General features: G+C 71.6%; 42 protein-coding genes and 1 pseudogene (2 of these 43 running past the window's edge). 20 read left to right on the top strand and 23 right to left on the bottom strand.

Annotated elements, in window-relative coordinates; genetic code table 11:
• Positions 1 to 997, top strand: the 3' end of a protein-coding gene (locus ACG83_RS32840) for an MMPL family transporter (protein WP_235498341.1). Its footprint begins 2138 nt before the window's first position; the window shows 997 of its 3135 coding nt (coding positions 2139–3135); the start codon falls outside the window, past its left edge; its stop codon occupies positions 995 to 997.
• Between the two features lie 267 nt (positions 998 to 1264).
• Positions 1265 to 2149 carry an acyl-CoA thioesterase gene (locus ACG83_RS32845; RefSeq protein WP_369812935.1) on the top strand — a complete coding sequence of 295 codons (885 nt, stop codon included), beginning with the start codon at positions 1265 to 1267 and terminating at the stop codon, positions 2147 to 2149.
• Between the two features lie 40 nt (positions 2150 to 2189).
• Here ACG83_RS32845 and nagA read toward each other — a convergent pair whose 3' ends face one another.
• Both nagA and ACG83_RS32855 read right to left on the bottom strand, forming a co-directional pair.
• Positions 2190 to 3407: an N-acetylglucosamine-6-phosphate deacetylase gene (nagA, locus tag ACG83_RS32850; RefSeq protein ID WP_054570143.1), complete on the bottom strand. Its 1218-nt coding sequence runs from the start codon at positions 3405 to 3407 to the stop codon at positions 2190 to 2192.
• A 46-nt stretch (positions 3408 to 3453) separates the two neighbouring features.
• Complete coding sequence (locus ACG83_RS32855) at positions 3454 to 3882, bottom strand: cold-shock protein (RefSeq protein ID WP_054570144.1); 429 nt, start codon at positions 3880 to 3882, stop codon at positions 3454 to 3456.
• A 527-nt stretch (positions 3883 to 4409) separates the two neighbouring features.
• Between ACG83_RS32855 and ACG83_RS32860 the strand changes: the two genes are divergently transcribed.
• The gene (locus ACG83_RS32860; protein ID WP_054570145.1) at positions 4410 to 5117 is read left to right on the top strand and encodes a hypothetical protein; all 708 of its coding nucleotides are present in this window, start codon (positions 4410 to 4412) and stop codon (positions 5115 to 5117) included.
• Between the two features lie 63 nt (positions 5118 to 5180).
• On the opposite strand, the gene ACG83_RS32865 is transcribed toward ACG83_RS32860, so the two are convergent.
• On the bottom strand, positions 5181 to 7589 hold the full coding sequence (locus ACG83_RS32865) for a PAS domain-containing protein (protein WP_054570146.1): 2409 nt from the start codon (positions 7587 to 7589) through the stop codon (positions 5181 to 5183).
• 249 nt (positions 7590 to 7838) lie between these two features.
• On the opposite strand from ACG83_RS32865, the gene ACG83_RS32870 reads away from it, so the two are divergent.
• Positions 7839 to 8744 (top strand): aminotransferase class IV, encoded by a 906-nt coding sequence (locus ACG83_RS32870; protein ID WP_083473820.1) that lies wholly within the window; start codon positions 7839 to 7841, stop codon positions 8742 to 8744.
• Between the two features lie 83 nt (positions 8745 to 8827).
• Positions 8828 to 10108 (top strand): nickel pincer cofactor biosynthesis protein LarC, encoded by a 1281-nt coding sequence (gene larC / locus ACG83_RS32875; protein WP_054570148.1) that lies wholly within the window; start codon positions 8828 to 8830, stop codon positions 10106 to 10108.
• 39 nt (positions 10109 to 10147) lie between these two features.
• On the opposite strand, the gene ACG83_RS32880 is transcribed toward larC, so the two are convergent.
• Complete coding sequence (locus ACG83_RS32880) at positions 10148 to 10369, bottom strand: hypothetical protein (protein WP_054570149.1); 222 nt, start codon at positions 10367 to 10369, stop codon at positions 10148 to 10150.
• Positions 10370 to 10758: 389 nt separating this feature from the next.
• On the opposite strand from ACG83_RS32880, the gene ACG83_RS32885 reads away from it, so the two are divergent.
• On the top strand, positions 10759 to 12336 hold the full coding sequence (locus tag ACG83_RS32885) for an ABC transporter substrate-binding protein (protein ID WP_054570150.1): 1578 nt from the start codon (positions 10759 to 10761) through the stop codon (positions 12334 to 12336).
• 72 nt (positions 12337 to 12408) lie between these two features.
• Here the strand turns inward: ACG83_RS32885 and ACG83_RS32890 are convergent, their stop codons facing one another.
• Complete coding sequence (locus ACG83_RS32890) at positions 12409 to 13401, bottom strand: ParA family protein (RefSeq protein ID WP_054570151.1); 993 nt, start codon at positions 13399 to 13401, stop codon at positions 12409 to 12411.
• A 338-nt stretch (positions 13402 to 13739) separates the two neighbouring features.
• Here ACG83_RS32890 and ACG83_RS32895 point away from each other — a divergent pair, with 338 nt between their 5' ends.
• Positions 13740 to 14837: a DUF2637 domain-containing protein gene (locus tag ACG83_RS32895; RefSeq protein ID WP_054570348.1), complete on the top strand. Its 1098-nt coding sequence runs from the start codon at positions 13740 to 13742 to the stop codon at positions 14835 to 14837.
• A gap of 24 nt (positions 14838 to 14861) precedes the next feature.
• On the opposite strand, the gene ACG83_RS32900 is transcribed toward ACG83_RS32895, so the two are convergent.
• Complete coding sequence (locus ACG83_RS32900; RefSeq protein WP_083473783.1) at positions 14862 to 16268, bottom strand: selenium-binding protein SBP56-related protein; 1407 nt, start codon at positions 16266 to 16268, stop codon at positions 14862 to 14864.
• 260 nt (positions 16269 to 16528) lie between these two features.
• On the opposite strand from ACG83_RS32900, the gene ACG83_RS32905 reads away from it, so the two are divergent.
• Complete coding sequence (locus ACG83_RS32905; RefSeq protein ID WP_054570153.1) at positions 16529 to 17965, top strand: FAD-binding oxidoreductase; 1437 nt, start codon at positions 16529 to 16531, stop codon at positions 17963 to 17965.
• Between the two features lie 40 nt (positions 17966 to 18005).
• On the opposite strand, the gene ACG83_RS32910 is transcribed toward ACG83_RS32905, so the two are convergent.
• From ACG83_RS32910 to ACG83_RS32920, 3 genes are all read right to left on the bottom strand, one after another.
• Positions 18006 to 19715 carry an ABC transporter permease gene (locus ACG83_RS32910; protein ID WP_054570154.1) on the bottom strand — a complete coding sequence of 570 codons (1710 nt, stop codon included), beginning with the start codon at positions 19713 to 19715 and terminating at the stop codon, positions 18006 to 18008.
• On the bottom strand, positions 19712 to 20830 hold the full coding sequence (locus ACG83_RS32915; protein WP_054570155.1) for an ABC transporter substrate-binding protein: 1119 nt from the start codon (positions 20828 to 20830) through the stop codon (positions 19712 to 19714). The genes ACG83_RS32910 and ACG83_RS32915 overlap by 4 nt, the downstream gene beginning before the upstream one ends.
• A 207-nt stretch (positions 20831 to 21037) precedes the next feature.
• Positions 21038 to 22117: an isopenicillin N synthase family oxygenase gene (locus ACG83_RS32920; protein WP_054570156.1), complete on the bottom strand. Its 1080-nt coding sequence runs from the start codon at positions 22115 to 22117 to the stop codon at positions 21038 to 21040.
• A gap of 322 nt (positions 22118 to 22439) precedes the next feature.
• On the opposite strand from ACG83_RS32920, the gene ACG83_RS32925 reads away from it, so the two are divergent.
• From ACG83_RS32925 to ACG83_RS32935, 3 genes are all read left to right on the top strand, one after another.
• Positions 22440 to 23201 (top strand): helix-turn-helix domain-containing protein, encoded by a 762-nt coding sequence (locus tag ACG83_RS32925; RefSeq protein ID WP_054570157.1) that lies wholly within the window; start codon positions 22440 to 22442, stop codon positions 23199 to 23201.
• 179 nt (positions 23202 to 23380) lie between these two features.
• A complete protein-coding gene (locus ACG83_RS32930; RefSeq protein WP_200931424.1) occupies positions 23381 to 24463 on the top strand; it encodes an isopenicillin N synthase family oxygenase in 1083 nt (360 codons plus the stop codon).
• A gap of 359 nt (positions 24464 to 24822) precedes the next feature.
• Entirely contained in the window at positions 24823 to 26091 is a 1269-nt protein-coding gene (locus ACG83_RS32935; RefSeq protein ID WP_083473822.1) for an endonuclease/exonuclease/phosphatase family protein, read from the top strand.
• Positions 26092 to 26145: 54 nt separating this feature from the next.
• On the opposite strand, the gene ACG83_RS32940 is transcribed toward ACG83_RS32935, so the two are convergent.
• On the bottom strand, positions 26146 to 27045 hold the full coding sequence (locus ACG83_RS32940; protein WP_054570159.1) for an NAD(P)-dependent oxidoreductase: 900 nt from the start codon (positions 27043 to 27045) through the stop codon (positions 26146 to 26148).
• 94 nt (positions 27046 to 27139) lie between these two features.
• Positions 27140 to 27703: a MarR family winged helix-turn-helix transcriptional regulator gene (locus ACG83_RS32945; RefSeq protein ID WP_235498342.1), complete on the bottom strand. Its 564-nt coding sequence runs from the start codon at positions 27701 to 27703 to the stop codon at positions 27140 to 27142.
• Between the two features lie 126 nt (positions 27704 to 27829).
• Between ACG83_RS32945 and ACG83_RS32950 the strand changes: the two genes are divergently transcribed.
• The gene (locus ACG83_RS32950) at positions 27830 to 29344 is read left to right on the top strand and encodes an MFS transporter (RefSeq protein ID WP_054570160.1); all 1515 of its coding nucleotides are present in this window, start codon (positions 27830 to 27832) and stop codon (positions 29342 to 29344) included.
• Positions 29345 to 29575: 231 nt separating this feature from the next.
• Here ACG83_RS32950 and ACG83_RS47185 read toward each other — a convergent pair whose 3' ends face one another.
• The 3 genes from ACG83_RS47185 to ACG83_RS32965 form a co-directional block, all read right to left on the bottom strand.
• Complete coding sequence (locus ACG83_RS47185) at positions 29576 to 29734, bottom strand: hypothetical protein (protein WP_235498343.1); 159 nt, start codon at positions 29732 to 29734, stop codon at positions 29576 to 29578.
• Positions 29735 to 29925: 191 nt separating this feature from the next.
• Positions 29926 to 30333, bottom strand: a complete 408-nt coding sequence (locus ACG83_RS32960; protein ID WP_054570161.1) for a nuclear transport factor 2 family protein — start codon at positions 30331 to 30333, stop codon at positions 29926 to 29928.
• Positions 30334 to 30459: 126 nt separating this feature from the next.
• Positions 30460 to 30774, bottom strand: coding sequence for a hypothetical protein (locus ACG83_RS32965; RefSeq protein ID WP_054570162.1), 315 nt, complete (start codon positions 30772 to 30774; stop codon positions 30460 to 30462).
• A 92-nt stretch (positions 30775 to 30866) separates the two neighbouring features.
• Between ACG83_RS32965 and ACG83_RS32970 the strand changes: the two genes are divergently transcribed.
• The 4 genes from ACG83_RS32970 to ACG83_RS32985 all read left to right on the top strand — a co-directional run bounded on the left by ACG83_RS32970 (position 30867) and on the right by ACG83_RS32985 (position 36177).
• Complete coding sequence (locus tag ACG83_RS32970) at positions 30867 to 32081, top strand: amidohydrolase family protein (protein ID WP_054570163.1); 1215 nt, start codon at positions 30867 to 30869, stop codon at positions 32079 to 32081.
• Positions 32082 to 32088: 7 nt separating this feature from the next.
• Positions 32089 to 32544, top strand: a complete 456-nt coding sequence (locus ACG83_RS32975) for a Zn-ribbon domain-containing OB-fold protein (RefSeq protein ID WP_235498344.1) — start codon at positions 32089 to 32091, stop codon at positions 32542 to 32544.
• On the top strand, positions 32541 to 33731 hold the full coding sequence (locus ACG83_RS32980) for a lipid-transfer protein (RefSeq protein ID WP_054570164.1): 1191 nt from the start codon (positions 32541 to 32543) through the stop codon (positions 33729 to 33731). The genes ACG83_RS32975 and ACG83_RS32980 overlap by 4 nt, the downstream gene beginning before the upstream one ends.
• A 94-nt stretch (positions 33732 to 33825) precedes the next feature.
• Entirely contained in the window at positions 33826 to 36177 is a 2352-nt protein-coding gene (locus ACG83_RS32985) for a CoA transferase (protein WP_054570353.1), read from the top strand.
• Between the two features lie 33 nt (positions 36178 to 36210).
• Here the strand turns inward: ACG83_RS32985 and ACG83_RS32990 are convergent, their stop codons facing one another.
• The 3 genes from ACG83_RS32990 to ACG83_RS33000 form a co-directional block, all read right to left on the bottom strand.
• Positions 36211 to 37659 (bottom strand): aldehyde dehydrogenase family protein, encoded by a 1449-nt coding sequence (locus tag ACG83_RS32990; protein ID WP_054570165.1) that lies wholly within the window; start codon positions 37657 to 37659, stop codon positions 36211 to 36213.
• Positions 37660 to 37735: 76 nt separating this feature from the next.
• The gene (locus ACG83_RS32995) at positions 37736 to 38572 is read right to left on the bottom strand and encodes a mycofactocin-coupled SDR family oxidoreductase (RefSeq protein ID WP_054570166.1); all 837 of its coding nucleotides are present in this window, start codon (positions 38570 to 38572) and stop codon (positions 37736 to 37738) included.
• 94 nt (positions 38573 to 38666) lie between these two features.
• Complete coding sequence (locus ACG83_RS33000) at positions 38667 to 39857, bottom strand: cytochrome P450 (protein ID WP_063793285.1); 1191 nt, start codon at positions 39855 to 39857, stop codon at positions 38667 to 38669.
• A gap of 239 nt (positions 39858 to 40096) precedes the next feature.
• Here ACG83_RS33000 and ACG83_RS33005 point away from each other — a divergent pair, with 239 nt between their 5' ends.
• Entirely contained in the window at positions 40097 to 40807 is a 711-nt protein-coding gene (locus ACG83_RS33005) for a TetR/AcrR family transcriptional regulator (RefSeq protein ID WP_063793286.1), read from the top strand.
• Positions 40808 to 40874: 67 nt separating this feature from the next.
• On the opposite strand, the pseudogene ACG83_RS33010 reads toward ACG83_RS33005, so the two are convergent.
• A pseudogene (locus ACG83_RS33010) lies at positions 40875 to 42385 on the bottom strand (aldehyde dehydrogenase).
• 70 nt (positions 42386 to 42455) lie between these two features.
• Here ACG83_RS33010 and ACG83_RS33015 point away from each other — a divergent pair.
• Entirely contained in the window at positions 42456 to 43580 is a 1125-nt protein-coding gene (locus ACG83_RS33015) for an NDMA-dependent alcohol dehydrogenase (protein ID WP_054570168.1), read from the top strand.
• Positions 43581 to 43794: 214 nt separating this feature from the next.
• Here ACG83_RS33015 and ACG83_RS33020 read toward each other — a convergent pair whose 3' ends face one another.
• The 4 genes from ACG83_RS33020 to ACG83_RS33035 all read right to left on the bottom strand — a co-directional run bounded on the left by ACG83_RS33020 (position 43795) and on the right by ACG83_RS33035 (position 49965).
• Positions 43795 to 45261 carry a histidine kinase dimerization/phosphoacceptor domain-containing protein gene (locus ACG83_RS33020; protein ID WP_054570169.1) on the bottom strand — a complete coding sequence of 489 codons (1467 nt, stop codon included), beginning with the start codon at positions 45259 to 45261 and terminating at the stop codon, positions 43795 to 43797.
• Positions 45258 to 47186, bottom strand: coding sequence for a histidine kinase (locus tag ACG83_RS33025; protein ID WP_083473824.1), 1929 nt, complete (start codon positions 47184 to 47186; stop codon positions 45258 to 45260). The genes ACG83_RS33020 and ACG83_RS33025 overlap by 4 nt, the downstream gene beginning before the upstream one ends.
• Before the next feature lie 221 nt (positions 47187 to 47407).
• Positions 47408 to 48673: a homoserine O-acetyltransferase gene (locus tag ACG83_RS33030; protein ID WP_054570171.1), complete on the bottom strand. Its 1266-nt coding sequence runs from the start codon at positions 48671 to 48673 to the stop codon at positions 47408 to 47410.
• Positions 48670 to 49965 carry a bifunctional o-acetylhomoserine/o-acetylserine sulfhydrylase gene (locus tag ACG83_RS33035; RefSeq protein ID WP_054570354.1) on the bottom strand — a complete coding sequence of 432 codons (1296 nt, stop codon included), beginning with the start codon at positions 49963 to 49965 and terminating at the stop codon, positions 48670 to 48672. The genes ACG83_RS33030 and ACG83_RS33035 overlap by 4 nt, the downstream gene beginning before the upstream one ends.
• A 380-nt stretch (positions 49966 to 50345) precedes the next feature.
• Between ACG83_RS33035 and ACG83_RS33040 the strand changes: the two genes are divergently transcribed.
• Together ACG83_RS33040 and ACG83_RS33045 are read left to right on the top strand one after the other, a co-directional pair.
• The gene (locus tag ACG83_RS33040) at positions 50346 to 51608 is read left to right on the top strand and encodes an isopenicillin N synthase family oxygenase (protein ID WP_054570172.1); all 1263 of its coding nucleotides are present in this window, start codon (positions 50346 to 50348) and stop codon (positions 51606 to 51608) included.
• Between the two features lie 44 nt (positions 51609 to 51652).
• Entirely contained in the window at positions 51653 to 52981 is a 1329-nt protein-coding gene (locus ACG83_RS33045; RefSeq protein ID WP_054570355.1) for a bifunctional o-acetylhomoserine/o-acetylserine sulfhydrylase, read from the top strand.
• A 73-nt stretch (positions 52982 to 53054) separates the two neighbouring features.
• Here ACG83_RS33045 and ACG83_RS33050 read toward each other — a convergent pair whose 3' ends face one another.
• On the bottom strand, positions 53055 to 57671 hold the 3' portion of the coding sequence (locus tag ACG83_RS33050; protein WP_063793287.1) for a pentapeptide repeat-containing protein. It continues 327 nt past the right edge of the window; only the last 4617 of its 4944 coding nucleotides appear in the window; its start codon lies off the right edge, out of view — the gene reads right to left on this strand; it ends in the stop codon at positions 53055 to 53057.

Genomic DNA, 57671 nt, shown 5'->3' on the forward strand with positions numbered 1-57671 from the left:
CACCGGCAGCATCCTGCTGCCGCTCAAGGCGCTGGTGCTCAACGCGCTCAACCTGGCCGCGGTGATGGGCGTGATGGTGTTCGTCTTCCAGAACGGGCACCTGCAGAACCTGGTCGGGCACTTCCAGGTCTCCGGGACGGTCGAGCTGACCAGCCCGGTGCTGATGTTCTGCATCGCCTTCGGCCTCAGCATGGACTACGAGATCTTCCTGCTCGCCCGCATCCGGGAGGAGCACCTGCGCGGGTCCGGCAACCGCCGTGCCGTCGCTCGCGGGCTCGCCGCGACCGGCCCGCTGCTGACCTGCGCCGCGCTCGCCCTGATCGTGGTCATGGTCGGGGTGGCGACGTCCGGCATCAGCCTCATCAAGATGATCGGGGTCGGACTGGCGCTGGCCGTGCTGCTCGACGTCACCGTGGTCCGCGCCGTGCTGGTGCCCGCGTTCATGGCCCTGGCGGGCCGCTACAACTGGTGGGCGCCCGGGCCGCTGCGCGCGGTGCACGAACGCCTCGGCCTGCGCGAGGCCGGCGGGGAGGCGGCGGGCGAGCCCGCGGACGCGCTGGCCGTCCCCCGCGGGGTCTTCCCGGCCGTGCTTCCGGTGACGTCGGGACGGCTGGGGGTTCCCGTGCGGCCCGACGCGACGCCGGTGCGGCCCGACCTCGGACCGCCCCGGACAACCCCGGCCGGCCCCCGCACCGGTGCGCCGAAGGCCCTCTTCTCCGCCAGCACCTACGGCCGCGCGGAGGACGGGCTGTTCGATCCGGACGGCTACGGGCCCCCCGCCACCACCACGCCTGCCTCAACCCCGCCGCCGGCGTCAGCGGGTCCGCACCCGGACCCCGACGGCGCCCACGACCCGGCCGACACCGTGGACGGATCCGCCGGTCATCATCTGCCCACTCTCGGCGAACGACAGCCCGTCGACGGCGGCTGGTCACCGGACGCCTGGTTCTCCCCGCACGGCGACACCCGCCGCGACGACCCCCACCGGGACGGCTGACGCAACACCGCCGGGACGGCTGACGGGACGCTGGCGGGACGGCTGACGCAACACCGCCGGACGGCTGGCGGGACGGCTGGCGAAAGGTGTGCTGGGGCACACCACGGGGTGCCGGGCCGAGCAATGCAGTATCCCGGATCTGCGGCGGGCACAGCGCCGCGATCAGGGCAGTCCCGCCGCGCCGGGGCCCGGCGGGACCGGGAGCGCGGGCGGGCACGGGTCCGGGTCGGGGCGACCCGGACCCGCGGCGGAGGGCGAGGGCGGAGCATGCGACCAACAGCCGACAGCAGGTCGGTCAGCGATTTCAGACCGGCAAGCGACATCAGGCCGGTGAGCGTCGATCCGGCCGGGTCCACGCTCCTGGGTCTGCTGGACCTGGAGGAGATCGACCGCGACCTGTTCCGGGTCCGGCAGGTGTTCGACGACCGCTACGCCCTCTACGGCGGCCAGGTCGCGGCCCAGGCGCTGCTCGCCGCCGGGCGCACCGTCGCCGAGGGCCGGGTGCCGCACTCGCTGCACGGCTACTACCTGCGCCTGGGCGACGCGTCCCGACCGACCGTGTTCCGGGTCGACCGCGACCGCGACGGCCGGTCGTTCTCCGCCCGCCGGGTCGTCGCCGTACAGGGCGGCAAGGTGATCTTCAACATGTCGGCGTCGTTCCAGGTACCGGAGCCGGGGGTGGACCTCACCAGCGATCCGATGCCACCGCTGGCGGCCCCCGAGGGCCTCGACGAGTTCGTTCTCGCGCGCCCGATCTCCTTCGAGGCGCGCGCCGAGCCGCTCGCGGCCGGCACGGACTTCCCGATCCGGCTGTGGGCCCGGTGCACCGACCCGCTGCCCGACGACCCGCTGGTCCACGCGGTCGTCCTGACCTACCTGTCGGACGGGCTCGCGGGCCTCGCGCCGTACCACACCGCGCAGGCCCGGTCAGGTTCCAGCCTGGACCACGCCGTCTGGTTCCACCGGCACATCCGCCTGGACGAATGGGTGCTGATGGATCATGTTCCGCGCACCGTCGCGGGCGGCCGGGGCTGGTACACCGGCACCATCCACGCCCGCGACGGCCGCCTCGGCGCGAGCCTGGTCCAGGAGGCGCTGTTCCGCCCACCGCTGGATCACCCACGCCGCCTCCCCGGCGAGAACGAGGCCTGACGGGCGTCTCACGGCACCGGACGTCACCCGGCAGCGGACGTCACCCGGTGCCGGGCGGCCCGGCACCGGCCCACCGCCCGCCCGCCAGGACGCCGGTGACGGCCAGGTCGGCGTCGAGCACCACCAGGTCGGCTGCCAGACCGGGCTCGATCGCCCCGCAGCTGCCCCGCAGGCCCAGGACCCGGGCCGGGGTGGTCGCCGCGGCGGCGACGGCGGTCTCGATCGGCAGACCGGCCCGGACGGCACGGCGCACCGCGGCGTCCATCGTCAGGGTGCTCCCCGCGAGCGCGCCGTCGGCGGCCAGCCGGGCCTCGCCGCCGCGGACCCGGACCGGCTGGCCGCCGAGCCGGTAGTCCCCGTCGCCCACCCCGGCCGCGTCGACCGCGTCGGTGACCAGCACGAGCCGGTCCGGCTGGGCGGCGACGAACCGCAGCAGCGCCGGGTGCACGTGCACACCGTCGTTGATGAGCTCGCAGACGACCCCGGCGTCGAGCGCCGCGCCGGCGGCCCCGGGCTCGCGGTGATGCAGCGGACGCATGCCGTTGAACAGGTGCGTCGTGAGCGTCATACCGGCCGCGAAGGCATCGGTGGCCTGGTCGTAGGTCGCGTCGGTGTGGCCGACCGCGGCGATCACGCCGTCGGCGAGCGCGGCGGCGACGACGTCACCGGCGCCGGGCAGCTCGGGGGCGACGGTGACAACCTGCAGCGTTCCGGCCGCCGCGGCGGCCAGCTCCGCGTACACCCCCCGGTCGGGCCGGCGCAGGTGCTCGGCCGGCTGGGCGCCGCGGCGGGCCGCGGCGAGGAACGGGCCCTCCAGATGCGCGCCCACGACATGGCCACCCGGGCCGGGTCCCGCCGCGGCGAGGGCGGCGATCCAGCCGAGCTGCTCGGCGAGGCGCGCCACCGGCGCCGTCACGAGGGAGACCAGCGTGCGGGTCGTCCCGTGGGCGCGGTGGAAGGCTACCGCTGCCGCCAGGTCCGCCGGGGAGGCGGTGACGTCGTGGCCGCCGCCCCCGTGCACGTGCAGGTCGATGAAGCCGGGTACGAGCCATGCCCCGCCCAGGTCGACGACCTCGGTGGGCACGGCCGCCGCGGCCGCGACCTCGGCGTGCACCTCGACCCGCCCCCGCCCGACACCGGCGATCAGGCCGCCGCGGACCCGCACCCAGCCGGGGTCGAGGATCCCGGCCGGGGTGATCACCCGGGCGCCGGTCAGCACGGTCACCGCCTGCTCACCGGCCGAAAGTCCGGACGCCATGCCTGTCGAGGGCCCTGGTTCCCCGCCTGCCCGGTGCGCGGCCGGGCTAGTTCTCGACCCAGCCGTACTTGCGCGCGAAGCTGGCGAGCTGGCGACGCACGTGCAGGATCTGCGTGCCGGTCAGCGGCGGCTCGGTCTGCAGCAGCACCTCGGTGACCTCCTGCGTGAACTCCTCCACCGGCAGGACGTCACACAGCCCGTCGCCGCCGTCGTCCGCCCTCGCGGACACCGGCCCCGGACCCGCCACCGGCGACGGCCCGACGGGGGCCGAGCCCCGCACGATCCGGGCCGACGACGCCTTGCGCCCCCGGTCGCTGTCCTCGACGTCGAACTCCATCAACACGCCCGGCACCACCAGGCTCTTCTCGACGAGGAGGTCGTTCGCGTGCAGGAAGACGTCCTCGCCGCCGTCACTCGGCGCGATGAACCCATAGCCACGGACATGATCGAAACGAAGAACTTTACCCGTGCTCACAACTCACCCACAACCCCTGAGGAACCCAAGATCCGACCCGCTGCCGAGCGGGCCCGTCCGTCACCGCGGGAGGGGACCGTGGCAGTCGCCCGACATCTTAGGCAAGCCGCGGCGGCATGGCCGGGTTTCGGTCGTCTCCGCTCACGGACGGGCGACATCGCGGGCCGCCCTGGTCCGGTTCTCGTGCGGTCCTGGCGCCGTCCCGGCCATCCGCGCCGGATAATTCAGGTCACCCCTGGGCTACCCTTCGACCCCCGACGGCGGCAGATGTACCTGTCCCATAGGGACTTTCGACGTTCCTCCGGGGACGAACGGTGTGGGCCTGGCAGGTTGTTCCGCGACCAGACTCGTGAAGTACCCCGTTACGTCGCAAATGACGCATTCCGGCACCCGACCGGACCGTCGAGACGACCACCCGGGGAACACCGATCGAGGTCTGCGTCAGCCCCTCCCTGGCCGACGCATCAGTCCGCCAGAACCAGCCAGACCGTCAGAGCCAGACAGCCAGACCTCCGGAGGACGACACGGTGACCGACAACGGCCCGACCGGCACGACTCCGCTGCATCTACAGGGCCGCGAGGCGGTCCTCGCCGCCGCGACGGCGGCGGCGGACACGCAATGGCGCCACGGCGCCCCGCCGGACTACCACTTCTCCCGCGAGGTGATGCCCGGCGAACGGACCACCCGGCACGAGCCGGGCTCGCTCGCCGACATCGTCGAGAACCTCGTGCAGGTCTTCGAGATGGAGCTGTCCCACAAGGCCGACCCGGCTCAGTGGGTCAGCATGGTCGTCGACCGGATCAAGGTGAGCCTCAACGGCGGCGCGCCCGCGGGCAGCGCCGAGCTCGCCGAGCGCGGCAGCTACAACATCCTGATCGGGGAGAATCCCTACTACAAGGCGAGCGAGGAGACGTTCGAGTCCTCGCACGAGGTCTTCCACACGGCCTTCCCGGGCGGTTTCTTCTGGGAGGTCCTCGAGGTGTACTCGCCGCCGCCCGTCATCTCCTTCAAATGGCGGCACTGGGGCAGCTTCACCGGCCCCTACAAGGGCAACGCCCCCACCGGCGAGCGGATCGAGCTGTTCGGCGTCACCGTCGCCCGGGTCTCCGAGGACCTGAAGCTGATGGAAACCGAACATTTCTACGACAACAGCCTCTTCCTCGGGCAGCTTGTCGGCACCGGTGCGACCGGGTCGGATGAGCCGGGCAGCCCCGGCTGCCCGGCCGGCGCCTGACCGCGGGCCCCCAGGCACCGGGAAGGTGGGGGCAGGCCCGGATCCGGGCCTGCCCCCTTCGTCTCAGGCGCCGACCGGCGTCGGCTGAAGCCTGAAGATCGTGCGCCGGATGTCCTCGATGCTCGAATCAAGACCGTTGATGGCCGCGTTGAGCCGCGCGGCCGTCACGTCACCGACGGCCCGGGTGAGCGACTGCAGGTGCAGCCCGATGGCGAAAAGCCGCTGGATGACGAGGTCATGCAGGTCACGGGCGATGCGCTCACGGTCCTCGAACACCGCGAACCGGGCCCGCTCGCGCTGCGCCTCGGCCAGCTGGATCGCCATCGCGGCGTCGTTCGCGAAGACCCCCACGAGCTCCGGGTCGTCGGCGGCGAACGGAACGCCGTCCGGAGCGTTGCCCAGCACCAGCGCACCCAGCTGCTCGCCGGCGGCGGTCAGCGGGACGACCAGCGCGTCGCGCAGCCGCGGTCCCGGCGGAATCGGCGGGACCGGCACCGCCACCAGCAGGTCGCCCGCCCCGTCCACCCCGCCGTGGACCGATCCGGCGTCCCGCTCGCTCCCCGGCTCCAACGACGGATCCGACGAAGCCGCCAGATCCGACGAAGCCGCCACCGCCTCCGCGAGCGGCGCCAGGGCGATCGGGCCACTCCAGGCATCGGAATCGTCCAGGCCGTCGACGAGGACCGGACGACCGGCGAGGAACTCGGACCGGCTCTCGGCCGCCTCCAGCGCCAGCGCGAGGCTGTGCAGGGTCTCCGGGTCGGAATGCCGGTGGCCGGCGGAGTCCACCTCGGTGGCGACCAGGTTGCCGGCCTCGTCGGGCAGCGCGACCGCACCGACGTCCGCGGAGGTGACCGCCCGCGCCAGCGACGCCAGCAACATGCGCGCCTGCTGCGACTGGCTGGCCACCATCGCACCGGCGGTGATCTCGGCGCTGGCCGCGAGCCACGCCCGGCCCCGCTGCGCCGCCTCGTACCGTGCCCGGGCGCGGCGCTCGGACCGTTCCCGGTCGATGGCCGCGCCGAGGGTGTTCGCGACGGCCTGGACGAAGCGCGCCTCGTCGCCGGTGAACCGGCGCGGCAGCAGGCTGGCCACGGCGAGCACCCCGTACGGGGAACCGGCGCTGCCCACCCGGGACGCCAGCGCGGCCTGCGCGCCGCCCGCGTCCGACCAGCCGCTGCGCAGGTGCGGGCAGGCGTCCAGGTTGTTCGCCACCACCGGCTCGTCGACGTCGAACGCGAGATGGACCAGCGACCGCGCCTCGATCGCGAGCGGCCCGGTGAGATAGATCGGGCCGACACCGAGCGCCGTGGGTGCCGTCGGCGCCGCCGGGTCGGTCAGCGCCGCGGTGGCCGCCGCCGGGTCGGTCAGGAACACCCCGGGGTCGGTGGGCGCCGCGTCCCGCCGGCCGGCCGGATCCCGGTCCGGCCCCGGTCCGGGCCCCCCGTCCAGCTCGCCGTCCAGCTCGTGGTCCAGCTCACGGCCGTCCACGTCCCGCTGGATCACCTCGCAGACGGCCACCTCGAGTGCCCCGGCGACCAGCTCGACCGCCTCCGTCAGCAGGGTCGGCAGGTCGACACCGGCCAGTGCCCGCTGGCCGAGCCGGGCGAGCCCGGCCTGCTGCCGCTCGGCGCGGCGCAGGTCGGTGATGTCGGACAGCACCAGCGCCGCCAGCTCCTCGCCGCCCTGCTGGAACGGAATGACGGTCGCCCGCACGGAGCGGGCCGACCCGCCCTCGACGTCGAGCTCCAGATCTCCGAGCTGGCTGCGGCCCGTCCGCAGCGCGACCGGGACCAGGCCCCACTCACCGCCGAGGGAGCGCGAGCGCCAGTCGGCCGGCCGGACCCGCTCGACGAGCCGATCCAGCGGCTCACCGACCCGCAGCGCGGCGCCGACCATCCGGTCGACGGCGCTCGAGGAGCGGCGCACCCGCAGCTCACGGTCGTAGACGGCGACACCGGTCGGCAGGTCCTCGAAGGCGCTCCCGGTGCCGACCGACTCCAGCAGGGCGGACTGCTCGCCGACGACCTGGGCGTGCGAGCGCGACCCGGAGACGTCGACGATCGTCCCCGAGTTGCCGACGACCTCCCCGGCGGGCCCGCGCAGCACGCTGGCGCGGATCTGGACCCGCAGGTAGCCACCGTGACGGGTCCGGCAGCGCGCCTCGTGCACACACTGGTCCGTGCCGGCCCGGGCCATGTCGGCGAACACCGTCGCCGCGTACTCCACCTCGTCGGGGTGGACGTAGTCGAGGAAGCGGGCGCCCAGGCTCGGGCCGACCTCGTAGCCGGTCAGCGTCGTCCAGGCCCGGTTCAGGTAGGTCCAGCGTCCGTCCGTGTCGGTCCGGAACACGACCTCGCTCAGGGTGTCCAGCAGGCTGACCGCGGAGGTCTCCGCGGTTGCCGCCCGGCCCAGCCCGCCGCGCGACCAGGGCCGGCCCGCCGCCTCCACGTGCCTCGTCTCGGACGTCACCGAAGACCCCCATTCGTTCACGGCCCGCAGTCGTCGCCCGCGCCCGGCCAGGGTGACGGGAGATCTTCGTCGCGACGACACCGTACGCGCTACCGGAATTCGCCGCTGGCGGAACAACATCCTCCCCCGCGAACATCACGGGCCCACCGGCGGGGGCGGACGAATCGGGCCTTCACCTGTGTCGGCCCGGCCGGACCGGCCGCCCGGAAACGGTCACCATGACGCGGATGCGGCACTACGGTGGACGCCGTGGAGACGCCGTCGCCGCACGTCGAGGTCGACGCCCGCCCGGCCGGCCCGGCCGATCTGCGCCGGCTGGCGCTGACCAACGACGGGCATGTCACGACCATGCAGGTCCGGGCCGGCCGGGTCCGCGGGCTCGCGCTGCACCTGCGCCGCCTGGACCAGGCGAACCAGGAGCTCTACGGAACCGGCCTGGACCCGGACCTGCTGCGCGACCGGATCCGACACGCCCTCGCCACGACACCGACGCCGGCACCGACACCGGCAACACCGGCGAACGCTGCGACTGCGACGCAGGGTCCGGAGCGCCGCGGTGACGCGACCGTACGGGTGGTGGTCTTTCCGGGCGCGAACGGGGCGGTCCATGTCCTGGTCTCCGTCGGCGCACCGGCGGAACCGGCCGTCACCCCGCTGCGGCTGAGCTCGCTGTGCGCTCCGCGGCCGTTCCCACACCTCAAGCATGTCGGGACCTTCGGGCAGCTGCACAGCGCCCGGCTCGCCCGCCGCCGCGGGTTCGACGACGCGCTGCTCGTCACCGCGGACGGGCTGGTGTGCGAGACCACCGTCGCCAACATCGGCTTCCTGACGACCGGCGACCGGACCGGCGACGCGGCAGGCGGGGCGGCTGGCGGCGCGGCTGGCGAGAACGTGGCCGGGCCGGCCACGGTGATCTGGCCGCAGGCCCCGATGCTGACCGGCGTCACGATGACGCTGCTCGACGAGCGGCTGCCGGGCTCCCGGCGGGAACCGGTGCCGCTGGCGGGCCTCGGCCGGTTCCAGGCCGCCTTCGTGGCGAACGGGCGCGGCCTCGCGCCGGTGGGGCGGATCGACACGACGACGTTCCCGGCCGCGCCGGCGGCCGTCGCCGCCCTGGCCCAGGTGTACGCCGCGGTGCCCTGGGACGAGATCTGACCGACGCCGGAGCCGGACCTGACCGGGACCTGCTCGGGTGGGTGGATCGCCGGCCGCCGGCCGCGGCCGGCGATGATGGGGCCATGGCGGGCGAGACGATCTCTGCGGACAATGTCGGCTGGCTCGACGCGACCGGCGGCATCAGCGGGGACATGCTCCTCGGCGCCTGTGTGGACGCCGGGGCTCCCCTGGACGCCCTGCGCGCCGCCGTGGCCGCGCTGGGCCTGGCCGACGACGTGGAGCTGGCGGCGCGGACCGTCACCCGCCGCGGGCTGCGGGCGACCCAGGTGCTGGTGCGCTGCGCGCCGAACCAGCCGGCCCGGGGGCTGCGCGACATTCTGGGGCTGCTGGAGTCGTCCACGCTCGCCCCGGTGGTTCGCGGGCGTGCCGCGGATGTGTTCCGCACCCTCGGTGCCGCCGAGGCGGCGGTGCACGGCCGCCCGATCGAACAGGTCCACTTCCACGAGGTCGGTGCGCTCGACAGCATCGCCGACGTCGTCTGTGCCATCGTCGGGCTGCACGCGCTGGGCGTCGGGCGGCTGGTGTGCAGCCCGATCTCGCTGGGGGGCGGGCGGGTCCACGCCGCGCACGGGGCGATCCCGCTGCCGGGGCCGGCCGTGCTGGAGCTGCTGCGGGCGAGCGGGGCACCCGGGGCGGGCGGCCCGGTCGACGTGGAGCTCGCGACACCGACCGGCGTCGCGCTCGCCGTCACCCTCGCGGAGAGCTTCGGCGCCATGCCACTGATGCGCACGACCGCGGTCGGGCTCGGCGCGGGCGGGCGGGATCTCACCGAGCACCCGAACGTGACCCGCCTCGTCGTCGGTGAGGAGAACCTGGCCGGTGCGGCGGTGGCACACGGTGCCCGGCACGGCGAGAACGTCGTGCTGGAGGCGAACGTCGACGATCTGGATCCACGGCTGTGGCCGTCGACACTGGCGGCGCTGCTCGCGGGTGGCGCGCTCGACGCCTGGCTCACGCCGATCCTGATGAAGAAGGGCCGGCCGGCGCACACCGTCTGCGCGCTGTGCGCCCCCGCCGACACCGACCGTGTGCGTGACGTGCTGTTCCGCCACACGTCATCGATCGGGGTCCGCGAGTACGTCGTCACGAAGACGGCGCTGGCCCGCCGGGAGCTGCGGGTGCCCGTCGCGGGTGGGCAGGTCCGGGTGAAGGTCGCCTCGTCGCGCGGCGAGGTCGTCAACGCCTCCGTCGAGCACGAGGACGTGCTCGCGGTCGCCGCCGCCCGGGGTCTGGCGCCGAAGGTCGTGCTGGAGCTGGCGCGGGCCGCGGCGGCGGAGCACCTGGGTACACCGGCGGCACCGGGCACACCGACAGCGCAGCCGGACCAGCCTGAGCACACCTGAGGCCGCGCGCCGGAGGCGGGCTGGGCGCGGCCCGAGCCGTCAGAGGTGCGACATGCCCTCGAACGGACTCGCGATGCGTTTCTGGCTTGACCCGAAATCCACCAGGACGGCATGGGGGCCCTCGACCCGGGTGACCCGGCCAAGCCCGAAGGCGTCGTGGACGACCCGGTCGCCCTCGACGAACTCGGGGGTCGGCACGATGACGGGCGCCTTGAAGGGGCTGGTCGGCAGGTGACGTCTGGGAACCGATGACTGGCTCATCGCCGTCAGTATGCAACGTGGTGGCTCCGGGCCCACGCAGGGGCCCACCGTGGCGCCCGCGGCCGCGACGGTGCCGACCCGTCCGGTGGCTGCGCGCCGACCGCGCACCGGCCCGGTAATCGGGCGAAAACGCCAGCTCGGAGTTGCGCAAACCGTGAACAACGCCGCGAGAAGCTCGCTATCTTCTCGTGAAAGACAGCTGTCTCATCATGCGAGAACGTGCCTACCGGCACCGCTCCGCGGGCCGGCCGACGCCGGTACGTCGACCGACGGCAGCGGGAGCTCGACCAGATGGCAGCGCGCCGGCCCGGGCGCCCGCCAGCGCCAGCTCGGACGCGGGCGCACGCCCGGACCCGCGGGCTGCCGCGACACCGACGAGGGGACGACTCATGGCTCGGCGAGCACGATTACTGACCACCGCCATCGCCTGTTGCGCGGCGCTCACCCTGGGTGCCGCCTGTGGCGGTGGCGACGACACCGGTGCGGGTCCGACGGCCAGCGGGCCCACCGGTGCGCCGGTGCAGGGCGGCACGGCGCAGGTCCTGCAGATCCGGGAGCCGAGCTCGATGGACCCGGTGACCATGACGAACGCCTGGCAGATCAGCGGGTTCGTCGGCAACGCCCTGTACGGCACCCTGATGGTCAACGACGAGAAGACCGACGAGCTCAGCTACACGATGGCCGAGTCGTTCGACACCACCGACAAGGGTGCCACGTTCACCCTGAAGCTGCGGCCCGGCCTGCTCTTCTCCGACGGCACCCCGCTCGACGCCGAGGCCGTCAAGGTCAACTGGGATCGCCACCGCGACCCGGCCAACGCCTCGCCGTACCTGTCCGAGGCCTCCCTGGTCGCCGCCACCGAGGTCGTGGACGCCACCACCCTCACGGTGCGGATGAAGGCGCCGACGCCGAGCTTCCCGCGGGCGATGCTCACGACGTCCATGAACTGGATCGCCTCGCCCGCCGCGCTGGCGAAGGGCAGGGACTCCTTCGACCGCAACCCCGTCGGGGCCGGTCCGTACACGCTGAGGAGCTGGACCCGCCAGGACCGCATCGAGCTCACCCGCAACACCCGCTACCACGACGCGCCGCGGCCCTACCTCGACGCCATCACCGTCCGCACCTCGAACGACGCGAGCCAGCGCTACAACACCCTCGTCAGCGGCGGGGCCGACGTGGTCATCGAGACGAACGCGGACAGCCTCGACAGGGCCGCCGACGCGGGCTACACCACCGATGTCACCCCGCTCAACGGCGGGCTGTTCCTGGCGATGAACATGCGCAGGGCGCCGTTCGACGACCTGCGCGCCCGGCAGGCGATCGCCGCCGCGATCGACATGGACACCCTCAACCTCGCCGTCTACAACGGCGCCGGGAAAACCGTCGACACCCTCTTCTCCGACTCCTCCCCCCTCTACGTCGACGAGCCGTTGCGCAGGACCGACAAGGCCACCGCGCAGCGGCTGTTCGACGAGCTGGCCGCCGAGGGAAAACCGGTCGAGTTCACCTTCACCGCCTACACCACGTCCGAGATGAAGGACACCGCGGAGAACATCCAGGCGCAGCTCAGCGCCTACAAGAACGTCAAGGTCGACATCCGCGTGGTCGACTTCCCGGAGGCCACCAAGATGGGCATGGCCGGCGACTTCGACATGCTCGTGTGGTCGTCGAGCTTCGTCGACCCGGACCCGCGGGTGTGGACCGCGTTCCGCAGCGACTCCCGCGGCAACTTCCCCGGCGTCGACGACCCACAGCTCGACGAGGCGCTCGCGACCGGCCGCACCGCCACCGACACGGCCACCCGCAAGGCCGCCTACGAGACGTTCCAGCAGCGGCTGACCGCGCTCGTGCCGGGTGTGTTCACCGTCCGGGCGAACCCGGGCCTGATGGCGGCCAAGGACGTCGGCGGCGTCACCCAGTACGGTCTCGGCTCGCTGCTGCCCGACCAGCTGTGGATCAGGAAGTAACCGAGGTAACCGCCCCACCCGACCACGCCACGGCCGGTGGGACGCGCACGCGTCCCACCGCGCCGGGTCCGGTCACCGCTTCCAGTCGGACGTGACGGGCACGGCGTCGTCGCACACCCGGGCGGCGCCGCGGCCGGCCGCACCCATCCGCAGCAGGAACTCCTCGACCAGGTCGAGCAGCTCGCGGGCCAGCTCCGGGGTGAGATCCGGGGAGAGCACCGCCGGCAGCGGAGTGCCCGCCACACCGGCGAACCCACGGTTGTTCACCCGCAGCATCGACGAGAAGATCGGGATCCCCAGCCCCTCGGCCCGCTCGATGTGCGGGCGCAGAAAGCTCGTCGGTGAGCCCCGGTAGTACTGCACCATCGTCAGGACGACGCCCAGCAGCCGCGGCTCGAGCGGCTTCACCGCCTGGTGGATGCCGGACTGCAGCTCCGCGACCCGGTTGTACTCCCAGACGAAGCGCCCCAGCCGCGCCATCAGGTGCTCGACCCCCACCGTCGACTGGTTGTCCGGCCGTGACGGGATGAGCAGGTAGTCGCAGGCGGCCACCGCGGCCCGGGTGATGACCCCGAAATGCGACGGGCAGTCGATGAGGACGAGGTCGTAGTCCGTCGGGGACAGCGCGGCGAGCCCCGCCGCGAGCTGCTGGTACACCTCGAAGTAGTAGCGGGTGGACCGGTGCGCCTGCGCCCCGCCGAGATGGCCGACGAGCGCCATCTCGATGTCGCCGAGCGCGAGATGGGAGGCGAGCAGGTCCAGGGTGCCCCCGCCCTCGGCCACCACCGCCTGGGCGACGGGGGGGCTCGTGACGTACCCGGCCAGCGGCGGCGGCGGTGTGCCCGGCCGCCAGGACTCGAACCAGGCCTTCACCGTCCTGCGCTGGTCGGCGAGATCCCGGCGCCACTGCTCGGCGCCGTAGAAGTTGAAGGTCAGGTTCGTCTGCGGGTCGAGGTCGACGAGCAGGACGCGCCGGCCGAGGCGCGCTATGGCCGCTCCGAGGTTCGCGGTCAACGTGGTCTTGCCGACACCGCCCTTGTAGCTGGCGATCGTCACGACCTTCACGGCATCCTCGCTCCCCGGTCGCGCGCCGGCCTCGCGGAGGACGGGCACCCTACGCCCTCCGGACATCCCGTGCACCCTTATGCCCCGTAGACAAGAAGACTACGGCCGAATCAGGATTCATCCCGTATTTGGGCACTGGACGCTCTTCGCGTCGCGCACCGCTCCCCCCGCCACACCCTCGCAACACCGCCGCAACACCCCCGGGCGGCCGCGGCTGGCACGAGAGTGTCGAGCGAACGGACCCGGATTTCGCAAAATCCACACTTCATGCCATGGTTTGCCCAAAGTTGTTCCCGGCACGGACGATCCAGACCGCCGGGACCGGGCCCGGAGACTGGGTGAGCGGTGTGGTGGACGAACAGGCGACGACGGGACCTCCGCGGGCGGGCGCGCGGTCCGAACGGGCGATCCGGATCACGACGGTCATCGCGGTGGCCACGGTCGCCACGGTCGCGGCCTTCGTCTCCTACCGGCACATGCGCGGTGTCGCCCTGCAGTACGGCGAGGACCCCATGACGGCGACCGTCCTGCCGTTCAGCGTGGACGGACTGATCGTGGCGGCGTCCATGGCCATGCTCGGCGACCGGCGCGCGGGGCGGCGCCGGTCCTGGCTGTCGGGAGGCCTGCTGGCCGCCGGAGCCTGTGCCTCCCTGGCCGCGAACGTGCTGCACGCGGACCCCACCATCAGCGCCCGCGTCATCGCCGGCTGGCCGCCGCTGGCTCTGCTCGGCTCGTACGAGCTGCTCATGCGCCAGATCCATCCCGACCGGCGGCTCGCGGCCCCGCCTGCCCAGGCACCGGCAGACCCGACAGCGACGCCCGCCCTCTCCGCGGCACCACCTGAGGCCACGGGCCCCCGACCCGCGCAACCGCCGGCACCGGCACCGGCACCGGCGACGCCACCGATGCCGGTGCCGGTGGCGACGCCGGCCACGCCACCGGCGACCTCGACAGCAGACGCCGGGACGTCGAACTCGTCCGCCGGTCCGGACGGTCCGGCGGAAAGTGACCAGCCCACCGCGGCCGGTCCCTCCGCCAGCACCGGCCAGCTCAGGTCCACGGCGGCCGCCGTACGCCAGCCAGCACCCGGCAGGCTCGGCGCCCGGACCGGACCAGCGCCGCTGACCGGCCTCGACGCGACGGACCCGTCGGTGAAGCGCGCGGCGATCATCCGCGCCCTCGACGAGTCCGGCGGCTCGGCCACGGCCGCCGTGGCCCTGCTCGCGCGATGGGGCGTCACCGTCAGCAAGAGCTGGGTCTACCAGGTCCGCAAGGAGACCCGCTACGCCGGTCTGGCCACCGGCCCGCTGCCTGTCGCCGTCCCCACGCCCCGCGCCGCGGACCCGGGCGCCAGCACCGGCGCCGGCTCCGGATCGTCAGGACGGCGCCGCGGCATGGCCACCCCCGGCCCCTCCCTGACGCTCCCGATCCGCTGACAGCACAGCTCACCCGGCACCGCGTCAGGCGAAGCAGTAGGAGTCGGACGAGGCATCGCCGGCCTCCAGCCGGATCTGGTGCACGCGTCGGCCGCGGAAGTCGGCGCCGTGGGGGAAGAAGCGGACGTCCGGGCTGATCCCGCCCGCGTCCACGTCCGCATCGAGGCGCGCCATCCACGCGCCGACGCCGTCCGGGTAGAACTGGTCGTCCCACGCCGAGTACAGCGAGTTCGTCAGGTAGACCCGACGTCCGTCCCGGCTGATCTCGACCATCTGCGGCCCGCCTGCGAGCGGCTCGTCCGGGGCAGCCGGATGAGGGGTGCGGCGCGTGATCCCACCGAGGCGCACCGACCCGACCTCCCGGGGTGAGAACGGGTCCCGAACGTCGAACTGCTTGAGCTCTCCGGTTCCCCAGCAGGACACGTAGAGCCAACGGTCGTCGACGGACAGGTCGATGTCGGTCACCAGGGCGGGGACCGCGCCGAACGGGCGAATGACCGGTGGCAGATCAGCCGGGTCCGCGGGTTCGGGCGGAATCGTGATGACCTTCCGCGCGGCCCACCCGTCACTGTCTCGGTACCACAGCCACACCGACGCGGAAAGATCCGTGACGTTGGTGACGACGCCGGCGAAGCCGTGGGAGGCGCGCGGATCGTGGGCCGGGCGCACCTCCAGCACCATCTGGTTGTCGTGCCCCAGATCGACGGTCTGCAGGTGCTTACCGCTGCCGAGGTCCCAGAAGTGCAGAGCGTGGCCGTACTTCCGGCCGAGCAGGAGCTCGGCGTTGACCCCGTCCTCGATCATTGACGGCGTCCCCCACTCGGAGGTGACCGCCACCCCCTGCGTGAGATGCCACCACAGGTCGTACGCCAGGTACTGCGGGCCGCGGTCCTGTTCCCAGGGGCCGACCACCTCGAACGTGTCATGATCGAGCAGCGCCACCCCGCCGGGCCCGTCGGCGCCGTCCGCCCCGCCCAGCGCCGACAGGTACAGACCATGCGGCCCGCAGTGGACGGTGTGCGGCCGGGAGTAGCCGGCCCTGGCGGCGAGCTCGGCCGCCTCGATCGTGTGCACCAGGCGCGGGCTGCGTGGATCCGGCCGGGTGTCCAGTACATGGATCCGGGAGGACCGCAGCCCCGGCACGACGAGATAACGTCGCTCCAGGCCGCCGTCATGCCCGTGGTGCTCGTGGCAGAGCGCGCTGCTGCACGCGTTCCAGCCGAAGTGGTGCAACTCGTCGCGGAGCCCCGGCACGTCGGCCCAACCGACGATCTGGCCGTAGGACGACGAGGTGGAATCAACGTCGACCACGGTCATTGCATCCGATATGGCTCCTTCCGGATCGAATGCCGCGACATAGGCCAGATGTTCCGGCGGGGCCGCCGCAGCATCGCCCGGCGAGCGGTAGAAGGTCGGATCCGGGTTGCTCACAGCCACTCCTCGATCAGGACAACGGGGCGGTCCAGCTCGTCAGGCCAGCTCGTCAGATCGTTCGATCACATCCGTCCGCGGTTCGAGATCGGCCCATCCAGCTACCTCATTGCCCCGTCTGAAATACCGAAACCGGTGACTGGACCTGACGTGCCGGCACGCTTTGCGACCATCCGGTCGTGGCGCGAGTCTGGAGAGGTGGGTGACGCAGACCGGTGCTTACCGGTGAGCACCGGTAAGCACGAGGGGAGGGACGCGCCATGTCGGCACAGGTGCTTACGCTGGAAGGCGAGCGGCAGACGCTTTCGGACGAGACGGTCGAGGAGATCCGCGCTATCTTCCGCGGGGAGGTTCTGACCGCGGGCGACGCCGGATACGACGACGTGCGGGTCATCCAGAACGCCATGCTCGACCGCAGACCAGGGCTGATCATCCGGTGCACCGGGACCGCTGACGTCGTCGACGCCGTCCGTCTCGCCGCAACGCGAAACCTGCTCGTCGCCGTCCGCGGCGGCGGCCACAGCATCGCCGGTACCTCCACGGCCGACGACAGCCTGATGATCGACCTGTCGGCGATGCGGGGTGTCTGGGTCGACCCGCAGCAGCGGCGGGTGCGGGTGGCTGGTGGTGCCACCTGGGGCGATGTCGACCGTGAGACGCAGCTGCACAGGCTCGCGGTACCCGGTGGGGTCGTGTCGACCACGGGGGTGGCCGGCCTGACGCTCGGGGGCGGAATCGGCTGGTTGCACCGCAGGTACGGGCTGGCCTGCGATGCGCTGCGTGCGGCCGAGGTCGTGACGGCCAGCGGCGACGTCGTGCGGTGCAGCGCCTCCGAGCACGAGGACCTGCTCTGGGCGCTGCGCGGCGGGGGCGGCAACTTCGGCGTGGTGGCGTCCTTCGAGTTCGAGGCCTATCCGCTCGGCCCGGTCGTCTGGAACGGCATGGTCGCCTACCCGATCGAAGACGCCGCCGAGATGCTCCCCCGCTGGCGGGACTGGACGTCCACCGTCCCCGACGAGGTCACCAGCCGTGCCATGCTGTGGTCACTGCCGGCGGCGCCCGCGCTGCCGCCCGCCGTGCACAACCGCGACGTGTTCATCGTGGCCGCCGTGTACGCGGGCGATCCGGACGAGGGCCGGCGGGCGTGTCGGGCGCTCGCCGAGTTCGGCCCGCCGCTCGCCGACATGAGCCAGGCCCTGCCCTACCGGGCAGCGCAGTCCTCCCTTGACGCCTTCTTCCCGAAGGGCGGGTTGCAGAGCTACTGGAAGTCCGTCTACCTGGACCGCCTCGACGAGGACGCGACCGCGTTCGTGGCCCGCGTCGGCCAGAACCGTCCGCATCCGATGACCATGGTCCACGCGCCTCTCCTGGGCGGCGCCATGGCGCGGGTCGGGCCGACGGAGACCGCGTTCGGCGATCGCAGCGCCCGGTACATGCTGAGCCTCGACGGAAACTGGCTGGACCCGGCCGACGACGGCGCGAACATCCGTTGGGTGCGCGATGCCTACGACGATGCCGTCAGGCTTCGGGCCGCGTCGGGCACCTACCTCAACTTCGGCGGTGACGCCGACCTCGACGACGCCGCCCGGGCACGGGCCTGGGGAAGCAACGTCGAGCGCCTTCGACAGGTCAAGCGCCGTTACGACCCGGAGAACCGCTTCCGGCTCAACCCCAACATCCCGCCTGCCGAGAGCTGAGCCGACGCGCTGTCTCGTGAGCCTCTCACCCGCGATGCCGTCAGGAGATGCCGAGGCGGCGGTGGCTGAGGCGTTCGAGGCTGGTGACGGCCGCGTTGGCGAGCACCATGACGAACGTGGTCAGCACCACGGCCGACCACAGCTGGTCGTACTTGTAGGTCGCCGTCGAGCGCAGCATCAGGAAGCCGATGCCGCGCCCGGTCGCCAGCCACTCGGCGACGAGCGCGCCGATCAGTGCCCGCGGTGCCGAGATCCGGGCCGCGCTGAGCAGCGCGGGCACCGACGTCGGCAGCTGGGCCTTCACCAGGATCGCGAACCGGCCACCGCCGGACGCACGGATCAGGTCCACCATCGGTCTGGGCGTGCCGCGCACCGCGTCGAGCACGGTCACCAGCGTCGGGAAGAACACGATGATGCCGGCGATGACCACGGTGGCGGTCAGGCCGCTGCCGAACATCGTCAGCATCAGCGGGGTGAACACGGTCAGCGGCACCGACTGCAGCAGGATCGTGGCCGGCATCAGTGCCTGGCTCGCGGCCGGCCACAGTGCCAGCAGCGTCACCAGCGCCATCGCGATGGCGGTTCCGGCGACGAAGCCGATCGCCGCCTCCTGCAGGGTGGTCCCCAGCGCGCTGAACAGCTCGGAGCGGTGCTCCCCGGCCTTCGGCGCGCTGACCATGTACTCCCAGACGTCCACGGGAGTCTTGGCGACCAGGTCGGAGAGGTCGAAGACGATGATCAGACCCCACCACAGGCCGACGACGACGGCGGCGGAGGTGACCGCGGCGCCGGCGGTGCGGGCCCAGCGCAGCGGCGCCGGCCGGTCGGCGTTGCGCCGGCGCGCGTCGGCGTCCGGGTCCAGCGACGGGGTCAGGTCCACCGTCTCGCCCGCCCACGGGGCGACGAGCCGGCCGACCAGACCGGTAAGAACGTAGCCCGCGCCGGCGATCACGGTCGCGACCAGGGCCAGCGCCCAGGTGAGCGCGAGGTCCATCTGCTGCTGGGTGGTGATGATCGCGTTGCCCAGGCCGCGGTCCGCGCCGAGGTACTCACCGAGGATCGCGCCGAGCATGGCCGCCGGTGCCGCGATGCGCAGGCCGGCGAACAGGCTCGGCAGTGACGCGCGCAGCCGTACCCGCAGGGTCTGGGTGACCGGGCGCCCGCCCGCCGCGTGCACCACGTCGAGCGCGGCGCGCGGAGCGGTGCGGACACCGAGCACCCCGGCCAGCAGCGTGTTGAAGAAGACGCTGAGCGCGGCGATCGCGACCGAGGCGCCGTTGCCGGGCAGCAGTGCCTGCAGCACCGGCCCGATCGCCATCGCCGGCAGGCAGTAGACGACGACCGAGATCCGCAGGATGGGCCGTTCGGTGCGGGGCAGGAACGCCCCGAGGAGCACGAGGGCGACCGCGGCCGCGTTGCCCCACAGCCATCCCTTGAACGCGCCGGACAGGGTCGCGCTCGCGTTCGAGCGGACCATGTCCCCGTTGTCGGCGAGCGCGGTCACGACGGCGCGTGGGCCGGGCACGTAGGCGGGCTGCCAGGCACCGACCAGCGCCCACAGCGCGACGACACCGACGAGTGTCAGCGTCGGCGCGAGCAGCCGGGCCCGGACGGTCCGCCCGACGGTGCCGAGCCACTGGGTCGCTGCCGAACCGCTGCCGGGGCTGCCGCTGCCGGGCCTGCCGGGGCGTGTGGGGCGGCTGGGGCTGGGGCCAGGGCCGCTGGACGTGGCCGCGCTCGCGACGGTCACGAGGCGGGGACCGCCGGCAGCCCGGAGATCAGCTCGGGGGACTCCTGGTAGATCTCGTCGAGCAGCGACAGGTCGAACAGGTCGGCGGCGTCGATCTCGTACCCGGAGGCGGCCAGCGTCCTGATGTTGGTGTCGACCAGCGCGTCGCTGACCGTCAGCAGTCCGGCGGTCCTGGTGCCCGCGGTCAGGATCAGGCCGTTCTGGACGTCCGCGACCTTGGTGACGACGTCCTTGTTGAGGCCGGCGTCCTTGGCGTAGGTCTGCAGGGTCAGGTCGACGCCGCGGCTCGGCGTGGTCGCCTGGGTGACCCAGCCGGAGATCTCCGCCTTCAGCGCGGCCTTGAGCTCTTCGCGCCGGTCGGAGATGGAGGAGTCCTGCGCGATGTAGACCTGCGCGACGAGCGGGTAGCCGTTGTCGGCCAGCAGCATCGTGGTCACCTGGTGGCCCTTGGCCGCGAGCGTGATCGGCTCGTTGGTGACGTAGGAGAACCAGCCGTCGACCTCGCCGGTGGTCAGCGGCGTCGGGTCGTACTGGACGGGCACGGCCGTGACGTCATCGGCGTCGATGCCGGCCGCCGCCAGGAACGCCTCCCAGACGGTGGTGTTCACGGCCTGCACACCGATCTTCCTGCCGACCATGTCGGCCGGCCTGCTGATCGGCGCGGAGGTGAGCGAGGTGATCGCGTAGCTGTTCTTCTGGTAGAGCGCGCCCACGATCTTGACCTTGGCGCCGTTGTTGAGCCGGGCAGCCGCGACCTGGTCGGGGGTGGAGGCCACACCGAGGAACGCCTTGCCGGTGCCGACGTCGGTCGGTGACGGGGTTGCCGACGGGCCGCCGGGGATCAGCGTGACATCACCGAAGCCCTGCTTGCCGTACAGGCCATCGCTCACAGCAATATAGGTGCCTGCGAACGCGACGCCCTGGGTGTAGGAGAGCCGGAAGCTGATGTCGCCGTAGTCCGCCGGGCCGGTGGTCGCGGCCGAGCCGGTCGAGGTGGTGGCGGTGTCGGAGTCGTCATCCGAACAGGCGCTCAGCACGGTGGGAACTGCCAGGCCAAACGCCGCAAGGCCCACCCCACGGCGGAGGAAGGCGCGGCGGTCGGACAGCGTCGACATGGGTTCTCCTGGGAGGGGTGATGGGGCGTCCGGGATGGGATCGGCGCCGTGGGACGAGCGGGCGTGGTGTCGACGGGTCGGCGCGGACGTGTGTCCCGTCGGCCCTGCATCTGCTCAGCTCATTGCATGAAGCAATATTAAGGAGGCCTGTTTCCGGATCGGTCCCCGGTCGTTGCCGGCCGGTTTCCGTCTGTGTGGGCCGCCGGCTCAGCGGGTGAGTGCGCCCGTTCGCTCACCGAGCGTGGACGTCGCCGTCGTCGGGCGGTGCAGCCGCGGGGCCGCGAACTTCGCGGCCAGGTGCTCGCCTGCGACCACCGGCGGGTACTTCGGCGGGTCGTCGGCGCCGGTGCAGGTGGGCAGGCACTCGACCCGGGCGTCGTAGTTGCCGTCGTGGAAGAACGCGATCGAGCGCCGCCGGGCCACCCTGTCGGCCCGCGGGACGGGCAGCACCACCCGGTGCACGGTGGAGGCCCAGTGGTCGTTGGTCCACTGCGCGAGCAGGTCACCGAGGTTGACCAGGAAGGCCCCGGGCCTGGGGATGACCGGGTGCCACCCGCCGTCCGGGCCGACGATCTCCAGGCCGGGCACCTGGTCGCCGTAGAGCACGGTCAGGATGCCGTAGTCGGTGTGCGCACCCATCCTGGCCGGCTCACCGGCCGCCGCATCCGCATCCGCGGGCGCGTCGCCGGCTGTGACGTTCCCGCCGCGCGGGGCGGTGCGGTAGAGCAGCGCGCGCAGGGTGTCGGTGGAGTGGTCGGTGAACGCGTCGAAGTAGTTCTCGGGCAGGCCGAGCGCCACCGCGAAGATCGCGGTGAGCCGCCGGGCCAGCCCGGAGACGGCGGCGAAGTACGCGGTGAGTGCGGGACGCAGGCCCGGCGGGTCGGTGGGCCACAGGTTCGCGGCGAACACCCCGTCGCGTTCCCGCTCGTACACGGGGTCACCAGCGGGCCAGCCCTCCGGGCCGATGTTGAACGCCTCGAAGGTGTCCGGCTCGGCGTTCACACCGAGGCTGTAGGCCAGCGACTCCGCTTTCGGCGGGCTGTACCCGCGGTTGGTCATGACGTCCGCGGGGACGTAGCCCAGCTTCGTCTCGGCCGGCAGCGCCCAGAACGCGTCGAGCTCGCGCAGCGCCGAGTCGATCACCACCGGCTCGACCCCGTGCCCGACGATCTCCAGGAACCCCACCCGGCGGCATCCGTCGTCGATCGCGGACGCGATCTCCCGGCGCCGGCGCGGGTCACCGTCGTGCAGCCCGCCGATGTCCACCACCGGGACCAGCTCGGTCATGCGACGCTCCCTCTCCTGGTCGGTGGATGTCACCGCACCAGCGGGAGTGAATATAGGCCACACCTATAACAATCGTGAGAATTTCTTGTCACATCGATCAGATCAAGGTGGAGCCGCCACCTACCATCAGTAGCCAGCTGCCAGGCTGGCTGGCGCTCCCCGGGCCGCCCGCTCTCCCGGGCGGGTCCTGCGCCGCCCGCTCCGGCGGCGGGCTCCGGCGGGGGGCCCGTCCAGCCGGCGGCCCCGTCCGGCATGGCACGATCGTGATCACGCCCGGGTCGCATTCCCGGCATCCGACCCGGCTCGTCTGGAGGACACCCGCATGGCCGCACGCCCACGCCCCTCGGCGTCGGCCCCGCCCCCGCGCGACAACCCCACCACCAGTGCCACCACCAGCGAAAACGCCGGCGACGACACTACCGGCGCCATCCCCGCCCAGGCGGCTCCGGGTGCGGCAGCTGCGGCAGCGGGCGCTGCGGCGGCGGGCGCGGGCGGGTCGGCGGGAGGCGGGCCGCAGCCGGCCATGCGCGCCATCGGCACGGCGATCCGGGCAGCCCGCCGGCGGGCCGGGATGCCGATGACCGTGCTGGCCGAACGGGCCGGCGTCAGCCAGCCCTACCTGAGCCAGCTGGAGAACGGGCGCAACAACCCGAGCATCCAGACGCTCTACCGGATCGCGAACGCCCTGGAGCTCTCCCCGCAGGACCTGCTCCCCTCGGACGCCGACGATGTGGTCGTGACCAGGGCGGGAACGGCGGCCGGCACGACGATCGAGGACCGGCCGGACGCGGCCTTCGCGCGGGTGCTGGTCGGCGCGCCCAGCAAGCTCATCCAGGTCCAGGAGGTCACCGTCCGGGCCGGCGGCTTCCTCGGGGACTGGTTCGAGCACGACGGCGAGGAGTTCGTCTACCTGCTCGAAGGCGAGGTCGTCATCGAGCTCCAGGCCGACCGGACCGAGCACCTGCGGCCGGGCGACGCGATCTGGTACGCCGCGACGACCCCGCACCGGTGGCGCTCGGTCGGTGCCGGCGCGGCCCGGATCCTGGTCATGTCCGCCGCCGTCCCGCGCGGCCGCCCGCACTGACTGGCCGCCCGCACCGAGAAATCCGCCCGTTCGTAACGGTCCGGTGAAATCCCGCACCGTTGCTTGCCCTCGAGCCCGTCCAGGGCGTGTATTGCACTGAGCAATGGCGCGGAGCGGGCGTCAACCCCCGGCCGACCCGTCGGCCGGGTAGGGGTAGCCAGGCGGAGCAGGAGGCTTCAGTGTCCGAGGCAGTGACCGCACCCAGTACGACCGACGCGGTCGTGGTGCCCGGGTACGTCCCGGTGATCGACTTTTCCGGGGCGACCAGCTCGGACCCGGCACGGCGGGCGGCGGTGGGCGCGGCGCTCGACGAGGCCTGCCGGACGTCCGGCTTCTTCACGGTGGTCGGCCACGGCATCGACCCGACGCTGATGGAGACGGCGATCGACGAGGTCCGCACGTTCTTCGAGCTGCCGATGGCGGCCAAGGAGCGCTACCTGGCGGCCAAGGGCGACCCGACGCTGCGCGGCCTGCGGGTCTGGCACAACCAGGGCGCCGGCTACGACCTGGACACGATCAACCTGGAGGGGTTCGTCGAGGACCCCGACTCGCAGGAGTACGCCCGGGCGCGGCGCCCCGACATCTGCGAGCTGTTCACGATGAACCGCCTCGGTGAGCCCGGCGTCGCCGAGGGCGCGGGGCTCGGCGAGCACTTCGACGTCTGGTCGAAGCCGAACGTCTGGCCGACGGAGGTCGAGACGATGCGCCCGGCCTGGCTCGCGCTCTACACCGAGCTGGAGCGGTTCGCCCAGACCACGATGCGGATGTTCGCCCTCGGCCTCGGGCTGGCCGAGACGCACTTCGACGGCATCATCGACGAGCACCTGACCAACCTCTGCGCGAACTACTACCCGGCGGTCCGCGGCGAGGTCGGCCCGGAGCAGTTCCGCAAGATGCCGCACACCGACTCGGGCACCGTGACCATCCTCTACCAGGACGTCCGCGGCCTGCAGGTGATCGACCGCCGCAGCGGTGAATGGGTGGACGTGCCGTACGTCCCCGGCTCCTACGTGGTGAACATCGGCGACCTGATGGCGCTGTGGACCAACGACCGGTGGGTCTCGACGATGCACCGGGTGCTGGTGCCGCCGCCCGCCGACCGGTCCGTCCCGCGCATCTCGATGCCGTTCTTCCACCAGCCGAACTGGAACGCGCTCATCGAGTGCCTGCCGACCTGCCGGGTGGACGGCGAGGCGCCGAAGCACGCCCCGGTGCTGTCCGGCGAGTACCTCGAGTACAAGGTCATGCCGCTGGCCGCCTGAGCGCCGGGGCCCGGCCGCAGGCGCGACGCCGCGTTGGCGCCCGGCCTGGGGGTGGCCCCGCAACGCACGGCGAGCCTGCCGAACCTGGTGGCCACGGCCCCGGGCCGATCGCCGAGGCGTAAGCATCCTGGTTTCTCACGGTCCGTGGCAGTTCATCTTCGCTACCTAGGCTACGCAGCGCGCAGCACCGGCTGCGCAACGACTCGTGGCCGGGCTCCGACGTCCCTCAGCGCACCTGATGGTGTTCACCGGCCTGCCCAAGGTATGGAAAGGGCTCCGTGAACCGGCATCATCGCAGGATCATCCGTGCCGTGACCGCCGCCGCGGCCGGTGCACTCGTCGTCGGCGCGCTGGGCACCGTGGCGGGAGCCAGCGCGGCGGGGGCCTCCTCCCCCACGTCCATCGACGGCGCGTTCACCGGCGGCGCGTTCACCGGCGGCGCGTTCACCGGCGGCGCGTCCGCCGACAGGGCGGGCAGCGGCGCGACCCTGCGCGTCGCCACCTTCAACGCCTCGCTCAACCGGGCCGCGGCCGGCCAGCTGCGGACGGACCTGTCCACCCCGGACAACGCCCAGGCGAGGACGGTCGCCGAGATCATCCAGCGGACCCGCCCCGACGTCCTGCTCATCAACGAGTTCGACCACGACCCGGTGGCCGCGCGGCTGTTCAACGACAACTACCTGGGCCGCGGTCAGGGCGGCGCCCAGGCGCTGCGCTATCCGTACTGGTACATCGCCCCGAGCAACACCGGCGTCGCCTCCGGCTTCGACCTGAACAACGACGGCCAGGTCGTGACGACCCCGGGCGCCGCCGGCTACGGCGACGACTCCCTCGGCTTCGGCGCCTTCCCCGGGCAGTACGGCATGGTCGTCTACTCCCGGTTCCCGATCGACACCGGCGCGGTCCGGACCTTCCAGAACTTCCGCTGGAAGGACATGCCGGGCGCGCTGCTGCCCGACGACCCGGCCACGGCGGCACCCGCCGACTGGTACTCGCCGCAGGAGCTCGCGGCCTTCCGGCTCTCCTCGAAGAGCCACTGGGACGTCCCGATCCGGGTCGGGCGCGAGACCGTGCACCTGCTGGCGAGCCATCCCACCCCGCCGACGTTCGACGGGCCGGAGGACCGCAACGGGCGGCGCAACCACGACGAGATCCGGCTCTGGGCCGACTACATCCGCCCGGGTGCGGCCTCCTACCTCTACGACGACCGGGGCCGTCGCGGCGGGCTGAAGCCGGGAGAGCGCTTCGTCATCGCCGGGGACATGAACGCCGACCCCCTCGACGGGGACAGCGTGGCCTCCGCCGCCACCCAGCTGCTCGACAGCCGCTGGGTGAACAGCACGGTCATCCCGACGAGCACCGGCGCCGTCGAGGCCGCGGCCCTGCAGGGCGGTGCCAACACCACCCACCGCGGCGACCCGGCCCAGGACACCGCCGACTTCGCGGACACGGCGCCGGGCAACCTGCGGGCCGACTACGTCCTCCCGTCACGGACCCTCGCCGTCACGGGTGCGGGCGTGTTCTGGCCGCCGTCGTCGGACCCGCTGTCCCGGCTGACCGGCGTCTATCCGTTCCCCAGCTCCGACCATCGGCTGGTGTGGCTGGACGTCCGCACTCCCCGCCACTGACGGCGAGGACCCACGGCCCGGCCCGGCCCGGATCCCAGCTCCCGGCTCCGTCCGTCAGTCGGCGGCGGGGCCGGGGTCGGCCCGGGGCGTCTCGGCCCGGCGAAGGCGGATGACGGCGGTGGCGTCGAGGCCGCCGTCGCCGCGCTGCTGGGCTGCCGCGTAGTCGGCCTCGGCCCGGGTCGCGAACGGTAGCGGGATATCCCGGCGGGCCGCCTCGGCCAGGCAGATGCGCAGGTCCTTGCGCATCCAGTCGACGGCGAAGCCGAAGTCGAACTCGTCGCGGACCATGGTGTGGCCGCGGTTGTTCAGGTACCAGGAGCTGGCCGCGCCGCCGCCGACCGCGGCCAGCACGAGATCGGTGTCGAGGCCGGCCGCCATCGCGAAGTTGAGGGCCTCCGCGGCGCCGGCGATCGCCGAGGCGACCAGGATCTGGTTGACCATCTTCGTCAGCTGGCCGCTGCCGACCGGGCCGATGCGGGTGATGGTGGCCCCGTAGGCGGCGAGCACCGGCCGGACGGTCTCCAGCACGGCCGGGTCGGCGCCGCACATGATGCTCAGCCGGCCGGCCTCGGCGCCCGCCTGCCCGCCGGAGACGGGGGCGTCGACGAAGCCGACACCGGCCTCCGCGGCCCGGCCCGCGATCTCCACCGCCAGCTCGGCGGAGGTGGTCGAATGATCGACGATGGTGGCGCCGGACCGCAGCGCCGCCAGCGCACCGGCCGGCCCGGTGAGCACCTCGCGGACGTCGTCGTCGGCGCCGACACAGACGCAGACGACGTCCGCGCCGGTCGCGGCCTCGGCGGGGGTGGGTGCGGAGCTGCCCGGGTACCGCTCCACCCACCGGCGGGCGGTCGCCTCGGTGCGGTTGTGGACGACGGTGCTGAAACCGGCCCCGGTCAGGTGCCCGGCCATGGGGAAGCCCATGGTGCCCAGGCCGATGAAGGCCACCTTCATGTCCGCGCGCTCCTGTCCGTCCCCGTCACCCGTCCGCCCCGTCACCTGTCAGCACGTGCCCCGATGCCGACCGCACCGGCCGCACCGGATGTGTTCACAGTGCGCGCAGCAGGGTCCGCAGGATGTCGTCGAGATTCTCGCGCTGCTCGGCGGTCAGCGTGTTCGCCAGCCGGGTGAAGTTCGCGATGTGCTCGGCGAACGCGGCGTCGATGGCGACGCGCCCGCTGTCCGTGAGGCCCACCCGGAAGCTGCGCCGGTCGGCCGGGTCCAGCCGGCGTTCCACCAGGCCGGCGGTCTCCAGGCGGTCGAGGCGGCTGGTGATGCCGGCCCGCGACATCATCAGCTGCTCGGAGAGCTGGGAGGGGATCAGCACACACGGCGGACCGGACGCCCGCAACGCGCCCAGCACCTCGAAGTCACCGAGCGTGAGGCCGTGCTCCTCGAGCGGGCGGTTCATGGCCGTCGCCAGGGCGCCGACGAAGACCTTCATGCGCGCGAAGAGCGCCATCGCGCTCAGATCCAGATCCGGACGCTCGCGCTGCCACTGCTCGACGAAGTCGTCGACCTTGTCGGGCGTCGGCCCGCCAGCGCATACGTCCGTCGGCTCCCCAGGGCATATGTCCCACCCAGCGTCCACGACACGAGTGTATTTGATCACCGCCCGCCCGCCTAGAAATTAGTTTGGTCCGGTACTATTCGGTGACGTACTGTTCGGCTGCCAAGCATCCCGGCCGCCTCGGTGGCCACTCCGACAGATCACCCCCAGACATCAGGAGAGATCTTCGTGACCGCATCCACCGACGTCGCCGGCGGCGGCTCCCCGACCGCCGCGGTCGGGTCACCAGAGCCGGGGGCGCACCTCGACCCCCGCCGCTGGGTCGCGCTCAGCGTGATCGCCGTCGCCCAGCTGATGGTCGTGCTGGACGCCTCGATCGTGACCATCGCGCTCCCGCACGCGCAGGCCGACCTGGGAATCTCCACCGCCGACCGGCAGTGGGTCATGACCGCCTACACGCTGGCCTTCGGCGGCCTGCTGCTGCTCGGCGGCCGGATCGCCGACTTCCTCGGCCGCAAGCGGATCTTCATCTGGGGCCTGATCGGGTTCGCCGGCGCCTCGGCGCTCGGTGGCGCGGCCCCGAACGCCGAGCTGCTGTTCGCGGCGCGGGCCCTGCAGGGAGCCTGCGCCGCACTGCTCGCGCCGGCGGCGCTGTCGCTCATCACGGTGACCTTCACCGAGGGCAAGGAGCGCGCCCGCGCGTTCGGTGTCTACGGCGCGATCTCCGGCGGCGGTGCCGCGATCGGCCTCATCGTCGGCGGGCTGCTGACCGAGTACACGTCGTGGCGGTGGTGCCTGCTCGTCAACGTCCCGATCGCGCTGGCCGCCGCGGCCGCGGCGCTGCCCATCGTGCGGGAGAGCAAGGCCGAGGGCACGCCCAGCTACGACATCCCGGGCACCGTGACGGTGACCGGCGGTCTGCTCGCCCTGGTCTACGGCTTCACCGTCGCCGCCGACGACGGCTGGGGATCGGGCAAGACGATCGGCCTGCTCGTCGGCGCGTTCGTGCTGATCGCCGCGTTCGTCGTGATCGAGGCCCGGACCGCCAACCCGCTGCTGCCGCTGCGGGTGCCGCTGGAGCGCAACCGCGGCGGCTCCTTCCTCGCCTCGATGCTGATCGGTGGCGGGCTGTTCGCGATGTTCCTGTTCCTCACCTTCTACTTCCAGCAGACACTGGGCTACAGCGCGCTGCGCAGCGGCTTCGCCTTCCTGCCCTTCAGCGCCGGCATCATCTTCTCCGCCGGGATCGCCAGCCAGCTCCTGCCCCGGACTGGCCCCAAGATCCTGATGGTCCTCGGCAGCGCGCTCGCCGTCGGCGGCCTGGTGCTGCTGACCCAGATCGGCGTCGACACCGGCTACGCCAGCCACGTTCTCCCGGCCGAGCTCTTGATCAGCTTCGGGATGGGCCTCGCCTTCGTGCCGATGTCGAGCGTGTCGCTGCTCGGTGTCGCCGAGCATGACGCCGGTGTGGCCAGCGCACTGGTGAACACCACCCAGCAGGTCGGCGGGTCCCTCGGTGTGGCGCTGCTGAACACCGTCTACGCGACGGCGGTGACCGACTACCTCACCAGTCACGGCACCGGGCCGGCCGCGCAGGCGCAGGCGGCGGTCGAGGGCTACACCACCTCGTTCGTCTGGAGCGCGGTGATGATCGGGCTCGCCCTGATCACCGTCCTCTTCCTCGTCCGGGCGGGCCGGGACGACATCCCGCAGGGCGAGGGGGTCCCGATTCACGCCGGCTGAGCGGCAGCCGGAAGGCCCTCCGCGGCCCCGGGCCGGGCGACCTGCAGGTCGCCCGGCCCGGGGCCGCGGCCGTACGCGCTGCCTGTGCGGCCGGTTCCGCGGAACCGGCCACCGGCCACCGGCGGCACTGCCCCGCAACTGACCCCGCATCTGTTCATCTCGTCGTTCGCGCAGGCCCACTTCGCGCCGGCCCACCGAGTCCGCTCGCGACCCGCTCCGCGGACCGTGCCCTCAGGACCTGTAACGACGCGGGTTGCTCGTGCCGCAGACCAGGCACACCAGCCAGTCCCGGCGCCAGCCGTCGCTGTCGTCCGACGGTGCGCTGACGACGTTGGCCTCCTCCTCACCGCAGAAGAAGCAGGTTCCCTCCTCACCCACGAGACGTCGCATCGCGGTCAGCGCTCCGCCTGCCCGGGGCTGGTAACCGACCCAGTCGCAGTGCCGGCACTCCCACCACCGTTCGGCCCTCGGTCGCGGCGCGAAGCCACCCCAGTTGCTGCGCTGGTGAACAACCTCCAGCCAGGTCAGCGTCCGGGAGCACCGCGGGCACCCCGGACCGCTCCCCGCACCCGGCTTCCCGTTCAGTCCTGGATCAGACTGTCGAGAGCGGCCGGATTGAACGAGTAATGGCAGCGCCACTCGACGATCTTGCCGTCTCGATCCAGTCGGATCGAGTCAGCGCCTGCCTTGACCTGGCCGTCCGTGAAGCTGCAGGTGTAGACGAACACGACCGTCTGAGTACTGACGAAGGACGACTGGATCGCGTAACGGATGTCCGGGACGCGACGCATCGAGTCGTCGATGTATGCCCGGAAGGCCTCGTAGCCCTGGATCGTCACCTTCTCGGGGTCGCCCGTCAGGCGGGGCACGAACGGCGAACTGAACACGATGTCCGCGGCGACCGGCGCCATGACGAGGTCGAGGTCGTACTGGTTGAACCCGTCCTCCCAGTGCCGCTGGAGTTCCACCACAACCTTGTCTTCGACCATGCCGGCACGCTAATACCCGCGAGGCAGGCGCACAAGAGATGAGTGAATGTTCGCTCCGGCTGGAATGATGCCCGACCTGACGGGGATGCCGGCCGCGCTTGCCAGCCCAGGGCGGGCAGCAGTGAGTTAGTGGCCGCAGAGCAGTCGCATGTTCTCGTAGGCGAAGATCATGATGTCGTTCGGGTTGTCCACGGCGGCGTCCTGGTCGACGATCTCGTCCCAGTGGTCGATGACGTCCTCCGCAGTCGGCGGTTCCTTCGAGATCCAGCCCTGGGCAGTGGTGATGGTGGACCGGGCGAACCGGCCGCCCCAGGCACCCAGAATCTGGCCGGTGCAGGGGCAGGTGCGGTGCGCGAGTACGGCCACCATCGGGCCGACTACCTTCGCGAGGAGATCGAGCGCCATCGCCGCGAGCGGCCGGATGATCTGCTCACGCCCCACTGACCCTTGACAATAAAGTGAGCATATACTCACCATGTCGCTATCGGAAGGGGTTCCGCAGTCGCAAGGTCAGCCCGCGTGAGGAGCAACGCATGAGCATCGACGCCGCGCAGACCCGCCCGGACCCGGGCTACCAGCTCATCGACGCCGACAACCACTACTACGAGCCGTACGACTGCTTCACCCGCTTCATCGAGCCGTCGTTCGCCGACCGTGCGATCAACGTGCGGGTCGATGCCAGAGGTCGCGGCAAGCTGTACTTCGGAGAGCGCCAGTTCCGCTTCATGCGGGTGATCCAGACCGACTACATCGGTGCGCCCGGGTCGCTGCGCTCGATGCTGGACGACCCAGACAGCAAGGAGGGCTTCGTCCACCACGAGGTCATCCGCGGCTGGGACTATCCGGACATGATGCTGCGCGATGCGCGGATCGCGAAGATGGACGAGCAGGGCGTTCAGGCCGGGCTGATGCTCGGGACGGCGATGCTGCAGGCCGAGAACGAGCTACACGACGACATTCCGGCGTTGTACGCGAACATCCGCGCCTACAACCGTTGGCTGGACGAGGAGTGGGGCTTCGACCGGGACAACCGGATCATCACCGCGCCGATGATCTCCCTGATGGACCCCGAGCGGGCCGTCACGGAGCTCGACAAGGTGATCGCCGCGGGAGCCCGGGCCGTCGTCATGAAGCCCGGTCCGCTGTGGGGGCGCTCGCCGGTCGACCCCAGCTACGACGGGTTCTGGGCCCGGCTGCAGGACGCGGGGGTCAAGCTCGTCTTCCACAGCACCGACCCGCGGTATCTGGCCACCCTCGGCGTCCAGTTCGGGGAGTCGCCGACGCCGCCGCTGCAGGGGCAGACGCCGTTCCAGTGGTACCTCGTCTCCGGTAAGCCGGTTGCCGACACGCTGGCGTCCTACGTCCTGAACAACCTGTTCGGGCGGTTCCCCGGGTTGACCATCGTCGCGTTGGAGTGCGGGATCAACTGGGTTGTCCCGTTGCTGCACGACGTCGACCACGCCGCCCACATGGGGCGCAAGGGGTTCTGGCCGGGCGGCGAGGTGACCGGGCGACCGAGCGAGGTCCTGATGGAGCACCTCTACGTATCGCCGTTCTACGAGGAGGACGTCGTCGGTCTTGTCGAGGCGATCGGGCCGGACCGGGTTCTGTTCGGTTCGGACTACCCGCATCCCGAGGGTGTGCTGTGGCCCACGGAGTGGCTGAACAAGCTGGACGGACTGAGCCCCGAGGCCATCCGCATGATCCTGCGCGGGAACGCCGCGCGCCTGCTCGGTCTGCAGGACTGACCGCGCGGTGGTCGAAGAGGTCAACCGGCCGGTAGGGATGCCCGACCCCGTGGTGGCCCCGGTCAATGAGCAGCTGTGGCGCGCGGCCGCGGCCGGCCGGCTGGAGGTGCAGCGCTGCACCGGCTGCGGCGCGCACCGCTATCCGCCCACCGACGGCTGTTATCGCTGTACCTCGCGGGAGTGGGGATGGTCGGCTCTGCCCGGCACCGGCACCGTCTACTCCTACATCTGGGTGCCCGACCGGGCCCGGTCGGCTGGCCGCGATGAGCCGGTGCTCTACAACGTCGCGGTCGTCACGCTGGATGCGACGCAGGGAGATCCCGTGCGCATCCTGAGCAACGTGATCGATGCCTGGCAGCAGCATGACCTGCAGGTCGGCCAGCGGGTGACCTTCGCGTCCGTGCCCTTCACCGCGGCCGAGGCAGCGGAGATGGCACTGCCCTGCTTCCGGATCCTGCGGTGAGCGGCTTCCTCCGGGATGCCGCCTGCATCGTGGGGATCGGGCATTCGCGTTACGGCAAGGCCGGCGAGCTGGCGCCGCTCGGACTCACCCGCATCGCGCTCGACGCCGTGCACGAGGCCTGCGCGGACGCCGGGCTCGATGTCCGCGACATCGACGGGTTCGCCGGCTACTGCGACGACCCGACCGTGCCGTCCGATCTGGCGGTCGCACTCGGCACACGGGAACTGCGCTACGCCGGGATGACCTGGGGCGGGCGCGGGTCGGGGCTGCCGGGAGCGGTCGCGGGGGCCTACGCGGCAATCGCCACCGGTCTCGCGGACTACGTCGTCGTCCTGCGATCGATCATTCAGACTGCCCGGCTGGGTCGATCGGTTGCCGCCGGTGTGCAGCCGGGGCAGGCGATCCCGCTGTCGGCGTCCTACAGCGCGCCGTTCGGCATGGCGCTTCCAGCGGCGATCTACGCGATGAAGGCCCGCCGGCACATGTCCCTGTACGGCACCACCACCGAGCATTTCGCGCAGGTCAGTGTCAACGCGCGGCGCAACGCGGCGAACAACCCCGAGGCCCGCTTCCGCAAGGAGATCACCGTTGCCGAGCACCAGGCGTCCCGGCTGATCTGCGACCCGCTGCGGCTGCTGGACTGCTGCATGGAGTCCGACGGTGCCGCGGCGGTCATTCTCACCACCCCGGAACGGGCCCGGGACCTGCGCCAGCCGGCGGTCGTGGTCAGCGCGGTCGCGGCAACGGGCGAGTACAAATGGGCCACCGCGTCGTTCAACACCATCGACGAGGACTTCGTCAGCACAGGTCACCGCCGCGCTGCCCGCGACTTGTACACCCGCGCGGGGCTAGGGCCGGCGGACGTTGACGTCGCGCTCATCTACGACGGGTTCACACCCTCAGTGATCATGAGTCTGGAGGACTGGGGCTTCTGCCCCGTCGGGGAGGGCGGTCCGTTCGTCGAGGACGGCGGGATCTTCCGGGAGGGCAGGCTACCGGTCAACCCCCATGGCGGGAACCTCGCCGAGGTGTACCTGCAGGGCATCACGCACGTCCTGGAAGGCGTTCGCCAGCTGCGCGGGACAGCCGTCAACCAGGTTCCCGGCGCCGAGGTCGCCCTCTACGCGTCCGGTGTCGGTGCCTCGCCGGGCGGCGGGATCCTGCTGCGCGCCGGACAGGGCGGATGACCCTCGCGGTCCCACCACGTCCGGCAGAGTAAGTGAGCGTTTTCCAGCTTCGCGACGTCCGTCGCGGTAGCTGAGGTGACTGATCGGAGTGGCGATGGAGTTGCGACCGATCGACGACGCGGCCGCGTTGTCCGGGCTACGTGTGGTGGACATCTCGCTGGGGACCAGCGCGGTCGGATCAGGCCTGGCCAGCAACCTGCCCGGAGTGCTCCTGCGTGACCTGGGCGCGGAGGTGACGCGGGTGCGGTCGGCGCACCGCTCGACTCTGGACACGGGCGTCGACTTCGAACGGGTCTGGCAGCGCGGCACCACGGTGATCGAGGTCGATCACGAGTCTCCGGAGGCCGCACCGAGAATCCTCGCGCTGGCGGCCGAGGCCGACGTGGTGTTCCTCTCCGGCCCGGAGGAACTGCTGGAGGGGCGCGGGATCGGCTACGCCGAACTGGCCGCCCGCAACCCGCGGACCGTCGTCGGTCGCGTCCGGCCGACGCACACCGCGCGCGGGCCACTGCCCGACCTGGAACTGCTGGTCGCGGCCCGCGCCGGGCTGCCGACCCAGATCCGCGGGCACCGGGGCGGGCCGGCGTTTCCCGACCTCGCCGTGGCCAGTGCCGGCGCCGGACTGGCGGTCACCGTGGGGGCGCTGGCGACACTGTACGAACGGGAGACGACCGGTGTCGGTGGGTGGGTCGAGACGTCCCTGGCCGACGGGCTGCGCGCCATCCTTCCGATGATCATCGGACGGGTCGAGGTGTCCTCGCCCGCGACCGACCTGCTGTGGCGCAACCAGGGTCCGGCGGACGGCTTCGCCTACCGGTGCGCCGACGGTGACTACATCCAGCTGTGGTTCGGAGCCAAAGGCGCCTACGAGGCGTTCCTTCAGGAGATCGGCGACGAGCCCAGCGAGAAGGGCTACACCGCGGACCTGGTCAGCGGTGCGCTCACCGAACGCGGCCGGCGCTGGGCGGCGACGTTCGCCACTGCGGAACGGGCCGACTGGCTGGACCGGCTGTCGCGGGCCGGGATCCGCTGTGAACCGGTCCTGCGGCCGGGCGAGGCCCTGACCGACCCGCATGTACGGGAGACCGGCCTGAGCGTCACCGCGGATAACCCCGACCTGGGACCGGTCACCGTGCTCGGGCCGGTGGCCCGCGTCACCGCGACGTCCACCCCCACGGCGGCTCCCGCCGATGCTTCCTACACCGGCGGCGTCGCCGACACCGGCGCCAGGCCCGGCGCGAGCACGCGCCTGCTGTCCGGAGTGCGGGTACTGGACCTTGCCGCCTACCTCGCCGGCCCGGTGACCGCGCAGGTACTCGGCGACCTCGGCGCCGACGTGGTGAAGGTCGAGCCGATGTCGGGCGACGTGCATCGCAGCATGGAACCGATGTTCGCCGCCGGTCAGCGCGGCAAGCGGGCCGTGGCCGTCGATCTCAAGGCCCCCGGGGCAGCGCAGGTCCTGGAAGGGCTGTTCCGGTGGAGCCACGTCCTCCACCACAACGCGCGGGTCGGGCTCGCCGACCGTCTCGGCTACGACGAAGCTACCGTGCGGATGTCCAATCCCGATGTCGTCTACAGCCATTCCAGCGGGTTCGGGCCGACGGGACCGCGAGCACTGCTGCCGGCGAACGACCATCTGATGCAGGCGTTGTCCGGCGTCGAGGCGGGCCAGGGCGGCGCGGACAGCCCGCCGACCTTCATGGCCTGGGGCGCGATCGACGTCACGGGCGGCTGGCTTTCCGCGTGCGCGGTGATCGCCGCTCTGTATGCCCGCAAGCGCTCCGGGGCGGGGCAGTCGGTGTCCACCTCGCTGCTGGGTTCCGCGCTCACCCTGAAGTCCGGTGCCTATGTGCGCGGCGGCACCGCCGTCGGCGGTCCGGTGCTGGATGGGGAACAGACCGGCTACGGCGCCGCCTATCGGCTCTACCAGGCCGGTGACGGGGAATGGTTCGCGCTGGCCGTGCCGGATGCCGGTGCCTGGGAGCGGCTACGGCAGGTGGTCGCGATCTCCGGACTGCCGGACGCGCCACCGCCGCTGCGGCGGGCCGGCGAGGGGCGCCAGGACGCCGAACGCCTTTTGGAGGAGGTGTTCCAGGCGGAACCCGCGGAGGCCTGGGTGCGCAGACTCACCGCGGCTGACGTGCCCGTCGAGGCGGTCGCGCAGGTGGACCGGCGTGGTTTCGTCGCCCGGGTCCTGGACGATCCGCTCACCCGGCAGTCCGGCCGGGTCGCCAGCTTCGACTGGGGCGCGCGCGGTCGCACCGAGACGCCGGGCTGCCAGTTCGGTGTCGGGCCGACGCCACGCCCGACAGGACGCCCGGGAATTCCCGGGCTCGGCGAGCACACCGCCGAGGTGCTCGCCGAGCTGGGCTTCGACGCCGACGCGCGGGCGGCACTGGCAGCCTGCCGCACAGTGCGGTCCGATGGCCGTGACGGGATTCGCTAAGGGGACGCCGTCCCGGCCGAGGCTGCCGGGCGTTCAGTGACTGATGTAGACGGCCTTGGTGGTGAGGTAGGCCTCGATGCCCTTCCAGCCGCGCTCGCCACCCCAACCGGACTCCTTGTGGCCGGAGATCGGCATCGCCGGGTCCGCCGCGATCGAACAGTTCACCCAGACCTGACCAGCGCGCAACTCGTCCGCGAACCAGTGGGCGCGGCCTAGCTTCTCGGTCCAGAGGGAGGCCGCGAGCCCGTACCGCGTGTCGTTCGCGGCGACGAGGACCTCGTCCTCGTCGCCGAATGGGATCACGCAGCCGACCGGTCCGAAGATCTCCTCGCGGATGAGCCGCATGTCGGGCGTCGTGTTGGTGACGACCGTCGCCTCGACGAAGTAGCCACGGCGGTCCATGGCCTTTCCGCCCGTCGCCACTTCGGCGCCGGCTGCCACGCCGTCGTTCAGGATGCCGAGTACCCGCTGGCGCTGCTTCTCGCTGACCAGCGGCCCGAGGAGCGATCCGGGCTCGGCACTGCCGCCCATCGGCAGCTTCTTCGCGAAACGGACCAGGCCTTCGACGACCTGGTCGTAGATGCCGCGCTGGACGTAGATGCGGGACGTGCAGGAGCAGTTCTGCCCAGAACCGGCGAGAAAGCCCATGCCGACACCGGGAATCGCCTTCTTGAGATTGGCGTCGTCGAACACGATGGCCGGCGACTTGCCGCCGAGCTCGAGCGTCAGGCGCTTGAGATTGCCGGCCGCCGCCTGGACGATCAGTCGGCCGACCTCGGTCGACCCGGTGAAGGACACCTTGTCCACGTCCGGGTGCGCGGTGAGCGCCGCGCCGGTGGTCTCACCGTAACCGGTGATGACGTTCAGGACGCCGTCGGGCAGCCCCGCCTCGCGGAAGATCTCCTCAAGTTTCAGCGCTGTGTGCGGCGTCTCCTCGGCGGGCTTGAGGACGGCGCTGCAGCCCGCGGCGAGCGCCGGCGCGACCTTGAGCATCGCGACGAAGAACGGCCCGTTCCACGGAATGATGAGTCCGACGACGCCGACGGGCTCGAGCTGGGTGAAGTTGTGGTAGCGCTCGTAGTGGCCGAGCACACCGTCGGACACGACGTCGCTCGACTGCCCGTGGACCTTGCCGACCCAGCCGGCGTAGTACATCAGTACATCGAGCGCCACGGTGATGATGTGGCGCGCGGCCGCCACGTTCAGACCGTTGTCCCGGCCCTCAAGCACGGCGAGCTCGTCGGTGCGGTCCCGGATGATCTGCGCCGCCCGGAAGAGCACGTCAGCACGCTGTTTCGCCGGCAGCCTGCGCCAGACGCCGAACTCGAATGTCTCACGCGCCCGCGCGACAGCCGCGTCGACAGCCGCCTGATCGGAGTCAGGAACCTCCCCGATCAGCTCCTCCGTGGACGGATCATAGACCGGAATGGTCCCCGAGCCACGGCTCGCGACAGCCGGGTCGATTTCGGTTACCTCGCTCATTTCCGTTCGCCCTTTCGTCGCCCCTCCCGCCGGGGAGGAGAGCATCGCCTCCAGAGAACTGCCGAGGAAAAGAGCGCTATTTGAGCATCCTGCCCGCGTCGATCGGAAGGATCAGGCCGGTGATGTACCGACTCTCATCGGACGCGAGAAACAACGCCGCGTTCGCGATGTCCTCGGCGGCCACCCAGGGCGTGGGCAGTACGTGCATCGCCTGCGAGACGACGGCCGCGTCCTCGGCGGTCGGGTTCTCCAGGTCAGGGCGGAAGATCCGGTAGAGGTTGTCGTTGAGGACCATGGGAGTGCTCACCTGCGTCGGCGCGAGGGAGTTCACCCGGATGCTGCGGGGGCCCAGTTCCAATGCCAAGGTGCGCATGATGCCGATGACGCCATGCTTGGCCGTCACGTAGTGGCCGATGTACGGGTCGGCGTGGATGCCACCGACCGAGCTGGTCAGGATGATGGACCCACCGCGCCTGCCCGCGAGGATATGCGGGACCGCGACCTTGGTGGTCAGCCAGACACCGGTCATGTTGATGTCGATGGTGTCCTGCCAGACTTTCTGGTCCATCTTGTGCATCGCCATGCCGCCGGGTCCGATACCCGCGTTCGCGATGACGATGTCCAGGCGTCCGAACTCGGCGACGCCGTCATCCACGACGGCCTTCATCGCGTCGTGGTCGCGGACATCGCCTTGGACCGCGTGGATCCGCCGGCCGGTCTTCTCGACGAGCCGTACCGTCTCGGCCAGGTCCTCCGGCGTCGACATCGGGAAAGTCACCCCGTCGAGCTGCCTGCAGACGTCGATCGCGATGATGTCGGCGCCCTCCTGGGCTAACCGCACGGCATGCGCCCGTCCTTGGCCGCGTGCGGCACCGGTGACGAACGCGACCTTGTCCTGGACTCTTCCTGCCATCGTTTCCTCACTGTCTTCATGTAGGGCACCGTGCTCGCATGGCGCGTCTCGCCCTGCGCGTCATCGCGTGGGCGTCGGTCATGGTTTCGCCGTTTCAGGCCCGCTCGCAGGCGACCACGGCGTCGCGTAGCTCGTAGCTCATCAGCCCGTCGCACCAGGTCATGTCCGGCGCGCGCTCAAGCCGAATGCCGGGCACCCTCATCAGCGCGTCCAGGAAGATCCTCGACTCGGCTATCGCGACCTGCGAGCCCGGGCAGCGGTGACTGCCGTCCCCGAAGCTCATGAACGACCCGACCGCCTTCTGCTTGTTCGCCCGGTCCGGGTCCAAGGCATGAGGGCAGGCTCCGACCGACTCGGGGTCGACGTTGGCCGCGCGGATGTCAATGGCGAGCACGTCGCCCTTCGCGGCCGTCTCGCCGTCGAACGCGACGTCCTGGTCGGCCCTGCGGTGAAGCATCGCGGCGACCGGCTCCAGCCGCAGGATCTCCTCCAGGATCGCGTTCTGGTCGGCCGTGTCGGCCCCGACGAAACGGGCCCGCAGGTCGCCGTCGCCGAAAAGGTGCCAGGCGGCCATCACGATGAACTCGCGCGTGGTGACCATGCCGGCAACGGCGTAGGTCATGCACTCGACGAGGATCGCCCGGTCCGGATAGCCCGAGTCGATCAGATGAGAGATGACGTCGTTCTGCCGCTGCGCGCGGCGCGCCCTGATCGCCGGCCGGACGTCCTGGAGGAAGAACCGCACCGCGTTGACCGCGGTGATGCCCTCGGCGCCGCGGCGGACGGCACGGCGACTCGAACGCACCCGGGTACTGAACAGCGTGGCCTCGATGCGCTTCGCCATCTTTACCTGGTCACTGCTGGTCAGGCCGATGATCTCGGCGGCGACGGCCACGGCGAGGATGTAGCTGAGCTCGTCGAGGCGGGCAGTGCCCGCCGCCCGCAGCTTGGCGAGCAGCGCCTCGGTGGTGCGCTCCATGACGAGACGATGGCGCGTGCTGATCGCCTTCGGGGTGAAGAAACGCGCGATGGCGGTCCGCTGCTTCTTGTGCCGCTCGCCATCGAGGAAGAAGACAGGGCAGAACTCGTCGTCCGGCGAGAACCGGTCGCCGCTCGCACCCGCCTGCAGCATCTGGCCACTGCGCAGGATCTTCTGCCCGAGCACGAAGCCGTGCACCTGCCGCGCTCCGGGATCGGGGTGGACGCGGCCGGCGGCCAACGCCGCCGACTTCCGGTCGTCACGCGTCGGGTCCATTGCGCGCGGGGGGAGCTCCGCTGTCGTCACGGCCGCCTCCAGACACCGGTCGCACCAGTCGCACCGGTACGAGCTTCACGGGATGGGCCTAGCGTAGGCCATCTCGTGCATGAAGTCTTGCGCGAGATCGCCGCCTGATGTGCGGCCCGCGGGCCCGACTAGATTCGGCTGTACGCTCGCCGGGCCGTAACCATCGACCGCCGTCGCGGCGGGCGTCGACGCGACGGGCATCGATCGCACGACGGTTACCGCGCAGACGGGAGGTCAGGGTGGCCCGCGCAGGCTCCGCCGGCGCCTCGGAACCCGGTAAACCGCGCACCGTCGACGGCGGTCCACCGCGCGCCCACTCCTACGAGAACTCGCAGCGCTCCCGCCAGGCCGCCGCGACCCGGGAACGGATCCTCGCCGCAGCGACCGAGCTGGTGCACGAACTGCCCAACTGGGACTGGCGGAGCCTGACCGTCCGTGCCGTCGCGCGGCGCGCAGGGGTCAACGAGAGCACCGTCTACCGCCACTTCGCCACAGAGCGCAACCTGCGCGACGCCATACTGCGCCAGCTGGAGGCCGAGGCCGGCGTCGAGCTGACATCGCTGAACCTCGGGACCATCGGGCAAACCATCGCCCAGACCTACACCTACCTCGGCAGGTTCCCGATCGGCAGCCGGCCGATCACGGACCCAACGTTCGCGGCCCTCGACGAGCGCCGCCGTGCGGCGCTGCGCGACGCGGTCAGCCAGGCCGCCACCGACTGGACCAGCGACGAACGCGAGATGGCGACCGCCGCGCTGGACACCTACTGGAGCCTGCCCACTTTCGAGCGCATGGTCACCACCTGGAACCTCGATCCCGCCGCGGCGACCAGCACCGCCACATGGGTGATCAGCCTCATCGAGACCGCGATCCGCACGGGGCAGCGACCGCCCCAGCCCGCCGGCCGCGATCAGACCCCCGACATAGGACCCCACGACGCCACGTCCTGACCTCCAAGATCGGTACCGGCGCTTTCCGGCCCCGGCCACCATCTGAAAACTCAGGTCGCGATCGGGCTCATCGCACGGCCGCAGGGGTGCGCACCGTTCGTCCCGCTCGGCGGCGGCACCCCGTTGACGTGGCCGGTGCGATCGATGCCAATGCGGCGCAAGAATCCGGCAGCGACGCCCTCAGTTCTCCGGGTGCAGCTCGGGGGGGCAGCCCGATGCTGCGGATCTCCAGGAAGCTCGCCAGGCCCTCCGGGCCGAGCTCACGGCCGAGGCCCGACTCCTTGAAACCGCCGAACGGCACCAGCGGGAACGGCGGGAAGACACCATTCACCGCGAGAGTGCCGGTGCGGATGCGCTTCGCCACGTCGAGCGCGCGGGCCGGGTCCGTTGCCCATACCCCGCCAGCCAGTCCGTACTGCGAGTCGTTGGCGATCCGCACAGCCTCGTCGTCGTCGGTGTAGGGAATGAGGCTCAGCACCGGGCCGAAGATCTCCTCTCGGGCGACCTTCATACTGTTGTCAACATTGCCCAGAATCGTGGGCTCGACATACCAGCCCTTGGCCAGGTCCGCGGGGCGCCGACCGCCCGCCACGACCGTCGCGCCGTCGGCAACCGCACCGTCGATGTACCCCAGGACCCGGGTGCGCTGCCGCTCGGCGACCAGCGGGCCCACGATGACGGTCGGGTCGTGCGGGTCACCCACCGGGACCTTCTCCGCCGTCGCCCCGGCGATCTCCAGCGCCTCGGCGTACCGGGATCGGGCTACCAGTACGCGGGTGTGCGCCCCGCAGACCTGGCCGGACAGGTGCATGCCGCCCTCGACCACCCCGCTGATCACGGTGGCGAGATCCACGTCGTCCAGGATGATCGAGGCGGACTTCCCGCCGAGCTCCAAGGACACGCGCTTCACCTGCTCGCCGCACAGGCTCATGATCCTCTTACCCGCCGCGGTCGAGCCGGTAAAGGCGACCTTGTCGATGCTTGGGTGCCGCACCAGGTGCTCGCCTGCCGCCCGGTCGCCCGGCAGGACGTTGACGACGCCCGGTGGGATGCCCGCCTCGGCCGCGGCCTCGGCGAGGATGTAGTTGGACAGCGGCGCCTCGGGTGGCGGCTTGACGACGACGGTGCAGCCGGCCGCGAGCGCCGGTGCCACCTTCCACGCGGACAGCGTGACCGGCGCGTTCCACGGGACGATCACGGCGACGACGCCGACTGGCTCGGAGGTGACCAGTCCGGCCCGCGCCCCGGCTTGGACGACACGCTCGAAGGCGTAGCTCCGGATCAGCTCGGCATAGAACTCGAAGACCGGGGCGACGAGGCCGGTCTGCGACCGGGGGCCTGGCTGACCGCGACGCCCATCTCGTCGACGGTGATCTGGGTGATGTCGGCGGAGTGCTTGCGCAGCGCGTCGGCCATCCGGGCGAGCGCGTCGGCGCGCTCGCCCGGGCCCAGACGCGGCCAGGGACCGTGGTCGAAATCGGCGCGCGCCGCGGCGACGGCCCGGTCCATGTCGGCCTCGGTGGCGAGAGGGACCTCGCCGACCGGCGCCTCGGTGGACGGTGAGATGACCGTGAACAGGTCGGTGTTCGCGGGCTAGGGTGAGTGAGCGTTCTTTTATGAAGGGCGTCGGCGGCGGTGGGAGGGCACGGTGAAGACCAAAGCGGCGGTGCTGATGCAGCAGCCCGGCGAGTGGGAGGTCGTCGAGACTGACCTCGACGGGCCCAGGGACAGCGAGGTGCTGGTCCGGATGGTCGCAGCCGGACTCTGCCACTCTGACGATCACGTCGCCAAGGCTGACGGCAAGATCCAGCATTTCCCTTACTGCGGCGGGCATGAGGGGGCCGGTGTGGTGGAGGACGTCGGGCCGGGCGTACGCAGCCTGAAGCCCGGCGACCACATCGTCACGTCGTTCATCCCCGGCTGCGGCCGCTGCGCCTTCTGCGCGAGCGGCCACCAGAACCTCTGTCAGTACGGTGCGCTCATCATGCACGGCTCGCAGCTCGACGGCACCTACCGCATGCGCTACCAGGGCCAGGACGTCGCACGGTCCTCGCTGATCGGAGCGTTCGCCGAGTACAGCGTCATGTCGGAGTGGTCTGCCGTCCGGATTCCGGACCATGTTCCGCTGCGCTCAGCCGCGATGCTTGGCTGCGGTGTCCCGACCGGCTGGGGATCCGCGGTGAACGCGGCCCAGGTAACGCCGGGACAGGTCGTGATCGTCATGGGCGTGGGCGGTATCGGCATCAACGCCGTCCAAGGCGCCGCACACGCCGGGGCAGGCCACGTGATCGCCGTCGATCCTGTGCCCCTGAAACGCGAGACGGCCTTGAAGCTGGGCGCCACAGGAGCATTCAGCTCGATCGAGGAAGCGGCCGAGTTCGCCCGGTCAATCACCAACGGCCAGGGGGCGGACTCGACCGTCGTTACCGTCGGCGTGCTCAATGGTGAGCACCTGGGGCAGGCGTTCGATTCGGTGCGCAAGGGGGGCGTCGTCGTGGTGACCGCGGTCGCGCCCATGACAGTGGGCAGCATCCCGGTCAGCCCGTTCATGCTCGCCATGTTCGAGAAGCGCCTGCAGGGCTGCCTCTACGGCAGCATGTCACCCTCGGGCGACATCCCGCGGCTGCTGGCGATGTATGAGAACGGCCAGCTGAAGCTGGACGAGCTTGTCACGACTACCTACTCACTCGACGAGATCAATGTCGGTTACCGGGACATGCATGCGGGCAGGAACATCCGCGGCCTGATCGAGTTTCCGGTGCTGCCGCGGTAGCGGTGGAGGGCGGCGACGGTGGGTCTTTCCAGATGACGCTTCGACCGGGCCGGCGTGACCGCGGTGATGCCACGTCCAGGTGGACCGAGATGGCTGGCCAGCGGTGCGCTCCGTCGCCGGTCAACACCTGGTTGGGGAACTCGTCGTTGGTTGCGAAGTTCTGCCCCACCAGGTCACCCTGACAGCCTCACCCTGAGTAATTTTCGACTCAGTACTAGGAGGTCGGGCCGCCGGGCACGGCGTCGGCGGCGCGCAGTCCGCGGCTGAGGTCACGGACCTCCTGGTTCGCGGCGAGCAGCCCCTCGTGCAGGTGCCGCAGCAGCAGGCGGGTCTCGGCGGGGTCGGCGTCCGGGGCCCGCGACGCGACGCGCGCGAGGTCCGTGAGCCGTCGCTGCATGCCGTCGCCCAGGTCGTGTGCCATGCGCCGGCGCTGCGCGGCGCTCGCGCCGGCGACCCGCAGGTGGGCCGCGTGCGTCTCGACCAGCTGTGCCCGCACCGCCACCTGCAGCTGCGCGTTCTCCAGTGCGAGCCGCCCGGCGCGCAACGCGGCGTCGGTGAAGGCACGGTGCTGGCCGAGGGCGGGATCACCGGTCACCACCGCGAGCGGAGCCCCGTCCCGCGTCAGCACCTCCCGGGTCCACCGAGCGCCGGACGCGGGTTCGGGCGCACGGCCGGCCTCGGCGGTGCTGCCGGCGGCGGCCGCACGGCCGATGTCCACCGAACCACCGAGATCCGCCGAACCACCGAGATCCGCAGGGCGGCCGTCGACGTCGACATAGCACCGCAGGTCGGGCAGCCAGAACCGGAGCTCGACGGTGGGATCGTTCAGCACGGTCCGCAGGGCGTCACGCACGCTGGCGATCGTCGCGGGGTCCGCGAGGCGCAGCACCCGGTCGGCGGCGGTGGCCACCCCCAGCGCCCGCCGGGCGGCGGCGATCCCCAACGCCACCGGGAGCAGGGCGAGGACGACGCTCTGCGCCTCGATGCCGCGCATCACGCCGTCCAGGTCGTCGACGTCGATGGGCGGCGCCACCAGGGCCACGCCGATGCCAGCGACCGCGACCGCACCGAGGACCAGCGACGCCGCGGCCCGCTCCGGCCCGCGCAGCGCGCGCACCCGGCGGACCAGCCCGAACGCGAACCCGCAGGCGAGCAACGGGTTGATGACCTGGTAGACGTCACTGATCGTCTGGAACGTCGGCAGGTCCGCGAACCAGCCGGGCCACCACACATCCGGCCCGTAGCCGTTCCACTCCGGCCGCGACGTCAGCACGCTGACCACCATCAACGGCCCGAAGGCGAGGCCGGCCAGCGCGACGACCACGCGGTCCGCCAGGCCGGACAGCCGCCCGTGGGGGTAGCCGAGCAGCCCGACGCCGAACAGGACGTAGAAGGAGCAGTTCCCGGCGATCCCCAGCAGCGGCAGAAGCGTGTGGTTCCAGCTCATCGCCCAGGTCGCGACCCAGGCCACGCCGGCGGCGAGCAGCGGCGCACCCGCGCGCCGTGTCGGCGACGAGGCCATCAGCGCCGTGCCGGCCGTCGCGAGCCCACCGGAGATGAGGACGTTCACCACGGCCAGCGCCGGGGCGCCGTGCAGGTACGGCCAGCCGGCGCCCAGCACCGCCACCCCGACCACGCCGCCGACGGCGAACGCCCGCGGCAGCACCCGCCCGGCCCTCATGACGCCACGCCCGTGGGCACGATGACCATGACGGTGGTCGGGCCACCGGCCGGGCTGGACAGGTGCACCTCACCGCCGGCCGCCGCCACCCGGTCACGCAGGCCGGCCAGCCCGCCGGCCGGGTGCTCCACCGCGCCGCCGCACCCGTTGTCACTGACCTCGGCGACCAGCCCACCCGATCGCTCGGTGAGCCGCACCCGGGCGGTCGTCGCCCGTGCGTGCTTGACCACGTTGGCCAGTGCCTCCGACACCGCGAAGTAGACCGTGCGCTCGGCGACGTCCCCAAACGGCCCGCCGCGCCCGAGCGCGACGTCGACCTCCACCGGCAGCGCCAGCCTGGCCGCGGCCTGCCGTACCGCCGCCACCAGGCCGGCGGTACGCAGGGTCTCCGGGTCGAGACCGCGGGCGATGGTGCGGACCTCGTCGTTCGCCGCGAGCAGGCCGGCCCGGATGTCCCCGAACATCGCGGCGGCGGCCGCCGGGTCGTCAGCGGACCACTCGGCGACGCTCACCAGCATCGCCAGCGCGAGCAGCCGCTGCTGCACGCCGTCGTGCAGGTCGCGCGCGATGCGGCTGCGTTCGGCGGCCTCCGCCTCCTCGACCCGCCGCCGCGCCGCCCGCGTCTCGACGAGCTGCGCCTGGATGGTCACCTGCAGATGGGCGTTCTGCAGCGAGAGCCGAGCGGTCCGCAGCGCCGCCCCGGTGAACGCGCCGTGCCGACGCAGCACCGGCGACCGGCCCGTGACCAGGGCGAACAGCTCACCCGACGGCGCGATCACGGGCTGGGACCACAGCGCCGGCGCGCCACGGCGCACAGGCACCGGCGCTCCCGAGCCAGGCACGGCGCCCAGACCGGGTACCGCGCCCAGACCGGGTACCGCACCCGGCTCGGGAGCACCGCTGGCCGGCTGCCCGGCGATGTCGACGAAACGCCGCTCGTCGGCGAGCCAGAAGTACACCTCGACAGTGTCGTCACGCAGGGCGCGGCGCAGTGCGTCGCGGACCACGGTCACCGTCGCGGCACCGCCGCCGCTGGAGCGCAGCATCCGGTCCGCCGCGGTCGCGACCGCCACCGCGCGCCACAGCTCGCAGCTCACCAGCACCAGCGGGAGCACCGCGAGGGCGACACCCTGCCAGGCGACGCCCTCCGCCACATGACCCGGTTCCCGGTTGTACAGCGTCGGCGACAGGGCGGCCAGGCAGAGCGCGACCACGCCGAGCGTGCCGAGCGCGGGCGCGACGACGGACCGTTCCAGTCCGTAGAGCCTGCTCCACCGGCGCGCGAGCAGCACCACGAAGGCCATCGCCAGGGCCACGTTGATCACCACGTACAGCCCGGAGACGAACCCGAAGAAGGCCTGGCCGGCCCACAGCGTCGGCCAGGACGCCTGCGCCGAGAAGCCGTTCCACTCCGGCTCGGACACCACCATCGACAACGCCACGAGCGGGCCGTAGGCGATGGTGGTGAGGGTACCGACGACCCGGTCGGCCCGCCCGGTGAGGCAGCCGTCCGGGTAGAGCAGCACGCCCCAGGCGAAGGTGACGAAGAACAGCGCGTTGGTGAACAGGCCCAGCGCCGGGCGCGGCCCGCTCTCCCGGCACAACAGCCAGGTGAGGGCCCAGCAGACGCCGGAGGCCAGCACGAGAACCCCGGTACGGCGCAGCAGCGGGATGTCGACGAGGAGCACCCCGGAGCTGACGAACGCGCCGGCGACGAAGGCGTTGACGGCCGCAAGCGCGGGTTCGCCGCGCCAGAACGGCCAGCCGGCGGCCAGCGCGAGCACCGCGGTCAGCGCGCCGCAGGCCACCGCGGCCGCCGGAAGCCGAAACCGTGCCCAGGCCTGCGGCCGGGCGCCCATCGCACGGGCGGTCATACGACCGGGTCGCACCGGCGCGGACGCCGTCAACGCGCTGCCTTCTGCCACGGTCCCTTCCACGCCACCGTCGCCGGCCACCGCCGGCGAGCCACCGCACCTCCACAGGCGCGGGACGAACGCTCGGTGCCCCGGGTTCGCCGCCACGCGGGACGATCGTCCCACGCAGATGACCGCCATCCGCCGCGAGACCACATCAGGACATCTACTGACACCGGGATTTCCGGCCCTCCCGGCCGACCTCAGCCGAAAGCAGTCGATCTCACTCGATCTCAGCCGGTCGATCCGAGCGCCGTGGCCACGATCCGGCCGACCGCGGCCGACTCCAGCAGGAAACCGTCGTGGCCGAACTCGGACCGGACCATGACCGCCTGTGTGCCGAGGTGCCGGGCGAGCTCGGCCTGCAGCCGGGGCGGGTAGAGGCGGTCGCTGTCGATCCCCGCCACGGTCACCGGGACGGTGACGCCGCGCAGCGCCGCGGCGATCCCGCCCCGGCCGCGGCCGACGTCCTGGCTCATCATCGCCAGGGTCAGCGTCACGTAGGTTCCGGCGTCGAAGCGGCGGACCAGCTTGTGCCCGTGATGCTCGACGTAGCTGGCGGCGGCGTAGCGGCCGTCCGGCTGGACCCGCTGGCCGAAGCGGTGCGCGAGCTCGGCCTCACTGCGGTAGCTGACCTGGCCCATCTGCCGGGCCAGTGCCAGTCCGGTCCGCGGGCCGAGGCCGGCCGGGAGGTGGTGGTAGTCGCCGCCGTGCCAGTGCTGGTCGGCGCGGATCACCGCCAGCTGGGTGGCGTACAGCGCGATCTGCTCGGCCGTCGCCGCCGCGCCGCAGGAGAGCACGACCGCGCGGGCGACGCGCTCGGGCCGGCCCACCGCCCACTCCAGCGCCCGCATGCCCCCCATCGAGCCGCCGACGACCGCGGCCCAGCGGGTTATCCCGAGCGCGTCCGCCAGCCCCTCCTCGGCGCGGACCTGGTCACCGACCGTGATCTCCGGCCAGCGGCTGCCCCACGGCCGGCCGTCGGGGGCGGCGGACGCCGGCCCGGTCGTGCCCTGGCAGCCGCCCAGCACGTTCGGGCAGACGACGAACCAGCGATCGGTGTCGAGAGCGGCGCCCGGTCCGACCAGCGCTCCCCACCAGCCCGCGGTGGGATGCCCTGGGCCGGCCGGGCCGGCGACATGACTGTCCCCGGTGAGCGCGTGCAGCACCAGCACGGCGTTCGACCGGTCCGGGGCGAGGCGGCCCCACGTCTCGTAGGCGACGGTCACCTCGGGCAGCACGCCGCCGCGCTCCAGGTCCAGCGGCCGTGCCAGCCGGGCGAACCGGCGACGTCCCACCGGATCACCGGGCTGCCAGCCGGCGCGAGCCGGGCGGGCGCCGTCCCGGTCCGGGTCCGGACCGGCGTCCGCACCGGCGTCCGGATCAGCCTGCTCCGGGCGCGCGGCGGCGGATGCGGCCTCGTCGCACCGGGCCTCGTCGGGACGGGCATGGTCGGGTCGGACGTCGAGCGCCGGGGGCTGTTGGGGCTGGGCTGTCATCCGGACTTCGCGGCCCGGAAACCGGCGTCGAGATCGGCGAGGATGTCGTCGATGCCCTCGATGCCCACCGACAGCCGGATCAGGTCCGGGGTCACCCCGGTGGCCGCCTGCTCGGCCTCGGTGAGCTGCGAGTGGGTGGTCGTCGCCGGATGGATCACCAGTGAGCGGACGTCGCCGATGTTGGCGAGGTGGCTGAACAGCTCGAGGCCCTCGACGAACTTCCGGCCGGCCTGGGCCCCGCCGGCGATCCCGAACGCCAGCACCGCGCCGGCGCCGAGCGGGAGCACCTCGTTCGCCCGCTGGTACCACGGCGACGTCGGCAGCTTGGGGTAGGCGACCCAGCTGACCTCGTCACGGTCCTGCAGCCACCGCGCGACCCGCAGCGCGTTCGCGCTGTGCCGGTCCATCCGCAGCGACAGCGTCTCCAGGCCCTGCAGGAACAGGAACGAGTTCAGCGGCGCGACGGCCGGGCCGAGGTCGCGCAGCAGCTGCACCCGGGCCTTGGCGATGTAGCTGCCGTGGCCGAGCGCGTCCCAGTAGACGAGGCCGTGGTAGCTGGGGTCGGGCGTGGTGAAGTTGGCGAAGCGCCCGCTGGCGCCGTAGTCGAACCGGCCGCCGTCGACGATGATCCCGCCGATGGACGTCCCGTGCCCGCCGATGAACTTCGTCGCCGAGTGGACGACGATGTCGGCTCCGTGCTCGAACGGCCGGTACAGGTACGGGGTCGCCAGGGTGTTGTCGACGATCAGCGGCACGCCGACCTCGTGGGCGACCGCGGCGACGCCGGCGGTGTCGAGGACGTCCGAGCGCGGGTTGCCGATCGTCTCGCCGTAGAAGGCCCGGGTCCGCGGTGTGGCGGCGGCCCGCCATTCGTCCAGGTCGTCGGGGTTCGACACGAACGAAACCGAGATCCCGAGCTTGGGCAGCGTGTAGTGGAACAGGTTGTACGTCCCACCGTAGAGGTTCGCGGAGCTGACGATGTGGTCACCGGATTCGGCCAGGTTGAGGATGGCCAGCGTCTCCGCCGCCTGCCCCGACGACGTCGCGAGCGCACCGACGCCGCCCTCGAGGGCGTTGACGCGCTGCTCGAAAACGTCCTGGGTCGGGTTCATGATGCGGGTGTAGATGTTGCCGGGCTCCCCCAACGCGAACAGGGCGGCGGCGTGGTCGGTGTCACGGAAGACGAAGCTCGTCGTCTGGTAGATCGGGACGGCGCGCGCCCCGGTCGTCGGATCGGGCTGGGCACCCGCGTGGATCTGCTTCGTCTCGAACGACCAGGTCGGCTCGGTCATGGCGAATCCCCTCTGGTGGTGGATGGTGTGCGCGGCGTCCGGAGTTCGGAGTTCGGCGAACGAGGCACCGGGCGGTCCCATCCCATGGCACCGACGGCCCCCGCAGGCGTGTCCGTTGGTCCTGGCTTGATCGGTCGTTCGCCGCATGGCTGGCGTGGCGCTGCCCGGCATGCGGCAGGCCGGCCGACCCCGAGAAGGATGCCGCGCACGGAGCGGAATCGCTCGGATACACGCCCGACGCCGCCACCGGGAGCGCCCGGTGGCGGGCGATGACGTGTCCCGCCTTGGATACTCCACGTCACCGAAGTAAGTTTACTTTATCGATCGGAAATACCTAAAATTCCATACCATCCAACCGATCGCGGGGCAGGGAGGCCCACATGTGCCAGGCCGCTGACCATCCACCCGGTCCGTCGACGCGCGAGCTTCCCCTGCTCGACCTGCGCCGGTACACCGCTCCCGCGGACCCCGCCGACCGCGCCGAGTTCGTCCTCGCGCTGCGCGCGGCCTGCCGCGACCCGGGCTTCCTCCAGCTCACCGGCCACGGCGTGCCGACCTCGCTCACCGACCGCGTCCTGGCCGTGAGCCGCGAGTTCTTCCGGCTGCCGACCGCGACGAAACTGCGGATCGAGAACGTCCACTCGCCGCACTTCCGCGGCTACACCCGCCTCGGCCAGGAGATCACCCGGGGCAACCCCGACCTGCGCGAGCAGATCGACATCGGCGACGAGCGCCCGCGCCGGGTGTGCGGCCCCGGCGACCCGCCCTACCTGCGCCTGGACGGCCCCAACCAGTGGCCGGCCCAGCCGGCCGAGCTGCGGGCCGTCGTCGAGGACTACATGGCGGCACTGGCCGGTGTCGCGCAGGTCCTCGTCCGCGCGCTGGCCGAATCGCTGGGTCTCGCCCCCGACCACCTGGACGCCACCTTCGCGGATGATCCCCGCTCTCACCTCAAGCTGCTGCGCTACCTGCCCGCACCCGACGGTCCGGCCACCGAGACCGGCCGCGGGGCCGGGAGCGGCGCCGGGAACGGAGACGGCGCGCGCGCCGACCCGCACCGGCGGGACGCCGACGCCGCCCGTTCGCAGGGGGTCGGGGCGCACAAGGACGGCGGCTTCCTGAGCCTCGTCCTGCAGGACACCGTCCGGCGACAGGACGCCCCGGACGCGCCCGGAGCCTCGGAGGACCCGGAGGTCCCGGAGGGTTCGCCGGACGCGACAGACCCGGCGTGGCTGCCGGGGCTGCAGGTCGCGGACGGCTCGGGCGGGTGGATCGACGCGCCGCCGGTGCCGGGGGCGTACGTGGTGAACATCGGCGAGATGTTCGAGTTGGCCACGCTGCGCTACTACCCTGCGACCGTGCACCGTGTGATGAGCCCACCACCAGGCCACGAACGAGGGTCCGTGGCGTTCTTCTTCGGACCGGGCCTGTCCGCCACGATCGAGCCCGTGCCGCTGCCCCCCGCGCTCCTCGCGCAGATCCCCGACGCCGGGCCACCCGACCCGGACAACCCGATCTTCGCCCAGCACGGGGAGAACACGTTGAAGAGCTGGCTGCGCAGCCATCCCGAGGTCGCCCGACGCCACTACGCCGATCTCACCCGACCCGACGGCGCCACGCGACCGGGCGGGGCCGCCCGGTGACCGAGACTGTCGACCCTGCGACCGAGACCGTCGAGACAGCGGACCTGCGACAGCCCGGCACGCACGTCCGCGAGCACAGCACCGGCGTCCGCGGCGCGGCCTGGTCGTTCGAGACCCGCCAGGTTCATGCCGGCACCACCGCGGACCCGACGACCGGCGCCCGCGCGGTGCCGATCTACCAGAGCGCCTCGTTCGTGTTCGCCGACGCCGCCCAGGCCGCCGGCCTGTTCGCGCTCACCGAGACGGGCTTCACCTACACCCGGGTGGTCAACCCGACCCACGACGCACTCGAACAGCGTGTCGCCGACCTGGAGGGCGGCGTCGCGGCACTCGCGACGGCCAGCGGGCAGGCGGCGCAGACCCTCGCCCTGCTCAACGTCGCCTCGGCCGGCGATCACATCGTGTCGTCCGCGTCGCTGTACGGCGGGACGTACGCGCTGTTCCGCCACACCCTGGCCGACCTCGGCATCGAGACCACCTTCGTCGACGACCCCGACGACCCCGACGCCTGGCGGGCCGCCATCCGGCCGCGCACCGCCGCGTTCTACGGCGAGACCATCGGCAACCCGCGCGGGAACGTCCTCGACATCGCCACCGTCGCGGGAGTCGCCCACGACGCCGGGATCCCGCTCGTCGTCGACAACACCCTCGCCTCCCCTTACCTGGCCCGCCCCTTCGAGCACGGCGCGGACGTCGTCGTCCACTCGGCGACGAAGTTCATCGGCGGGCACGGGACGTCCATCGGCGGTGTCATCGTCGACGGCGGGCGTTTCGACTGGGGCAACGGCCGCTACCCGCGCTTCACCCAGCCCGATCCCGCCTACGACGGGCTGGTGTTCCTCGACGCCTTCCCCGAGACGGCGTACATCCTGCGGGCCCGTGCGCGGCTGCTGCGTGATCTCGGGCCGGCGCTGTCGCCGATGAACGCGTTCCTGCTCCTGCAGGGCCTGGAGACCCTGTCGCTGCGGATGGAGCGGCACAGCGCGAACGCCCTGCGGGTCGCCCAGTGGCTGCGGGACCGCGACGACGTCACCGCGGTCGCCTACCCGGGCCTGCCCGACAGCCCCTGGCGCGCCGCGGCGGACCGCTACCTGCCCCGCGGCACCGGCGCGGTCCTCGCCTTCGAACTGGCCGACGGGCTGCGCCGCGGCCCGGCCTTCATCGAGGCGCTCACCCTGCACAGCCACCTGGCGAACGTCGGGGACGTCCGCTCCCTGGCGATCCATCCCGCGTCGACCACCCACGCGCAGTTGACCCCGCAGCAGCGTACGGCCAGCGGCGTGTCCGCCGACCAGATCCGCCTCTCGGTGGGACTCGAGGGCATCGACGACATCCTCGCCGACCTGGACGGCGCCTTCCGCGCGCTCCACTGACCCCGGTGCGGCGCGCCTCACGGAGTCCCGGCATCCGCCTGCGGGTCCGCTCGGGGGCGGCGGATGCCGGCCGTCAGAACGAAGGCGGTGTCTGGCTCAACGGCGGCAGTGGACCCCAGGTCTCGGCCGGCAGCCGGACGGGCTCACCTTCCGAGGACACCTGCCAGCCGAGCCACCGCCACGCCTCGGTCGTCGTTCCGAGTAGCTGCCCGTCCGCGGCGGACCAGACCGCGAGCTCACCGTGTGGAAGCTGTTCAAAGCGCCAACCCACCGGACGACCGCTCGCTGCGTCCCAGACCCGCGCCGTCCCATCAGTACCGGCTGTCAGAACTCGCGACCCGTCCGGACTCCACCCCCCACTGTCCACTCGACCGCGATGACCGGTGAGAACCAGCAATTCCACACCGGACGCAGCATCCCACACACGCACGGTCCCGTCGTCACTGAAGGTCAGAACCCGTGACCCATCAGGACTCCACACCCCACCCCACGCCCGACCGCGATGACCGGTGAGAACGATCAGTTCCGCGCCGGTCGCAGCATCCCAGATCCCGGCGCTCTCATCGTCACTGAAGGTCAGAACCCGCAGCCCATCCGGACTCCACACCCCACTGCTCACCCCGTCGATATGACCGGTAAAAGTCCGCAGTTCCGCACCGGAAACAGCATCCCAGACACGCACGGTCCCATCATCACTGAAGGTCAGAACCCGCAGCCCATCCGGACTCCACACCCCACTGCTCACCCCGTCGATGTGATCGGTCAGGGGCAAAAGCTCCACGCCGGAGTCAGCATCCCAGACACGCGCTATCCCATCGGTGCTGAAAGTCAGAATCCGTGACCCATCGGGACTCCACACCCCACCCCACACCCGACCACGATGACCGTTCAGGCTCAACAGTTCCGCACCGGAAACAGCATCCCAGACACGCACCGTTCGATCGTGACTGAAGGTCAGAACCCGCAGCCCATCCGGACTCCACACCCCACTGCTCACACGGTCGATATGACCGGCAAGAAACCGCAATTCCACACCGGAAACAGCATCCCAGACACGCACAGTCCCATCATCATAAAAGGTCAGAACCCGCAGCCCATCCGGACTCCACACCCCACTGCTCACACGGTCGATATGACCGGCAAGAAACCGCAATTCCACACCGGAAACAGCATCCCAGACACGCACAGTCCCATCATCATAAAAGGTCAGAACCCGCAGCCCATCCGGACTCCACACCCCACTGCTCACACGGTCGATATGACCGGCAAGAAACCGCAATTCCGCACCGGAAACAGCATCCCAGACACGCACGACACCATCGGTGCTGAAAGTCAGAACCCGCGACCCGTCCGGACTCCACACCCCACCGTCCACACGGCCCCGATGACCGGAAAGGATCAACAACTCCGAACCGGAAACAGCATCCCAGACCCCCGCAGTCCCGTACGTGCCGAAAGTCAGAACCCGTAGCCCGTCCGGGCTCCACGCCCCATTCCACACCCAGCCACAATCGCCATCGAGGATCAACAACTCCGCACCGGAAACAGCATCCCAGACACGCCCGATCCCATCGGTGCTGAAAGTCAGAACCCGCAGCCCGTCCGGGCTCCACACCCCACCGTCCACACGGCTACGATGACCGACAAGGATCAACAACTCCGCACCAGAAACAGCATCCCAGACACGCGCAGTTCCATCGGCACCGACAGTCAGAACCCGCAACCCATCCGGGCTCCACGCCCCAATTTTCACACGGCCCCGATGACCGGAAAAGATCAACAACTCCGCACCAGAAACAGCATCCCAGACACGCGCAGTTCCATCGGCACCGACAGTCAGAACCCGCAACCCATCCGGGCTCCACATCCCACGGCCGGTCACAGCCAGTAGATCCTCGCCGGATTCTGCATTCCAAACACGCACGACCCCATCGTCACTGAAAGTCAGAACCCGCGACCCATCCGGACTCCACACCCCACCCTGCACCCGACGACCGCGACGACCGGTGAGAATCAGCAGTTCCTTACCGGATACAGCATCCCAGATCCCAAGCCTCTCATCACCGCTGAAAGTCAGAACCCGCAACCCATCCGGACTCCACACCCCACCCAGCACACGGCCGCTGTGGCCGGTGAGGGCCAGCAGTTCCTCACCGGCCACGGGATCCCAGATCCGCGTAGTTCCATCGTCACTGAAAGTCAGGACACGCAGCCCATCCGGACTCCACACCCCACCCAGCACACGGCCGCTGTGGCCCGTGAAGGAGGTGAGACGCACGTCGGTTGAACAGGGGATCTCGGCCGGCGCTATCAGCCAACCAGCTCGGTGCGGATCCGGCGGTTGCGTACACAGAAGTGCCTGAGTGCGGTGGGCGGTGGAGCCGATCCAATGGACGGTACTCAGGTCGCACTTTCGGAAGATGGTCCCGACGAGTTCAGCGCGCTGGAGATCGGCGTCTCGCAGGGAGCTGCCGTGGATCTCGGCACGGGTCAGGGTCGCTGCGGTGAGATCGGCACCGGCAAGGTCGACGTCGCTCATCACCACTGCGGTGAGATCGGCACCGGCAAGTGAGCTTCCCCGCATGTCGAGTCGCCGCGTGCCGCCGTCTATGCGCCAGCCCGCCAGGTTCGCGCCGGTCAGGACGCGACCGGCCGACGTGTGGTCTGGATGGCCGGCGCGGGCGGCAGCCAGGCTGTAGGCGAAGGCTAGCACTGCCGCGGCGTCTGCTCGGCCGCCCGGGGGCTGCGTCGCGATCGCCTCGAGAGCGATCCGGCTTTGTGCCATATGTCGGTCGTCGTGACCGGCGAGGAGCTGGCCGAGAAAGTCGAGGGTCTCGGGGCTGGGAACCGCCAGCTGCCAGCTGGCACGCGCCTGCTCCCGTGGCAGTTGCAGCGCCCGGTCGAGGTAACGGGCGAGGAAGTACTCACGCAGGGAGGTGTGCGCGAACCCGAAGGTGTCGTCGTTGTGGCGCACGAGGAACGTCGCGGTGCGGAGGTCCTCCTTCCAGAGGCCGGGTGCCCGCGCCGGGTAGTGCAGCTCCAGCTCCGGCCGACCGGCCAGGAACTCCAGCATCCACTGCTCGACGTCGGCGACGTCCCATGACGTGCGGCCGGAGCGCCACAGCTGCGCGGCGAGGTGCTCCATCAGCAGCTGCTTGTGGTCCGGGATCAGGTTGTGTTTGCCGTCGTCGCGTTCGAGCCACTGCCGCACGAACGAGCCGTAAAGATCGACGGCACGGACGGTGCGCCCCGCGAGTTTCGCCTGCTCGATGGTTTCCAACTGTTCGGCGATCATCCGCAGAGTCAGGGGCCGTTCGGCGATCTCGCGCAGATTGTGCACGCTGCCGATCAGGTCAAGCAACCGGTCGACGTCCGCGCCCGGCACGTTGGCCGCCAGGTACGCCCGGACCTGCTCCTCGCCGAAGGGCAGCATCAGCAGGGCCAGATAGTCGGTGCCAACGGGGCCGTCACGGTGCTGGCCGGTGAAGTGGTTGGCCTCGTCGCGGATCGAGCGGAAGTAGTGGGTTCGGCACGACAGCAGCAGTTTGCTCGGTCGGTCCGCCCGTGCCTGGGCCGGCTGGGCGCGCCAAAGCTCCTCGGTGGCCCGCCAGAGCGTGCGGGTGAACACCTGGCCGGCATGTGGCTCGAGGTGGACCAGCACCTCGTCGAGCCCGTCGAAGATCAGCACACAGCGTCCGCTGGCGACGAGGTCGAGGACCTCGTCGACGGTGGGCACCCTCCCGAGGTCGCCGGCATCCAGCAGCGCCTGCAGGATCTTCCTCAGCCCGGCCGTCTCACGGACCACCCGGGCTGGCAGAGCACGCAGGTCGAACAGGATCGGCAACGGCACCATCGGGTCGTGCTCGCGGCGGTCCAGCAGTGCCAGGGTGAACAGCTGAGCGGTGGTCGTCTTGCCCATGCCGACGTCACCAAGCAGCGCGCACAGATGCCGTGCGCCCGGCGACGGTTCGGTCGCCCAGGTCACCAGTCGTTCGACCGCCGGCAGCGGTTCACCGAGGCGCCGCGACGGCGCATCCGTATGGGTGTCGGAGGACAGCGAGGTCTCGCCGACCTGCGACGTCACGGGCTCCCCGCGCAGCTGGGGCCGGCCCACCCGGTCCCTCGCCCACTTCTCCGGCTCGAGTGATCCGCCCCTGGTCGCCGGAACCTGGAGCACCTCGGCGATCAGATCGAGCACCCGCTGCACGAACGCGACCTTGGCCCCGCGGTCCGGTTGCTGGCTGAACGGGCGGGGTGTCTCGTGCACGATCTCGCGTGTGGGCCGGGTGCCCCGGGCCACACCCTCCAGCGCGATCCGCAGCGGCCGGCGGGTCAGCGCGCCCGGGTGGGCGTCCAGCCTGGACGCGGCGCAGTCGAGCTCGACCACCAGGTCGGCCGCCATCCGCAGCCGCCGCCGCTCGCCTTCGAGGTCGGTGCCGAGCAGCGGAGCGACGAGGCTGGTGATCCGATATCCGCCTGGTATCGCGGACGCCTGCTCGCTCAGCAGCTCGACGAACTCGCGCTCACGCCGTCTGACATGGTCGGAGGCCTTCCTCGCCACCTCCACATGGATGACGCTTCCGCCGTGCCCGGCTTCGGGTGCCGTCGGGGGCAGCACCTCGGAGACCGTCCCGGTCACCGTCTCGTCGCCGCGGCGCCGGTCGGCTCCCCGTCGAGAGTGGGCCGCCAG

The organism is Frankia sp. R43, assembly GCF_001306465.1.
Lineage (GTDB): Bacteria > Actinomycetota > Actinomycetes > Frankiales > Frankiaceae > Parafrankia > Parafrankia irregularis.

What these genes read in the sequence shown, in the direction of transcription:
- ACG83_RS32925 (WP_054570157.1), top strand. Translation starts at nt 22,440, where the DNA reads ATGGCCGCACGCCCACGCCCCTCGGCGTCGGCCCCGCCCCCGCGCGAC.
- ACG83_RS32995 (WP_054570166.1), bottom strand. Translation starts at nt 38,572, where the DNA reads ATGGCAGGAAGAGTCCAGGACAAGGTCGCGTTCGTCACCGGTGCCGCA.
- ACG83_RS32985 (WP_054570353.1), top strand. Translation starts at nt 33,826, where the DNA reads ATGGAGTTGCGACCGATCGACGACGCGGCCGCGTTGTCCGGGCTACGT.
- ACG83_RS32970 (WP_054570163.1), top strand. Translation starts at nt 30,867, where the DNA reads ATGAGCATCGACGCCGCGCAGACCCGCCCGGACCCGGGCTACCAGCTC.
- ACG83_RS32940 (WP_054570159.1), bottom strand. Translation starts at nt 27,045, where the DNA reads ATGAAGGTGGCCTTCATCGGCCTGGGCACCATGGGCTTCCCCATGGCC.
- ACG83_RS33035 (WP_054570354.1), bottom strand. Translation starts at nt 49,965, where the DNA reads ATGACCGAGCCGACCTGGTCGTTCGAGACGAAGCAGATCCACGCGGGT.
- ACG83_RS33030 (WP_054570171.1), bottom strand. Translation starts at nt 48,673, where the DNA reads ATGACAGCCCAGCCCCAACAGCCCCCGGCGCTCGACGTCCGACCCGAC.
- larC (WP_054570148.1), top strand. Translation starts at nt 8,828, where the DNA reads ATGGCGGGCGAGACGATCTCTGCGGACAATGTCGGCTGGCTCGACGCG.
- nagA (WP_054570143.1), bottom strand. Translation starts at nt 3,407, where the DNA reads ATGGCGTCCGGACTTTCGGCCGGTGAGCAGGCGGTGACCGTGCTGACC.
- ACG83_RS32845 (WP_369812935.1), top strand. Translation starts at nt 1,265, where the DNA reads ATGCGACCAACAGCCGACAGCAGGTCGGTCAGCGATTTCAGACCGGCA.
- ACG83_RS32960 (WP_054570161.1), bottom strand. Translation starts at nt 30,333, where the DNA reads ATGGTCGAAGACAAGGTTGTGGTGGAACTCCAGCGGCACTGGGAGGAC.
- ACG83_RS32905 (WP_054570153.1), top strand. Translation starts at nt 16,529, where the DNA reads ATGTCGGCACAGGTGCTTACGCTGGAAGGCGAGCGGCAGACGCTTTCG.
- ACG83_RS32915 (WP_054570155.1), bottom strand. Translation starts at nt 20,830, where the DNA reads ATGTCGACGCTGTCCGACCGCCGCGCCTTCCTCCGCCGTGGGGTGGGC.
- ACG83_RS33040 (WP_054570172.1), top strand. Translation starts at nt 50,346, where the DNA reads ATGTGCCAGGCCGCTGACCATCCACCCGGTCCGTCGACGCGCGAGCTT.
- ACG83_RS32990 (WP_054570165.1), bottom strand. Translation starts at nt 37,659, where the DNA reads ATGAGCGAGGTAACCGAAATCGACCCGGCTGTCGCGAGCCGTGGCTCG.
- ACG83_RS47185 (WP_235498343.1), bottom strand. Translation starts at nt 29,734, where the DNA reads ATGCGACGTCTCGTGGGTGAGGAGGGAACCTGCTTCTTCTGCGGTGAG.
- ACG83_RS32885 (WP_054570150.1), top strand. Translation starts at nt 10,759, where the DNA reads ATGGCTCGGCGAGCACGATTACTGACCACCGCCATCGCCTGTTGCGCG.
- ACG83_RS32920 (WP_054570156.1), bottom strand. Translation starts at nt 22,117, where the DNA reads ATGACCGAGCTGGTCCCGGTGGTGGACATCGGCGGGCTGCACGACGGT.
- ACG83_RS33020 (WP_054570169.1), bottom strand. Translation starts at nt 45,261, where the DNA reads ATGAGGGCCGGGCGGGTGCTGCCGCGGGCGTTCGCCGTCGGCGGCGTG.
- ACG83_RS32880 (WP_054570149.1), bottom strand. Translation starts at nt 10,369, where the DNA reads ATGAGCCAGTCATCGGTTCCCAGACGTCACCTGCCGACCAGCCCCTTC.